Source organism: Rhizobium sp. CB3171 (assembly GCF_029714265.1).
Taxonomy (GTDB): Bacteria; Pseudomonadota; Alphaproteobacteria; order Rhizobiales; family Rhizobiaceae; genus Rhizobium.
The window spans coordinates 1,440,841-1,497,284 of sequence record NZ_CP121653.1 but is presented as its reverse complement, the minus strand read 5'-3'; the positions used below and the strand labels follow the sequence as shown (position 1 = coordinate 1,497,284).

The 56,444-nt window shown below is 60.0% G+C and carries 53 protein-coding genes (1 of these 53 running past the window's edge); 28 read left to right on the top strand and 25 right to left on the bottom strand.

Going from position 1 to position 56,444, the window contains the following annotated elements; genetic code table 11:
- Positions 1-269: 269 nt before the first annotated feature.
- Positions 270-755, top strand: coding sequence for a hypothetical protein (locus QA648_RS26270; RefSeq protein ID WP_283051591.1), 486 nt, complete (start codon positions 270-272; stop codon positions 753-755).
- Here QA648_RS26270 and QA648_RS26265 read toward each other — a convergent pair.
- Positions 752-1,399, bottom strand: coding sequence for a response regulator transcription factor (locus QA648_RS26265; protein ID WP_283051590.1), 648 nt, complete (start codon positions 1,397-1,399; stop codon positions 752-754). The genes QA648_RS26270 and QA648_RS26265 overlap by 4 nt on opposite strands.
- Positions 1,396-2,820 (bottom strand): sensor histidine kinase, encoded by a 1,425-nt coding sequence (locus QA648_RS26260; RefSeq protein WP_283051589.1) that lies wholly within the window; start codon positions 2,818-2,820, stop codon positions 1,396-1,398. The genes QA648_RS26265 and QA648_RS26260 overlap by 4 nt, the downstream gene beginning before the upstream one ends.
- A 362-nt stretch (positions 2,821-3,182) precedes the next feature.
- Between QA648_RS26260 and QA648_RS26255 the strand changes: the two genes are divergently transcribed.
- Entirely contained in the window at positions 3,183-3,872 is a 690-nt protein-coding gene (locus QA648_RS26255) for a hypothetical protein (RefSeq protein WP_283051587.1), read from the top strand.
- Between the two features lie 455 nt (positions 3,873-4,327).
- Positions 4,328-4,918 (top strand): sterol desaturase family protein, encoded by a 591-nt coding sequence (locus tag QA648_RS26250; RefSeq protein WP_283051585.1) that lies wholly within the window; start codon positions 4,328-4,330, stop codon positions 4,916-4,918.
- 65 nt (positions 4,919-4,983) lie between these two features.
- Here the strand turns inward: QA648_RS26250 and hutC are convergent, their stop codons facing one another.
- Positions 4,984-5,739 carry a histidine utilization repressor gene (gene hutC / locus QA648_RS26245; RefSeq protein WP_283051583.1) on the bottom strand — a complete coding sequence of 252 codons (756 nt, stop codon included), beginning with the start codon at positions 5,737-5,739 and terminating at the stop codon, positions 4,984-4,986.
- A 193-nt stretch (positions 5,740-5,932) separates the two neighbouring features.
- On the opposite strand from hutC, the gene QA648_RS26240 reads away from it, so the two are divergent.
- The 6 genes from QA648_RS26240 to solA all read left to right on the top strand — a co-directional run bounded on the left by QA648_RS26240 (position 5,933) and on the right by solA (position 11,819).
- Positions 5,933-6,778 carry a transporter substrate-binding domain-containing protein gene (locus QA648_RS26240; RefSeq protein ID WP_283051581.1) on the top strand — a complete coding sequence of 282 codons (846 nt, stop codon included), beginning with the start codon at positions 5,933-5,935 and terminating at the stop codon, positions 6,776-6,778.
- Between the two features lie 117 nt (positions 6,779-6,895).
- The gene (locus tag QA648_RS26235; protein WP_260304892.1) at positions 6,896-7,618 is read left to right on the top strand and encodes an ABC transporter permease subunit; all 723 of its coding nucleotides are present in this window, start codon (positions 6,896-6,898) and stop codon (positions 7,616-7,618) included.
- A 9-nt stretch (positions 7,619-7,627) separates the two neighbouring features.
- The gene (locus tag QA648_RS26230) at positions 7,628-8,332 is read left to right on the top strand and encodes an ABC transporter permease subunit (protein ID WP_104826453.1); all 705 of its coding nucleotides are present in this window, start codon (positions 7,628-7,630) and stop codon (positions 8,330-8,332) included.
- A gap of 32 nt (positions 8,333-8,364) precedes the next feature.
- The gene (locus QA648_RS26225) at positions 8,365-9,141 is read left to right on the top strand and encodes an ATP-binding cassette domain-containing protein (protein ID WP_120707645.1); all 777 of its coding nucleotides are present in this window, start codon (positions 8,365-8,367) and stop codon (positions 9,139-9,141) included.
- On the top strand, positions 9,138-10,634 hold the full coding sequence (hutH, locus tag QA648_RS26220) for a histidine ammonia-lyase (RefSeq protein WP_283051576.1): 1,497 nt from the start codon (positions 9,138-9,140) through the stop codon (positions 10,632-10,634). Before QA648_RS26225 ends, hutH begins: the two co-directional genes overlap by 4 nt.
- A gap of 9 nt (positions 10,635-10,643) precedes the next feature.
- Entirely contained in the window at positions 10,644-11,819 is a 1,176-nt protein-coding gene (solA, locus tag QA648_RS26215) for an N-methyl-L-tryptophan oxidase (RefSeq protein WP_283051574.1), read from the top strand.
- A gap of 21 nt (positions 11,820-11,840) precedes the next feature.
- On the opposite strand, the gene QA648_RS26210 is transcribed toward solA, so the two are convergent.
- Together QA648_RS26210 and QA648_RS26205 are read right to left on the bottom strand one after the other, a co-directional pair.
- Positions 11,841-12,614, bottom strand: coding sequence for a slipin family protein (locus tag QA648_RS26210; protein WP_283051572.1), 774 nt, complete (start codon positions 12,612-12,614; stop codon positions 11,841-11,843).
- Positions 12,615-12,649: 35 nt separating this feature from the next.
- Positions 12,650-14,002 carry a nodulation protein NfeD gene (locus QA648_RS26205; protein WP_283051570.1) on the bottom strand — a complete coding sequence of 451 codons (1,353 nt, stop codon included), beginning with the start codon at positions 14,000-14,002 and terminating at the stop codon, positions 12,650-12,652.
- A gap of 666 nt (positions 14,003-14,668) precedes the next feature.
- Here QA648_RS26205 and QA648_RS26200 point away from each other — a divergent pair.
- A complete protein-coding gene (locus QA648_RS26200; RefSeq protein WP_283051568.1) occupies positions 14,669-15,727 on the top strand; it encodes a maleylacetate reductase in 1,059 nt (352 codons plus the stop codon).
- Between the two features lie 74 nt (positions 15,728-15,801).
- Positions 15,802-16,695: an intradiol ring-cleavage dioxygenase gene (locus tag QA648_RS26195; RefSeq protein ID WP_283051567.1), complete on the top strand. Its 894-nt coding sequence runs from the start codon at positions 15,802-15,804 to the stop codon at positions 16,693-16,695.
- Here QA648_RS26195 and QA648_RS26190 read toward each other — a convergent pair whose 3' ends face one another.
- The gene (locus tag QA648_RS26190) at positions 16,696-18,012 is read right to left on the bottom strand and encodes an MFS transporter (RefSeq protein WP_283051564.1); all 1,317 of its coding nucleotides are present in this window, start codon (positions 18,010-18,012) and stop codon (positions 16,696-16,698) included.
- Between the two features lie 251 nt (positions 18,013-18,263).
- Between QA648_RS26190 and QA648_RS26185 the strand changes: the two genes are divergently transcribed.
- From QA648_RS26185 to QA648_RS26175, 3 genes are all read left to right on the top strand, one after another.
- Positions 18,264-18,569, top strand: a complete 306-nt coding sequence (locus tag QA648_RS26185) for an antibiotic biosynthesis monooxygenase family protein (RefSeq protein WP_283051562.1) — start codon at positions 18,264-18,266, stop codon at positions 18,567-18,569.
- Between the two features lie 52 nt (positions 18,570-18,621).
- Complete coding sequence (locus QA648_RS26180; RefSeq protein ID WP_104826465.1) at positions 18,622-18,936, top strand: EthD family reductase; 315 nt, start codon at positions 18,622-18,624, stop codon at positions 18,934-18,936.
- Positions 18,937-19,129: 193 nt separating this feature from the next.
- Positions 19,130-19,987: a sigma-70 family RNA polymerase sigma factor gene (locus QA648_RS26175; protein ID WP_260304919.1), complete on the top strand. Its 858-nt coding sequence runs from the start codon at positions 19,130-19,132 to the stop codon at positions 19,985-19,987.
- A 33-nt stretch (positions 19,988-20,020) separates the two neighbouring features.
- On the opposite strand, the gene QA648_RS26170 is transcribed toward QA648_RS26175, so the two are convergent.
- From QA648_RS26170 to QA648_RS26160, 3 genes are all read right to left on the bottom strand, one after another.
- Entirely contained in the window at positions 20,021-21,064 is a 1,044-nt protein-coding gene (locus QA648_RS26170) for a GH25 family lysozyme (RefSeq protein WP_104826467.1), read from the bottom strand.
- A gap of 156 nt (positions 21,065-21,220) precedes the next feature.
- Positions 21,221-21,544: a hypothetical protein gene (locus QA648_RS26165; RefSeq protein WP_283051559.1), complete on the bottom strand. Its 324-nt coding sequence runs from the start codon at positions 21,542-21,544 to the stop codon at positions 21,221-21,223.
- Positions 21,522-22,295: a thioredoxin family protein gene (locus QA648_RS26160; RefSeq protein WP_104826468.1), complete on the bottom strand. Its 774-nt coding sequence runs from the start codon at positions 22,293-22,295 to the stop codon at positions 21,522-21,524. The genes QA648_RS26165 and QA648_RS26160 overlap by 23 nt, the downstream gene beginning before the upstream one ends.
- A 122-nt stretch (positions 22,296-22,417) precedes the next feature.
- Between QA648_RS26160 and QA648_RS26155 the strand changes: the two genes are divergently transcribed.
- The 8 genes from QA648_RS26155 to QA648_RS26120 all read left to right on the top strand — a co-directional run bounded on the left by QA648_RS26155 (position 22,418) and on the right by QA648_RS26120 (position 30,505).
- The gene (locus QA648_RS26155; RefSeq protein ID WP_283051558.1) at positions 22,418-23,638 is read left to right on the top strand and encodes a helix-turn-helix domain-containing protein; all 1,221 of its coding nucleotides are present in this window, start codon (positions 22,418-22,420) and stop codon (positions 23,636-23,638) included.
- Positions 23,639-23,647: 9 nt separating this feature from the next.
- Positions 23,648-24,304 (top strand): PQQ-binding-like beta-propeller repeat protein, encoded by a 657-nt coding sequence (locus tag QA648_RS26150; protein WP_283051556.1) that lies wholly within the window; start codon positions 23,648-23,650, stop codon positions 24,302-24,304.
- A gap of 428 nt (positions 24,305-24,732) precedes the next feature.
- On the top strand, positions 24,733-24,978 hold the full coding sequence (locus QA648_RS26145; protein WP_104826471.1) for a helix-turn-helix transcriptional regulator: 246 nt from the start codon (positions 24,733-24,735) through the stop codon (positions 24,976-24,978).
- 385 nt (positions 24,979-25,363) lie between these two features.
- Positions 25,364-26,890, top strand: a complete 1,527-nt coding sequence (locus QA648_RS26140; protein WP_283051553.1) for an ABC transporter substrate-binding protein — start codon at positions 25,364-25,366, stop codon at positions 26,888-26,890.
- Between the two features lie 58 nt (positions 26,891-26,948).
- Positions 26,949-27,890 carry an ABC transporter permease gene (locus QA648_RS26135; protein WP_283051552.1) on the top strand — a complete coding sequence of 314 codons (942 nt, stop codon included), beginning with the start codon at positions 26,949-26,951 and terminating at the stop codon, positions 27,888-27,890.
- Positions 27,890-28,759 carry an ABC transporter permease gene (locus tag QA648_RS26130; RefSeq protein ID WP_260304926.1) on the top strand — a complete coding sequence of 290 codons (870 nt, stop codon included), beginning with the start codon at positions 27,890-27,892 and terminating at the stop codon, positions 28,757-28,759. The genes QA648_RS26135 and QA648_RS26130 overlap by 1 nt, the downstream gene beginning before the upstream one ends.
- Before the next feature lie 3 nt (positions 28,760-28,762).
- Positions 28,763-29,965 carry an amidohydrolase/deacetylase family metallohydrolase gene (locus QA648_RS26125; RefSeq protein ID WP_283051550.1) on the top strand — a complete coding sequence of 401 codons (1,203 nt, stop codon included), beginning with the start codon at positions 28,763-28,765 and terminating at the stop codon, positions 29,963-29,965.
- A 42-nt stretch (positions 29,966-30,007) separates the two neighbouring features.
- Entirely contained in the window at positions 30,008-30,505 is a 498-nt protein-coding gene (locus QA648_RS26120) for a RidA family protein (RefSeq protein ID WP_260304928.1), read from the top strand.
- A 15-nt stretch (positions 30,506-30,520) separates the two neighbouring features.
- Here the strand turns inward: QA648_RS26120 and QA648_RS26115 are convergent, their stop codons facing one another.
- Positions 30,521-31,360, bottom strand: coding sequence for an IclR family transcriptional regulator (locus tag QA648_RS26115; RefSeq protein WP_283051548.1), 840 nt, complete (start codon positions 31,358-31,360; stop codon positions 30,521-30,523).
- Between the two features lie 109 nt (positions 31,361-31,469).
- Here QA648_RS26115 and QA648_RS26110 point away from each other — a divergent pair, with 109 nt between their 5' ends.
- The 3 genes from QA648_RS26110 to QA648_RS26100 all read left to right on the top strand — a co-directional run bounded on the left by QA648_RS26110 (position 31,470) and on the right by QA648_RS26100 (position 35,565).
- The gene (locus QA648_RS26110; protein ID WP_283051546.1) at positions 31,470-32,669 is read left to right on the top strand and encodes an aminotransferase class V-fold PLP-dependent enzyme; all 1,200 of its coding nucleotides are present in this window, start codon (positions 31,470-31,472) and stop codon (positions 32,667-32,669) included.
- 22 nt (positions 32,670-32,691) lie between these two features.
- Positions 32,692-34,527, top strand: a complete 1,836-nt coding sequence (locus QA648_RS26105; protein ID WP_283054273.1) for an ABC transporter ATP-binding protein — start codon at positions 32,692-32,694, stop codon at positions 34,525-34,527.
- Positions 34,528-34,644: 117 nt separating this feature from the next.
- Positions 34,645-35,565: an alpha/beta hydrolase gene (locus QA648_RS26100; protein ID WP_283051544.1), complete on the top strand. Its 921-nt coding sequence runs from the start codon at positions 34,645-34,647 to the stop codon at positions 35,563-35,565.
- Here the strand turns inward: QA648_RS26100 and QA648_RS26095 are convergent, their stop codons facing one another.
- From QA648_RS26095 to QA648_RS26050, 10 genes are all read right to left on the bottom strand, one after another.
- Positions 35,566-37,569, bottom strand: a complete 2,004-nt coding sequence (locus QA648_RS26095) for a CocE/NonD family hydrolase (RefSeq protein WP_283051542.1) — start codon at positions 37,567-37,569, stop codon at positions 35,566-35,568.
- 65 nt (positions 37,570-37,634) lie between these two features.
- Positions 37,635-39,266 (bottom strand): ABC transporter ATP-binding protein, encoded by a 1,632-nt coding sequence (locus tag QA648_RS26090; RefSeq protein ID WP_283051540.1) that lies wholly within the window; start codon positions 39,264-39,266, stop codon positions 37,635-37,637.
- On the bottom strand, positions 39,259-40,086 hold the full coding sequence (locus tag QA648_RS26085) for an ABC transporter permease (protein WP_260304934.1): 828 nt from the start codon (positions 40,084-40,086) through the stop codon (positions 39,259-39,261). Before QA648_RS26085 ends, QA648_RS26090 begins: the two co-directional genes overlap by 8 nt.
- Positions 40,083-41,090: an ABC transporter permease gene (locus QA648_RS26080; RefSeq protein WP_283051538.1), complete on the bottom strand. Its 1,008-nt coding sequence runs from the start codon at positions 41,088-41,090 to the stop codon at positions 40,083-40,085. Before QA648_RS26080 ends, QA648_RS26085 begins: the two co-directional genes overlap by 4 nt.
- 97 nt (positions 41,091-41,187) lie before the next feature.
- Positions 41,188-42,777, bottom strand: a complete 1,590-nt coding sequence (locus QA648_RS26075; RefSeq protein ID WP_283051536.1) for an ABC transporter substrate-binding protein — start codon at positions 42,775-42,777, stop codon at positions 41,188-41,190.
- A gap of 127 nt (positions 42,778-42,904) precedes the next feature.
- Positions 42,905-43,687 (bottom strand): carnitinyl-CoA dehydratase, encoded by a 783-nt coding sequence (locus QA648_RS26070; RefSeq protein WP_260304937.1) that lies wholly within the window; start codon positions 43,685-43,687, stop codon positions 42,905-42,907.
- A gap of 6 nt (positions 43,688-43,693) precedes the next feature.
- Positions 43,694-45,751: an acetate--CoA ligase family protein gene (locus tag QA648_RS26065; protein WP_104826487.1), complete on the bottom strand. Its 2,058-nt coding sequence runs from the start codon at positions 45,749-45,751 to the stop codon at positions 43,694-43,696.
- Positions 45,752-45,755: 4 nt separating this feature from the next.
- Complete coding sequence (locus QA648_RS26060) at positions 45,756-46,916, bottom strand: acyl-CoA dehydrogenase family protein (RefSeq protein WP_283051533.1); 1,161 nt, start codon at positions 46,914-46,916, stop codon at positions 45,756-45,758.
- Between the two features lie 12 nt (positions 46,917-46,928).
- The gene (locus QA648_RS26055; protein WP_283051532.1) at positions 46,929-48,419 is read right to left on the bottom strand and encodes a carnitine 3-dehydrogenase; all 1,491 of its coding nucleotides are present in this window, start codon (positions 48,417-48,419) and stop codon (positions 46,929-46,931) included.
- 7 nt (positions 48,420-48,426) lie between these two features.
- Positions 48,427-49,329 (bottom strand): 3-keto-5-aminohexanoate cleavage protein, encoded by a 903-nt coding sequence (locus tag QA648_RS26050; RefSeq protein ID WP_283051530.1) that lies wholly within the window; start codon positions 49,327-49,329, stop codon positions 48,427-48,429.
- 98 nt (positions 49,330-49,427) lie between these two features.
- On the opposite strand from QA648_RS26050, the gene QA648_RS26045 reads away from it, so the two are divergent.
- Positions 49,428-50,426 (top strand): GlxA family transcriptional regulator, encoded by a 999-nt coding sequence (locus QA648_RS26045; RefSeq protein WP_260304939.1) that lies wholly within the window; start codon positions 49,428-49,430, stop codon positions 50,424-50,426.
- On the opposite strand, the gene QA648_RS26040 is transcribed toward QA648_RS26045, so the two are convergent.
- On the bottom strand, positions 50,401-51,276 hold the full coding sequence (locus QA648_RS26040; protein WP_104826492.1) for a LysR substrate-binding domain-containing protein: 876 nt from the start codon (positions 51,274-51,276) through the stop codon (positions 50,401-50,403). The genes QA648_RS26045 and QA648_RS26040 overlap by 26 nt on opposite strands.
- 116 nt (positions 51,277-51,392) lie before the next feature.
- Between QA648_RS26040 and QA648_RS26035 the strand changes: the two genes are divergently transcribed.
- Positions 51,393-52,313 (top strand): DMT family transporter, encoded by a 921-nt coding sequence (locus QA648_RS26035; RefSeq protein ID WP_283051526.1) that lies wholly within the window; start codon positions 51,393-51,395, stop codon positions 52,311-52,313.
- Between the two features lie 225 nt (positions 52,314-52,538).
- Positions 52,539-52,679 (top strand): hypothetical protein, encoded by a 141-nt coding sequence (locus QA648_RS26030; RefSeq protein ID WP_283051525.1) that lies wholly within the window; start codon positions 52,539-52,541, stop codon positions 52,677-52,679.
- A gap of 127 nt (positions 52,680-52,806) precedes the next feature.
- On the opposite strand, the gene QA648_RS26025 is transcribed toward QA648_RS26030, so the two are convergent.
- The 4 genes from QA648_RS26025 to thiD form a co-directional block, all read right to left on the bottom strand.
- The gene (locus tag QA648_RS26025) at positions 52,807-53,934 is read right to left on the bottom strand and encodes a transporter substrate-binding domain-containing protein (protein WP_283051523.1); all 1,128 of its coding nucleotides are present in this window, start codon (positions 53,932-53,934) and stop codon (positions 52,807-52,809) included.
- 23 nt (positions 53,935-53,957) lie between these two features.
- A complete protein-coding gene (locus QA648_RS26020; RefSeq protein WP_283051522.1) occupies positions 53,958-55,220 on the bottom strand; it encodes a hypothetical protein in 1,263 nt (420 codons plus the stop codon).
- Positions 55,213-55,902 carry a hypothetical protein gene (locus QA648_RS26015; RefSeq protein ID WP_283051520.1) on the bottom strand — a complete coding sequence of 230 codons (690 nt, stop codon included), beginning with the start codon at positions 55,900-55,902 and terminating at the stop codon, positions 55,213-55,215. Before QA648_RS26015 ends, QA648_RS26020 begins: the two co-directional genes overlap by 8 nt.
- A 262-nt stretch (positions 55,903-56,164) precedes the next feature.
- Positions 56,165-56,444, bottom strand: the final stretch of a protein-coding gene (gene thiD / locus QA648_RS26010) for a bifunctional hydroxymethylpyrimidine kinase/phosphomethylpyrimidine kinase (protein ID WP_104826496.1). The gene runs 521 nt beyond the window's last position; only the last 280 of its 801 coding nucleotides appear in the window; its start codon lies off the right edge, out of view; it ends in the stop codon at positions 56,165-56,167.

The window sequence follows — 56,444 nt, the reverse complement described above, 5'->3', positions numbered from 1 at the left end:
GTAAGCGCAGGGCGGGCACCCTTTCAATCGCGCTGTTCCCCATTCAGGCTTCAGTCCAGCCTCCCTTCCGACCTTTGTCCGATAGCAAGCTGGGACCAAGGTCTTAGTCGAAATTGCAGAAGTCCGAGATTGGCGTTTTTGCCGAGACAAAGGTTGACGGCTCCGTCCGCAAAAACGATGTGATGTCGTGGCGGAAGGCTGTTTTCAATTTGGTGACTGCACGATCTTTTTCGCGCAGTGTGCGTTCATGAACGTGTGGGAGGCCAGCTATGTCTTTACGCGGAAAGTCGATCGCCGTTTTTCTCGGTGTTTCCTTTACGCTTGTGCTTGTGGCAACGCCTTACACCGTCGAGATTCGTGGATCCTCCATCGGGCTTGTCGCGCAAACCGCGGATGCAAAAAGCGGAGGCAATGGTAACGGCGGCGGCAATGGTAATGGCGGCGGCAACGGCGGGGGTAACGGCAACGGCGGCGGCAATGGTAACGGCGGCGGTAATAGCGGCAACGGCGGCAGCAATGGAAATGCCGGTGGAAACGGCAATGGCAAAGCCAACGGAAAAAGCGCTACCTCGACCCAAACCGACGCGGACGACTCAACCGATGATGACGCATCGATGACGGTGCGCCACGACGACGGCATGAGCGAAGAAATAGAAAATGGACGCTATGTCATGAAGGATTCGAAGGGTCGCACCATCATCAATCGTAGCGCGACCGCAGCCGATCAGCGGAGACTGAAGTCCTTCCTTCACTAACCCCGGCTTTCAAGCGCATCGCGAAAGGCCATCGCAGCCTCCGTTCGGTTTGCAACACCCAATTTGGCGAAAATCTGGGTCATATGATGCTTCACCGTCTTTTCGTGGAGATCTAGCTTCAGCCCGATATGCTTATTGCTCAATCCTTCCGCAACGAGCTGAAGGACCTCGCTTTCCCGGCCTGTCAAGTCGCGCAGGAGATCCGCTTTTTTCGAGGAGGCGTTGCCGTCGCCGGAGATCAGGCGAGCGGAAAGAGTGGGGGCGACATAGCTTTCTCCCGAAGCCACGGTGCGGAGGATGTCAGCCAGCGCTCTCGATCCTACCCCCTTCAGCACATATCCCTTCGCCCCGCTCTTGAGAGCCGTCGTCACATCGTCGTTTGCTTCAGAAACCGTCAGCATCACGATCTTCTGACCCGGCACCCGCTCGAGGATCAGCGGAAGTGCGTTCAGGCCCCCGCCAGGCATGGAGATATCCAACAACAAAACGTCTGGACGTTCGTTCTCGGATATTCGGATCGCATCTTCCTTCGTGCTGCCTTCGCCAACGATCGCAAAGCCGTCGATCTCGCCAAGGCTGCGAATGACCCCTTCCCGGAACAGCGGATGATCATCGATCACCGCCAGACTGATTGCCGTCGTCATATCTGCTCCATTTCCATTGCGTTCAGCGACATTTGAACCACGGTGCCACTTTCGGAAGACTTTAATTCGAAAGTGCCTCCGAGGCTTTCTACCCGCTCTCTCAGGCCTGCCAAACCGATACTGCTTGGCGGTATATAGGCCGGATCGAAGCCGGGTCCCTCATCCGATACTGCTATTGTGATCTGCCCGCCGTCGATTGTTTGTTTTACTTGCTGTGCTGCGCCCTTACCATGGCGATAGCCATTATTCAGCGCTTCTTGAACGAAGCGGTATATACATATCTTGGTGGATGTCGAAAGCTCTTGCGTCGTGCCGGAAATGGATAAGCCGACCGCAATGCCGGTTCGTTGCTCATGGGAGCGCACGGCACGCTGCAATAGTTCGGGCAGGTTTGCCGATTCGATATGCGGCAGCACCAGCCCGCTGCAGATGCTTCTAATATCTGCCATCGCATCGTCCAGGCTCGACTTAATTGCGGCAAGCGATCGCTCTCGCTCACGTGCCGGAGTGCGTGGATTGATCAGGGCCTCGCTATCCAATCTCAGGGATGCATAGGCAACGAGTTGGGCAGGGCCATCATGCAAATCGGCACCGATGCGCCTGAGGTAGCTTTCATTGAGGGAAGCGGCGCGTTGTGAGGCTCTTTGAACCCGGGCGTGCAAAATCTCGTTCTGCTGTAGAAGCGTCGATAGCTCGCCGATGCGTGCTTTCAAGGCGCTGCGCTGGCTTTCGATCGTTCGGCTTCCGCGAAGGACGATAACGGAAAGAATGAGAAAGAACGTCAGCGTGAACAGGGCGACAGCCACCCAGCTTCTGAAACGCGCCTGGTTCAGGCTGCGCTCGAAATCGTACGCCACCTCATAAAATTCGGAAACGGCCACGACTTTGCCCGACCAGGGCTGGAGGACCGGATTGTAGATCTCCAGAAGCGGCTTGCCACTGTTGCGCTCGGCGACACTTTCGACGTCATCAAGCTGGTTGAACTGCGCCACCATCGTGCCGGCAAATGCCGTTTTCAGGTCATTGCTGAGCGGGAACTGTTTGCCCATGAGGTTTTTGTCGTTCGAATAAAGGATGGTGCCGTCGTTACGCCACAGGCGAAAGGACATGAGGCGACTGCCAAGCGCACCCTCGCCGAGTGTTTCGTCGAGAGCGTGAGTCACCGTATCGTCCAGAACCTCCGTCGTCTGCATATCGGGGAGCAAAGGCGCAATGACGCTGTCGACATAGAGAGCGGTGCTGGCGGCGGAGTTGCGCGTGACAGCCTCCTCGATAAGGTTGGTGACGAAAGCGCCGACGAGAAGCAGCGCGCAGGCGGAAACGAAACCGCCGATCAGCAGAAATTGTTTTGCCAGCGATTGAGAATTCCAGCTCGCGAGTAAACGAACCGGCGACAGCATTGATTTAAGGCTCGTCTGCATGTCTGGCTACTTTCAGCGATAACCACCCAATACGGCATACCTATCGTAGCCGGGCAGCGCGTCAAATGGCGAAAATTCATCTCACCGGCAAGTTTCGGAATTGACGTCCCCCGAGCCCCGTTGAATCGATGAGACTTTCGGCCATATCGGCGATCAGGCTAAGGTCCGATCACCGATGGCATTGGTCTGACCCATGTAGAAACTTTCTTTTCTAGCAATATTGTGGCGATCAACGCGGTTGCTCGTTGCTCGTCCCGCGTCGCGGTTGCGTGGGGCGAGCGGCGTGGTTGCTCGTCCCTCGTCCCTCATCACCGTTGCGTAGCACCGGAAGGGCGCACGTTTGGAATGAAAGGAAGAAGCATATGAAATTCGGATCAGTCTTCGGAACGACCATTGTCGCCGTGACGCTCGCCGTTGTTCCGGCCGGTGGCGCCGTTGTGGGTCTCACAAGCCTCGCGTATGCCAAGGGCGGAAACGGAAACGGCAACGGCGGCGGCCATGGAAACGGCGGCGGTAATGGCAATAGCGGGAGCCACGGCAGCGCCAATTCGAGTCATGCTAAGTCCGATGACGCGGATTCAAGCGACACGGATGGGGATGTGGATACCAATGTGGGCCACGTCAAGCATGCGCCTCACGTCTCGAAGTCGGCTGTTGCCAATCAGAAGCTTGAGAAACATAACGTGACCAAGGTCAAAACGCAGGCGGCGGAGCTTGGTAGCCTCAATTCCCTCAAGCGGAATTATCATGCCTACATGAATTCCAAGGATCCGAAATTCGCAGCAATCGCGGCCTATGTCAGGGACTATGCCGAATTCGAAATGCAGTACGGAACCAATGCTATACCGACAGACCCAGCCCTCAGTGACGACGCGCTTCGTTCGGCGCTTGCTCAGGCTTCGAAAAATGGCGTCGTGACAGATAGAACGCTGGCGGAGGCCAAGGATGTCCTGGGTGTCGGCCCCGCCGTCGGAAAGATAGATCAGGTTCGCGATGCGTTGGAAGCATCGACACCGGCGCCATCGGACGACGTAACAGATCCGGATGATTGAACAACCGCTGCGGCGGGTGCGAAAAGGCCCCCCAACCGGAAGCACCCGTCGCTACGCAGAGCGACCAACACGCCGCCCAATCGTGTTGGTCGCTCTTTCGTTATATGATGTCGCCTATATCGCCAGACCTCGGCGGTGCGTCACTTGCCTGTCATTTTTTTAAGACACATCTTGTTCGGCATGCTTCTATGCTGCTTCGCGGTAAGCGGGTTTCAGCGCCCGGCTTCTTGCGAGGAGTGGAATGCGGTTTAGCCATGGGCTGGCCGCTCTGTCTCGGCCTTGAAGCGGCCTGCACATGAGGGCGAATCCCGCTCATATGCAGATATTAAAGTGCTTTCGCTTCTTTGCGCGTTCTCAATCAAACGGCGACAGAGGCACGTGAATCGTTTCTGCCTGTAGAGAATGAAGAAGAATCTTATGACGAATCTTCGCAGTCAATGCAGCGAGCAAGCCACATGAGGCGCTCTCTCTCGCGAAAACCAAATGCGATCGCTTATTATACGGATTTTGTCGTCTACCCGATCATCACTGCCGGACTGATCGCTGCCTATTTTGCTTGGGGCTATGATGGCCGGCCTTTGATCTGGCTCGCCGCGATCGTGATCGGCTCAGCCGCATGGACGCTGGTCGAGTATCTTATCCACCGCTTCGTGCTGCATCACGTCGTTTATGTGCGCGATATGCACATCCAACATCACCACGCGCCGACCGAGCTGATCGACACGCCGATCTGGCTAAGCCTGTCTTTCATGGCCGCGGGCGTGTTGTTGCCATCGTGGTGGGCTTTCGGCTTCGGCGTGGCGTCAGGCTTCACCGTCGGCATGACGCTTGGCTATCTCACGTATGGCACGATGCATCACGCCATGCATCACTGGCGGATTCCGCACGGCACCTATCTCTACCGCGCCAAGCGCTGGCACGCGCAGCATCATGCCTCTACCGACGAGGGGAATTATGGTGTCTCGTCGCTTTTCTGGGATCACGTGTTCGGCACGGTGCTGCCGGATCCGGCCGTGAAGAGCAGGGAGAGGCGGGGCGGTGGCTGAGTGCGTTCTCGAACCCACTCATCGCATAAGCGCATGATCTTCCATATACAAGTTGATCGGCATTTTTATTCCTCGAACATCTTGCCGCTGCGTGCTTCGAGCCGGTACCGGTGTCCGGGATAGACGAGGCGGGCGATGGAGACCACTTGTCGCGCTGACCAAGTGCGCCGGCGGATCGCCAGGCACGGCTCGGTTTTCAGGACGGTCAGGAGCTTGCATTCCCAGGGTTGCGGCATCGCGGCCTCGACGATGTGTTCTGAACCGCTGAGCGGGGCGGCAGCCGTCAGATAGGCATTCGGCGTCAGCGTCGTGAAATCCTGATCGAGATATTCGGGCGCTGCTTCCGGGTGGACGAAACGGTCCTCAATCTGCACCGGAACGCCATTTTCGCTGTGGACGATCAGCGAGTGAAAAACCGCCGCCCCGATCTCCAGCTCCAGCGCGTCCGCAACCTCGGGAGAGGCGGTTTCCCGGGCCAAAACGACGACGGAGGCCTCGTGGACATGGCCGCGCTCGGCGATCTCATCGGCTATGTTGCGCACCTCGAATAATGCCGAATACCCTTTGCGCTCGGCGACGAAGGAGCCCACGCCCTGGATGCGAACGAGTTCGCCTTCATTGGCAAGCTCCCGCAGCGCCCGGTTGGCAGTCATCTTGCTGACGCCTAGTTCGACGACCAGCTCGTTTTCAGAGGGTACGCGATGCTTCGGCGGCCATTCGCCGCTGTGGATTCGATCCAGGATCATCTGCTTGACGCCGGCGTAAAGCGGACCGGAGTCGTTTTCGGCCAGCTCACGTTTCCGATCGGTAGCGCGTTTCATTGCCTAATCCTTGTGCAGTCGCGAAATTCGCATTGTAAATCGACTTGGCACTTGCATAACACAAAATATCACATATGGTACCCTATACAACCATCCGATCGATGTGACCAGCAAATGAGGTCCGCGACCGGCAAGCCGGCGAAGACTGGCGTAAAAAGAAATTGGCTATTTCGATCTCAAGAGGAGAACATCGATGAAGATTAGACATGCCCTTCTTTCCAGCGCTCTGGCGCTCACCGTTCTCTCCGGCCCTGCGGCCCAGGCAAAGGACTGGAAGACCGTTACCATCACGCTCGAAGGCGCTTATGCGCCGTGGAACCTGACCAACTCCGACGGCACGCTCGGCGGCTTCGAACCGGAGCTGGCCAAGGTGCTGTGCGAGCGGGCGAAGGTTGAATGCAAGCTCGTGGCCTCCGATTGGGACGGCATGATACCGGCTTTGAACGCCGGCAAGTTCGATGTGATCATGGATGCGCTATCGATCACCGACGAGCGCAAGCAGGTCATCGACTTCACCGTTCCCTATGCCGCGACACCGGCCGCTTTCGCGACCGCAAAGGACAGCCCGCTGGCCAATGCTGCCGGCACCGGCGCAACCGTCAAGATGACGCCCGGCCAGACCGGCGTTAAGGAGATCGACGCGCTGAAGGCGGCCTTTAAGGGCAAGACCATCGGCATTCAAGCCGCTACCGTTTACGCCAAGTTCATCTACGACAATTTCGGCGACGTCGCGACGATCCGCGAATACAAGACCGGCGCCGACCGTGACCTCGATCTGCAGAACGGCCGAATCGATCTCGGCTTCGACGATGCCGTCTATTTCCAGACCGCTTTCGATGCCGCCAACGGCGCACTCGCCTTCACCGGCCCGCAAGTCGCCGGCCCGATCTGGGGCGTCGGCGAAGGCCTCGGCGTCCGCAAGTCCGACACGGACCTGCGCGACATGTTCAGCGCGGCAATCAAGTCGGCACTTGCCGACGGCACTGTGAAGAACCTCTCCATGAAGTGGTTCAAGACGGACGTCTCTCCGCAGGAATGATCGTTCGCCGGCGCTTCCGGATGACGGAGGCGCCGGCTCTCGGCTTCAATGCCGCTTCCCGCATGTTATGTTTGGCTAATCAAGAAAACAGACCGCTCGGTACGGGGAACGAACGAGATGGCGATATTGCAATTGATCGGTTTCGGCTCGACCGGATGGGGCGCTCTGCTTCTGCTCGGGGCGCTGATGACGCTATGCGTTACCGCGGTCGCATTGGCGATCGGCGCTGTCTTCGGCGCCATCATCGCGGCGGCGAAGCTTTCCGGCAATCTCATCCTGAAGACGCTTGGAAACGTCTATACAACCGTTTTCCGCGGCGTGCCGGAACTGCTCATCATCTATCTTATCTATTTCGGCGGCTCGAGCGCCATAACCAGCATCGGCAAATCCCTCGGCTATGAAGGGTTTCTGGGGATGCCGTCCTTTGCTGCCGGTGCGCTCGCCGTCGGCATCATCTCCGGCGCCTATCAGGCGGAAGTGTTCCGCGGCGCCTATCTCGCTATTTCCAAGGGCGAGCTTGAAGCCGCCTCGGCGATCGGGATGCATAAAGGCTTGAGATTTCGGCGCATCATCATGCCGCAAGTGCTGCGCTACGCTATTCCCGGCATGGGCAATGTCTGGCAGTTGAGCCTCAAGGATTCGGCGCTGATTTCGGTCACCGGCCTTGCCGAGCTGATGCGCACCAGCCAGGTCGCCGCCGGTTCGACGCGGCAATATTTCCTGTTCTTCATCGTGGGCGGCGCGCTCTATCTCATTTTGACGAGCCTGTCGGATCGTATCTTCAACGGCGCCGAACGGCGCGCCAATCGCAGCATGCCCTCCGCAATGGGCCAGGCCTGAGGATCGATCATGGATTTCGCTTTTCTCGGACAGACCATGCTCACCCTGCTCGAAGCTCTGCCGACGACGCTGGCGCTGTTTTTCTTGTCGATCGCCATCGGCGGCGTCCTCGCTATCCTGATCGTCTGGATGCGGGTCGGCGGCAATCCGATCTTCACCGCCATCGCTAAGGGCTACATCTTCATCTTCCGCGGCTCGCCGCTGCTCATCCAGATGTTCCTCATCTTTTACGGGCTCGCCCAGTTCGGCTTCATCCGTTACGGGCCCCTCTGGCCGCTGCTGCGCGAGCCTTTCGTCTGTGCCGTGCTGTCGCTGGCGCTCTGCACCGCCGGTTATACGGCGGAGATCTTCCGGGGCGGCATTCGTGCAGTCTCGCCGCGTGAAATCGAGGCGGCGCGTTCGATCGGCATGTCCGGCTTCCTGCTGGTGCGGCGCGTCCTGGCGCCGATCGCCTTCCGCCACGCGTTGCCTGCCTATTCGACCGAAATCGTACTGATGATGAAGTCGACGGCGCTCGCAAGTCTCGTCACAGTCTGGGAAGTGACCGGCGTTGCCCAGCGACTGATCTCGCATACCTACCGCACGATGGAGGTCTTCCTCTGCGCGGCGGCTATCTACCTCATCTTGAATTTCATCATTCTGCAGGCGCTCGGCCTGCTGGAATATCGTCTGTCCCGCCATCGTCGCGCCGTTCCGGCGGCGCTGAAGGCGTGAGGCAACTGGCCTAGATCTGGATTGGAGAGATCATGCCCGGCGTCACCCGACTTTCGGTCCGTAATATCCGCAAGAGCTTCGGCACGCACGAGGTTCTGCGCGGCATTTCCCTCGATGCACAGGATGGCGACGTCATCTCGCTGCTTGGCGCCTCCGGCTCGGGCAAATCCACCTTCCTGCGCTGCATCAATCTTTTGGAGACCGCCACCGACGGCGAAATCTGGGTCGATGGCGAGCAGATCCGCATGGTGCACAAGGGCGGCAAAACCAAGCCGGCGAGCCAGAAACAAGTGGATCATATCCGCTCCGAGCTAGGCATGGTGTTCCAGTCCTTCAATCTCTGGTCCCACATGACGATCCTGCAGAACGTCATTGAGGGGCCGGTGCATGTGCTGAAGCGGCCGCGGGCCGAGTGCATCGCCGAAGCTGAAGCGTTGTTGGAAAAGGTCGGCATCGCCGACAAGCGTCATGCCTATCCGGCGCTCCTCTCCGGCGGCCAGCAGCAGCGCGCGGCGATCGCCCGCTCGCTCGCCATGAAGCCGAAGGTCATGCTGTTCGACGAGCCGACCTCGGCGCTCGATCCCGAGCTGGTTGGCGAAGTGCTGCGCGTCATGCGTTCCCTGGCGGAAGAGGGCATGACCATGCTCGTCGTCACGCACGAGATGAGCTTTGCCCGCAACGTCTCCAACCGCGTCGTCTTCATGCGCGAGGGCCTGATCGAAAGCAGCGGCCCGCCGCAGGAAATGTTCGGCAGCGGCGCCTCGCCGGCCTTCCGCCAGTTCATCGGACATTTCGGAACCCCGACATGACGATTACGCTTCGAACGGTGCTCGGCTGGCGGGATATCGCCAGCGTGGCGGAGGGCGCGCCTCTCTCGCTTGCGCCCGCCGTCCGGGAGCGCATCGTCTATGCGAGCCGGATTGTCGAACGCATCGTCGAGACCGGCGTGCGCGCCTATGGCGTCAATACCGGCGTCGGCGCGCTGTCGGATACGGTGGTCGACCGTGAATCGCAAAGCCGCCTGTCGCGCAATATCATCCTCAGCCACGCCTGCGGCGTCGGCGAGCTGTTGGCGCCGCGTGAGGTGCGCGCCATTATCGCCGCGCAGATTGCCAATTTCGCCCATGGCCATTCCGGCGTGCGGCTGGAGATCGTCAGTCATCTCGCGGCCTTTCTCGAAAAGGATTGCATTCCCGACGTGCCCTCGAAAGGTTCGGCCGGGTATCTGACGCACAATGCCCATACAGCGCTGGTGCTGATCGGGGAGGGCAGTGCCAAGGTCGCCGGTAAAGCCATGTCCGGTCGTGAGGCATTGGCGGCGATCGGTCTTGAACCGCTCGTGCTCGGCGCCAAGGAAGGACTGAGCCTCGTCAACGGCACGGCCTGCGCCACTGGCCTTTCCAGCGTGGCATTGGCGCGCGCCGAGCGCCTGCTCGCCTGGGCCGATGCCGTCGCGGCGCTGACGCTGGAGGCCGCAGGTTGTCAGGTGGCGGCATTCGACGAAGCCGTGTTGGCGTTGCGCCCCTCCAAGGGCATCGTCACGGTCGGCGCATCGCTGCGCGCCCGCTTGCAAGGTAGCGGCCTGATTGCAGCGGCTTTGGGCCGGCGTACGCAGGATGCTCTCAGCCTGCGCGCCATTCCGCATGCCCATGGCGCGGCACGCGACGTCTTCGACAATTCCGCAGATGTTGTCGACCAAGAGCTTGCTTCCGTCACCGATAATCCGGCGGTTTCCGGCACGCCGGAGAATCCGATAGTCTCGTCGGAGGCGCATGCGGTTGCTCCGGCACTCGGACAGGCCTCCGACAGCCTCGCGATCGCGCTTGCCCAGCTTGCGGCGATGAGCGAGCGGCGCACGGATCGGCTGGTCAATCCGCTCGTCAGCGGTCTGCCGCCCTTCCTCGCCAGCGACGCCGGCAGCAATTCCGGTTTCATGATCGCGCAATATACGGCTGCAGCGCTAGCCAATGAGAACCGCCGGCTGGCGGCACCCGCCAGCACCGACGGCGGCCTGACCTCCGGCCTGCAGGAGGATTTCCTGGCGCATCCGACAGCGGCGGCAAACAAGCTGCTCGCGGTGATCGACAATGCCGAATATATCCTGGCGATAGAATTGATGGCGGCGGCGCAGGCGCATGACTTCCTCAGTGCCGCGGGAGGCCGTGCCGCTGGCACGGACGTGATCTACCAGATGGTGCGCGACCGTATTCCGCATTATGGCGACGACCGGCCCTTGAGCGGCGATATGGAAGCCTTGCGAAACCTCGTTCGCGAGACGCTGCCGCCCGATTTTGCCAAATAGGATGGCTTTATGACCGCTCAGTTCGACGTCGCCGTCATCGGCCTCGGCGCCATGGGAAGCGCGGCAATTTCCTTTCTCTCGGCGCGTGGCGTCAAGGCGATCGGCATCGACGCTCACTTTCCCGCCCATGCCTTGGGTTCGTCGCATGGCGACAGCCGGCTGATCCGCCTCGGCTATTTCGAGGACCCGTCCTATGTGCCGTTGCTGCGGCGCGCCTATGAGAACTGGCGGGCGCTGGAAGCGCGGCTGCGCACCGACATCCTGACGATCACCGGTGTCCTGCAGATCGGCAAGCCGGATAGCAAGATCGTCAGCGGCACCCTGGCTTCCTGCGAGCTGCATCAGCTACCCCACGAGGAACTGGATCGGAAGGCGATGGCGACGCGTTTTCCGGCCTTTGCGTTGGACGAAGACGAAGTTGCGGTGCTCGATCCGCAAGGTGGCTATCTCCGTCCGGAAGCGGCTGTCATGGGCTATCTGAAGCTCGCGGCCGAGGATGGCGCGGTCCTGCATTTCGGCGAGAAGGTGACGGCAATCGAGCCCGATGATGCCGGCGTGACGATTTCATCTGATGTAGGCCGCTATCGCGCCAGACGGGTGATCGTCTCGACCGGTTCATGGATCGCCGAACTGGTGCCGCAGTTGAGGGAGTATGCCAATCCGATCCGCCAGGTCGTTGCCTGGTATCAACCGCGCGACGGCTTCGTGACGCAGCCGCATCGCATGCCCGCCTTCCTCCGCGACGAGGGGGAGGACGGTTCCTATTTCGGCTTCCCGGCAATCGGCGTCGACGGCGTCAAGATTGGCCGCCATGCGCATTTCATGGAGCCGATCGATCCGAACCAGCCGAACCCGCCCGTCAATGACAGGGACAAGGCGCTCCTGGATAACTTCATCGCAAAGCGCCTGCCAGCCGCCGCGGGCTTTCGCGTCAATGCCATCACCTGCCGCTACACGATGCTGCCGAGCGAGGATTTCCTGATCGATCTCATGCCCGGCGAGCCGAATGTCGTCGTCGCCTCACCCTGTTCCGGCCATGGCTTCAAATTCACCAGCGTCGTCGGAGAAATTCTTGCCGATCTCGCGATGGAGGGCGGCACGAGGCTGCCGATATCGGCCTTCTCCTTCGAGGCGATGGAGAATTTCCTTGCGCCGCGGAAGATGCAGGCTCGCGCCAAGCAATAGCGGGCGCCGGATTGGGCCGTGTTACTGCTGTGGGTTGTTCGTCTTGGGTGGCAGCAGATTGGCTAATTCCATCGGGAAGGGAAACAGGATCGTCGACGTCTTTTCGCCGGCGATGACATTCAGCGTGCTCAAGTAGCGAAGCTGCATGGCCTCCGGTTGCTTGGCCAAAACCTCGGCTGCTTCGAGCAGCTTCGCCGCCGCCTGCTGCTCGCCTTCGGCATTGATGATCTTGGCACGCCGCTCGCGTTCCGCCTCCGCCTGGCGGGCGATTGCGCGGATCATGGTTTCGTTGATATCGACATGTTTGATCTCGACATTGGCGACCTTGATGCCCCAGGCATCAGTCTGGGCATCGAGGATCTCCTGAATGTCGCTGTTGAGCTTGTCGCGCTCCGCCAGCATCTCATCGAGGTCGTGCTTGCCGAGCACCGAGCGTAGCGTCGTCTGGGCGAGCTGGCTTGTCGCCATCATGAAGTCCTCGACCTGGATCGTCGATCTCTCTGGATCGATGACCCGGAAATAGATCACGGCGCTGACGCGGACCGAGACGTTGTCATGCGAAATGACATCCTGGCCGGGCACGTCGAGCACCCTTGTGCGCAGGTCGACTCGCATCATCTGCTGGACATAGGGGACGAGCAGGAACAGGCCGGGTCCCTTGACGCCGGTGAAGCGGCCGAGCGTGAAAACCACCCCGCGCTCGTATTCCCGCAATATTTTGATCGCGGACGCAACGACGAGCAGCAAGATCAGGATGACCACAAGATAGAAGGCGAGATCTGCAAACATGCCCATGATTTTTCCTCCTGCTTTCCGGAGCTGCCGCTTTTCTAAGTGCTGCGGATCACCTCGAGCGTCAGGCCGTTGCGGCCGGTCACTGTAACGGCGTCACCGGTGGCAAGTGGCTCCGAGGACACTGCCTTCCAGCGCTCGCCATGGGCGATGACGTAGCCTGCGGTGCCCGTCCAACTGTCGACTTTGCCCGGGATGCCGATCATCTGTTCCGTGCCGGTGCCGACTTTGCGCCAGCGGGAGAGGATCGCGAGGCGGGCGACGACGAGGCTGAATGCAAAGGCTGCGACGGCGATACCGCCTAGTACGCCCCAGGACACTTCAAAGCCTGGAATATCCGTATCGAACAGAATGGCCGCCCCGAGCACGAGTGCAATTCCACCGCCCATGCCAAGGGCGCCAAAGGAGGGCGAATGCGCTTCGGCAACGGTGAGGCCCACGCCCATGATGATCAATCCGACGCCGGCATAGCTCACCGGCAACAATGCCAGGGCGTAGAGACCGAGCAGCAGGCATATGCCGCCGATCGTGCCGGGGACAAATGTTCCAGGGGTGAGAAATTCGAAGATGATGCCGTAGATGCCGACCATCATCAGGATGAGCGCGATGTTAGGATCGGTAATCACGGAAAGAAGGCGTGTGCGCCAGTCCGGTTCGAATTCGCGAAGGGTAAGGCCGGCGGTATCGAGACGGATATCCGTCTGGCCAACACGAACCGTGCGTCCCTGCGACTGAGTTAAAAGGTCTTCGATGGTGTTCGCCGTGAAATCGACGACATGCTCGTGAACGGCGGCGGTTGAAGAAAGGCTCGCGGCCTCTCGCACGGCCCGTTCCGCCCAATCGACGTTGCGATTGCGCAGTTCAGCCAGCCCGCGAATATAGGCGACGGCATCGTTGATCGCTTTCGCTTCGCTGGCGCTGCGGGGGACTTGTCCCTGTGTGCTATCCGGCTTTTTCGGAGTGTCCTTATCGGGCTCCGTACCGCCAAAAGGGCTGCCGCCGATGGCGATCGGAGTGGCCGCGCCGATATTGGTGCCCGGCGCCATCGCCGCGATATGGCTTGCATAGAGAATATAGGTACCGGCGCTGGCGGCCCGGGCGCCACTTGGCGCCACGAATCCCGCCACAGGCACAGGCGAGGCAAGGATCGCCCTGATAATGTCTCGCATCGATGTGTCGAGACCGCCGGGCGTATCGATCTGCAGGACGACCAGGTTCGCGCCATCGGCGCTTGCACGTTGAAGGCCGCGCCGTATATAGTCCGATGTCGCCGGGCCGATGGCGCCGTTCACCTTGAGGACAATAGCAATGCGCTCTGCTCCGAATGTCGGTGAGGCGGTTAGGCCGAACGCTGATGCCAGAGCCAGCATCAAGGCGAGGATTGGCGGCATTCGTCGCCAAAGCTTCAAACACTGCGCTATCGTTCGCCGAGCATTCATTTTCATAAATATATGGCAGCGTCGTCAAACGGTAAGTGGAAACCGTCCCTGTCGATTTCCATTATTTTTAAAGGAGCTAAGGAGCTCAACGGATCCAGATGTCTCAGGCCACGAAGCCCGAATCCTGGGGCGGAACCAGCGACTTCCATAGGCGGCGCTCCGATGTTTGCCGCATGCCAACGTCCCTACGGTGCAAATGAGGCAAGCGAATGCTGTGGTTTCTTCCCAGCTTTGGGATTGCTGGAGCTTCGGCCCGGCGCAGTGCGTGGAGCACATTAAGAGAGTGAAGGCCCTCGAGCATTTCACTTTCCTCGCCCAGTTGCAGCACATGTATCTTATGAAACCCGTTTCGGGCGGGCTGGAGGCGGTAAGGCCTATTGGCCAATTGACGATCGGAGCTCCAGAACGTTTAGACACTCCATGTCCGAGTCATGCGCCTAATACCTAGATAGCTATTGCGAACGTTGACGGCAGCGACCAACCTCTCGGCGAGGATGCCATTTTCGGCGTGAAGCCGGAGTTGATCCGTGAATTCGAGCGCGTGAGCATCGGTGGCGCACCATCCTGGCGGCTCGAATTCACATTTGTCATGGCGTGCGCAAAACAGGGAGCCGAAGCATGAGTCGCAATTTCGTCTATAGCGGCAGTCCCGCCCATATCGTCTTCGGCGAAGGCAAAAGCGCGCTTGCCGGAGAGTGGGTGGAGAAGCTCGGATGCAGGCTCGCGCTCGTCCTCTCCACGCCCCAGCGGAAGGCGGATGCCGAGGCTTTGGCGGCGCGTCTCGGGCCACTTGCGGCGGGCGTTTTTGCCGGCGCTGTCATGCATACGCCTGTCGATGTCACCGAAAAGGCGATGGAGGTCGTGCGGCAGACCGGTTGCGATTGCGTCGTTTCACTTGGCGGCGGCTCCACGACCGGCCTCGGCAAGGCGATCGCTTTTCGCACCGACCAGCCGCAGATCGTCATCCCGACCACCTATGCCGGCTCCGAAGTGACCCCGATCCTCGGCCAGACCGAGGATGGACGGAAGACGACTGTGCGCCATGCAAGCATCCTACCGGAAGTCGTGATCTACGATCCGGTGCTCACCACCGGTCTGCCCGTCGGCATGAGCGTCACCAGCGGGCTGAATGCCATGGCGCATGCCATCGAGGCCCTGTATGCGCAGGACCGAAACCCGATTTCGACGCTGATGGCCGTCGAGGGCCTCCGGGCCTTCAAGACCGGCCTGCCGGCGATCATCGCATCGCCCGGGGATGTCGATAGACGGGCGGATGCGCTCTACGGCGCCTGGCTCTGCGGCACCGTGCTCGGCACGGTCGGAATGGCGCTGCATCACAAGATCTGCCACACGCTCGGCGGTACGTTCGACACGCCGCATGCCGAAACGCATGCGATCATGCTGCCGCATACGGCGGCGTACAACGCGGCCGCGGTGCCGGAGCTGCTGGCATCGGCCGCGACGATTTTCGGCGACTCGGTCGGCGGCGGGCTTTGGGATTTCGCTAGGGCTGTGGGCGCCCCGATGGCGCTGAGGGATCTGGGGCTCAGCGAAGCGGATCTCGATCGCGCCGCTCAGATCGCGACCGAGAACCCCTATTGGAACCCGCGGCCGATCGACCGGCAATCCATTCGCTGCCTGTTGCAGGATGCCTGGGAGGGCAGGCGACCGCAGTAACATCATGCTGACGATCCGGTCGCCGAGCTGCGCCGCGTCTTCGCATCGATTTTGGACCAATGAGGATGATGGACATGGATGCGCATGAAAAGGGATTCTTCACCGAAGAGAGTTCGGTCGAGGTCGTCACCGGCCGCAACCGCAATGCCAAGGACGAACGGCTGAAACAGGTGATGGAAGTCATCACCCGCAAAGTGCACGAGGCGGTGAAGGAGATCGAGCCGACACAGGAAGAATGGCTGCAGGCCATTCTGTTCCTCACCCGCACCGGTCAGATCTGCAATGAGTGGCGGCAGGAATTCATCCTGCTCTCCGATGTGCTTGGCGTCTCGATGCTGGTCGACGCGATCAACAACCGCAAGCCATCGGGCGCTTCGGAAAGCACTGTGCTGGGGCCATTCCATATCGATGGCGCGCCAGAGCTGGAGATGGGCGCCAACATCTGCCTCGATCAGAAGGGCGAGGACATGTTCATTTCCGGCCGTATCCTCGACACGGACGGCCGGCCGATCGAAAGCGCTGTTATCGATGTCTGGCAGGCCAATGATGAAGGTTTCTACGATGTCCAGCAGCAGGGCGTACAACCGGATTTCAATCTGCGCGGCGTTTTTCGCACTGGTGCCGACGGCCGTTACTGGTTCCGGGCGGTGAAGCCGAAATATTATCCGATCCCCGACGACGGTCCGGTCGGCCAGCTTCTCGGCCAGCTCGGCCGCCATCCCTACCGTCCGGCGCATCTGCACTACATCATCAAGGCCAGGGGTTTCGAGCCCCTGGTGACACACATCTTCGATCCGGATGATCCTTACATCAATTCCGATGCGGTCTTCGGCGTGAAGGAGAGCCTGCTTGCCCGGTTCAAGCGGACAAATGATCCTTCACGCGCAAAAGAATACGGCTTCCAAGGAGCTTTCTGGGATGTCGAGCACGATTTCGTGCTTGCGGCCAAATCACAGATGATGGGTTGATCAGATCTTCGGGGATGTTGCGGCCCCGATCTCTCTTTCTCTGGCGACCCGCTCTTTTCGCGATATCTGCTGTTCCACGACGAAGACGAGCAGGCCACCGATGGCCAGGCATCCGGCCAGGAAGAACATCGGGGCAATCGTGCTTCCCGTTGCGTCTTTGATCCATGGCACGACGTTCTGGGCAATGAAGCCGCCGAGATTGCCAACGGAGTTGATGGCCGCAAGGCCCGCCGCGGCGCCGGCGCCCCTCAGGAACCGTGACGGCAGGCTCCAGAAGACCGGCTGACCGGAAAAGATACCGGCGGCAGCGATGCACAGAAACGCGAGCTGCAGCGTATGGTCCGGGATTAGTGCGGAAAGCAGGAGCGACAGCGCTCCGACGAAGGCCGGGATGACGATATAGGGCGTCTTCGATTTCGCCTTTGCCGCCATGGCGGGAACGACATAGAGGCTGATTGCGACTAGGATCCATGGAATGATGTTCAGGAAACCGTTCTCGGTGTTGCCGACGCCGAAGCTTTTCACGATCGTCGGCAGCCAGTAGCTGAGGCCATAGGCTGCAAGCGGAAAGGCGATATAGCAGAGCGCCATCAGCAGCACGCGCGGATCGACGAGGGCTTTGAAGCCGTTATCAGCGTTCTTGTCCATGCCGGCATTTTCCGAGGTAAGCTTATCCTGCAGCCAGCGCTTCTCCTGGTCGGTGAGAAAGTGCGCCTGCTCCGGCCGGTCCGCCAGATAGAATATCGTCACCACGCCCAAGATGATGGCCGGAATACCAGTCGCGATGAACACCCACTGCCAGCCAGCGATATCGTAGAGCCCGTCGAGATCGAGCAGCATACCGCCGAGCGGCGCGCCGACGGCGTTGGCGAATGCGCTGAAGATCATGAACAGCCCGACCATCGTGCCGCGATAGGCGGACGGAAACCAGAGCGTGAGAAGATAGAGAACGCCGGGGAAGAAGCCTGCCTCGCAAGCGCCGAGAAGGAAGCGCAGGATGTAGAACATCGTCGCATTCTGCGTATAGGCGAGCAGCGTCGTCACGATGCCCCAGGAGATCAGAATTCTGGCGAACCATCTGCTGGCGCCAAATCGTTCCAGCATCAGATTGCTCGGCACTTCGAAGATGAAGTAACCGATGAAAAACAGAGATGCGCCAAGGCCATAGGCATACTCGCTCATCCCAAGCGCATCGACCATCTGCAGCTTGGCGAAACTGACATTCTGCCGGTCGATATAGGCGACCAGATACAGGAGCCCCAAAAAGGGCATCAGACGCCAAGTGATTTTAGAGACGAGCTGTTTTTCGTCGACCATGGCTGTTTCTCCTAAAATTTCATGGGATTTCTTGAGCGCTCGAGGATGAGCGGACTGATTATTTCGCCTTTTAGATGTAGCGGCAGGAGGGTGTGGCAATACGCGGTCGACAAGTTCGTTGCGGATGGCAGCATCCGATTGTCGGTCGAACCACGTCTGCGGTGCTGATTTTCTTAAAAATCTTTTTCGCTGCGATCCGTTTCCATCCTCGGAGTCGTCTTTGCTGTGTCCGAAACAGAAGGAGACAGGGCATGTCCAACGAGTCCGTTACTTTGATCAATCTGCTGAAGGTCAAACCTGGGCAGCAGGAGGCGCTGATCGCGCTCTTGAAGCAGAACATCGACACAGTGATCCGCACGCTCCATGGCTGGAAGACGACCCGGCTGATCGCGGCAAAGGACGGCGCCAGTGTCGTCATCTATTCCGAGTGGGAGACCTCCGCCGCCGTCGAGGCGATGCGCAGCGATCCGCGCATGCAAGCCTATTTTCCAAAGATTGCTGAGTTGGCGAGCTTGGACTCCACGGTAGGCTCGGTGGTTTTGAGCGAAAGCCGATAAGGATGAGTGCACAAGTAAATTTGCGTTAAACAAATAACTAAGGAGAACTGCAATGGCTCGGATGGTCGTTATTTACCCGACACCGAAGAACATCGAGGAATTTGACCGGCATTACTTTGAAGTCCACGTGCCCCTCGCCAAGAAAATTCCGGGTCTCAGGAAATACGAGGTCAGCGACGGACCCATCGCAACGGTGGTTGGAGGCTCCACGATTCATCGGATCGGAACGCTGTATTTCGACGACCTCGCGGCGATCGAAAGGGCATTTGCCAGCCCGGAGGGACAGGCGACCAGGGCGGACCGCCAGCTTTTTGCGCCTGATGACTCGGGCGTTCAAATGTTCCTTTTCGACAACCGGGAAGTTTGAGCCCATCCCCCTCGTCCCGCGGGCGAGGGGAAACGATGGTGGCCGCTTATACAGGTCGTGAAGATCGCAAATCAGGCAAAAAGGACTGAGCGATGCCAGCAACCAAAGTAATTTTGGTCCTCATCCGCAATGGTTGGCACAACCGTTCGGCGTGGGATAGAGTTGCGCGCGGAAGCGCCGTAGGTTTCGACACATGAGCACCGACGAATTCGAAGATCGTTTGAGAGCGCTGCGGCCACGCCTTCATCGCTACTGCGCGCGCATGACAGGGTCGGCGGTCAACGGCGAGGATGTATTGCAGGATGCCCTCGTCAAGGCTCTTCACGCGCGGGCCCAGGGCGCCGAGGTGGATAATCTCGAGGGCTGGCTGTTTCGCATCGCCCACAATGCGAGCCTCGATTTCCTGCGCGACAGGTCCCGCAAGACGGTCGTTGCGCTCACCGAAGACATGGAAGCGGCGCCCATACCTGAGGCCGACATCGTAGCGATCAGCTTCCAGACGTTTCTACGGCTGCCTGAGCTTCAGCGCTGCGCGGTGATCCTCAAGGATGTCCTCGGTCATTCGGTCGAGGAGATAGCTGGCATTGCCGAGTGTTCTCCGGCCGCCGCCAAATCGGCGCTCCAACGCGGGCGAGCGGCGTTACGGCAACTCGCACAAGAGCCCGAAGACCTCCGATTGCCGCTGATATCCGACCCGGATCGGCGGAAGATCACCGCTTACGTCGATCTGTTTCGCAGTGGCGATTTCGACGCGATCCGCGCCATGCTCGCCGACGACGTGAAGCTGGATCTGGTGAACCGGCTCCGGCTGGAAGGCCGCGACAAGATTGGCATCTATTTCACGCGCTATGCGGAAGAGACGAGATGGCGCTTCGCCCTCGGCGCCATTGAAGGACAGCCGGCCATGCTGGTCTTTGACAGCACTGGCCCGATGGACAGACCCGCGCATTTTGTCCTGGTCGGCTGGTCGGAAAACCGGATCATCGAGATCCGCGATTTCTTGTTCGCGCCCTATGTGCTCGAGGCCGTAGATTGGGTGCGACTAGGCTGAAAGCTTATGGTCGAGTCCTGATCCGCCCTCGGCTCAATTCGACCGCGATGCCAACCAGCTATGCCATTCTTCCTCGCTGCCGTGGAAAGCATTGAGGTCAATCCGCCCTTCGACCCCATGCGTCAGGCCGGAACCGGAATATTGCCAGAAGAGCCATTTGCGTCCCGGATAGACCTGGGAGGGATGTGCGGCCACCGAGCGCAGCCAGAAGGGATAGTCGGTGAATTCGCCCCTCAAGTTGTCGCGGTAGAAATCCGGCGCGGTATAGATGATCGGGCGTTGGCCGTAATACCGCTCCAGCTTATCCATAAAAACCTGCATTTTTTCCAGAACGTGCTCGCGTGAGGGTTTTCTCCTGCAGCTCGACTCGCCATTCCACTCGACGTCTATGACCGGCGGCAGAGCGCCGGCCTCCCTCGGTACGTTGCGGATGAACCAATCGGCTTGCTCGCCGGCAGTCCGGCACCAGTAGAAGAAGTGATAGGCACCCCGTTTCAGCCCTGCTTCCTTGGCTCTGCGCCAGTTCTTCTTGAACATGGGATCGAGATGATCGCCGCCGTCGGTCGCCTTCAAATAGACGAAGTTCGCACCCTGCGCCTGCAACTTCTCCCAATCGATATCACCCTGCCAGCGTGAAACGTCGACGCCGTGCACGGCGAGTTTTCTGGGTGAGGAACTGCCGAAGTTGATGGGCTTGGCGTCCCGGAAGCGACGGCTGTAGATTTGCATTCGCGTTTGCGGCGCGGCGCTGATCGCTGGGTTCACCGGCATGAGCAGAGCGACCGGTTTTTCCGCGGGAACGGGCACGCCGTCGGTCTTGGCTGTTGGCACGAACGCCTGCGGCTCCGGAGGTGTTTCCGTCCATGTCAGCGCTTGCCGTTGCTGCTGCTGTTTGACCACTTGCGGAGCGGTGCTGCCGACCTCAGCGGTCGGCACAGGTCCGCTCGAGCGGGTGATGGAATTGGTCGTCTCCTGCGACGGTGGCGCGACCGGGATGTCTTCCGGACCGGAGCTGGCGGCGCATGCCGACAAGATCAAGGAGGTGAGAAAGATTGCTGACACAGCCGCTAGACGCATATGAACCCGCACGCAAAACAACAGTCGACGGCAGAATCCATGTAGTCGGACACCCGCCGACATGAATTGCTAATGGAGAATTACCAAAAAAGATTGAATCCAATCTTTACGGGTCAATAATCGGGTTTCGTGGTGTTTGGTCTGGTGCACGCCGGATCAGGGCCGGCGTGCACCGTTTTGTTGGCGGGACAGAAGCCTCAGCCAAGGCGTCAAATGGAAGACGCTCATGAGCAAATACATCGAGACCATTCCGCCAAGTGGTAAAGCCCCCGACATGGCCGAGCAGATCATATCCTGATCGCCGACAGCGGCGGTCAGCAGCGCCATGATCGCGAATGTCGGCGCCGCGGCGAGGGACAGCCAGTGAGAGATGCCAACGGCGACAGCCTCACCGGCAGACCCGCCGGCGGCGAGAAAGCCGTCTTTCGAAGGGGTGGGTTCACTAAACATCGACACGTCAGCTCCGGCCGTACTGGTCATGATGGCGCCACCAGATCCCATTCTCGTTGCGTCCCTTGGGGGCACGATCGAGCCACTGGTACATGCCCCAGAGGCCATCCAGCCCGCGCGCATAGCTGGAATAGGTGTGGTAGACGACGCCGTCATCGAGCGCGAAGGCGCTGAGGCCCGGCCTTTCGCGCGTAAATGTGGCAGCGTCGGTTCCGGTCATGGCCGCCATTTGCGAGACCGGTTTCTCGCTGCCGCGCTCCTGCCGAGGTTGAGGTGAAGGCGCCTCGCGTCTGAAATTATATTCAATGCCGCCCTCGCGCTGCTGGTCCTCGGTGAAGCAGACGCTGAAATCGCCATTGAAATCGCTGCCGAACGAGGACGCCCAGGGGAAGGTCCACCCCATTCGCTGCTTGAATGCCTGCAGCTTTGCAAGTGGTGCGCGCGATATCGCCGAGAAGGCGACATCGTGGTTTTCGAGATGGACGACGAAGCCGTTGAATCCATCCGCGATCGAAGAGCAGGATGGGCAGCCGGCCGTATAGTCGGGACCGAACATGAAGTGGTAGACGAGGAGCTGCGAGCGTCCCTTAAAGAGATCGGCGAGCGAGGCTCTGCCATTCTCCGTCTCGAAACGATAGTCCTTTTCGATCCGTACCCAGGGGAGGGCTTGCCGACGCAGCGCCAATTCGTCGCTTCGCCGCGTCAGCTCCTTCTCCTCCGCGAGCAGGTCCAACCGTGCAGCCAGCCATTCTTTGCGTGTCGCTGTCATATGTGCGGTCATCATTTTTCTCCCTTGGCTATCTGCCGCCGTATCATTCAAGATGCGACGTGCTGTTTGGTGGTCGTCCGTAAACTACGCCCGGCTATCGAGAGGATGGGAGTTACAAGTTTGACGGGATTTCGATGGACTCGATGATCACCGCTGCGGCCTATGCGCTTGCGGCGGGCGATCCTCTCGGCGCGTTGAAGCGGGTTGCCCTGCGCGATGATGCGCCGGCGCTAGCGCTGAGGGGCATCGCGATGGCGCAACTCGGTGATCTCGGCCGTGCAAAGGTGCTCCTCAAGAGTGCTACGCGCGCCTTCGGGCCAAAGGAGGGGATGGCCCGCGCCCGGTGTGTCGTCGCCGAAGCGGAGATCGCGCTCGTCTCGCGCGACCTTACTTGGCCCGCCAGGGCGCTTGCCGCGGCGCGGGCGACCCTCGAGGCACATGGCGACCGCGTGAATGCCGCCCATGCCCGCAATCTCGAAGTCCGGCGCCTGCTGTTGATCGGCCATCTCGATGAGGCCGAGCGCGTGCTCGCCGAACTTGACCCGACACCGCTTCCTCCCGCCTCGAGGGCGGCTTACGAGCTGGTCGTTGCCGGCATCGCCATTCGCCGCCTGCAGACGAAGGCAGCGCGTGCAGCACTTACGCGGGCAGGGCAGGCCGCAAGTGCAGCGGATATTCCTGCGCTGACGGCGGAGGTCGAAAGCGCCTCCCTCGTCCTGCACACTGCCGCGGCGCGCCTGATGCTGCGTGGCGAGGAGCGCCCGCTCCTGCTTGAAGAGGTGGAAACGCTTCTGGAGTCGGGGACGCTGGTGGTGGACGCATGTCGTAACGTCGTCCGGAATGCAGGGGCGGTGGTTTCGCTTGCGACGCGCCCGGTCTTGTTCGCGCTTGCACGCGCGTTGGGCGAAGCCTGGCCCGCAGATGTGCCGAGGAGCACACTTCTCACCCGCGCCTTTCGGGCCAAACATGCCGATGAATCGCATCGCGCTCGGCTGCGTGTCGAAATAGGGCGGCTTCGCGCCGAGCTTCGGACGCTGGCGGATGTTCGGGCTACGAAACGTGGCTTTACATTGGCGCCGCGCCGCGCCAGCGAAGTCGCCGTGCTGGCGCCGCCCGTCGAAGAGCAGCATGCGGCGCTGCTCGCCTTTCTTGCCGACGGCGAGTCCTGGTCGAGCTCCGCGCTGGCGATTGCGCTTGGAGCGAGCCCGCGCACGGTGCAGCGGGCGCTCGAACAGCTTGCGGAAGCAGGTAAGGTACAGTCGCTAGGTCTTGGGAGGGCACGCCGCTGGATGACCCCGCCCGTGCTCGGATTCCCGACAATCTTGTTATTCCCCGGTCCTCTGCCGAACGAATAGGATGACAGCATGAAACGATCTCAAGCCGAAATTCTTCGTGAATATGGACCTTTTCCCGGTGCCGACCGCGTGAACGGCGTTACCTTCGACGGCCAGCACGTCTGGTTTGCCTCCGGAGACCGGTTGAACGCCTTCGATCCGGCAAAGGGGGAGGAGGTGCTGCATTCGATCGAAGTCGCCTCTCATGCGGGAACGGCCTTCGACGGTCAGCATCTGTTTCAGATCGCCGAGAATATCATCCAGAAAATCGATCCGAAGACCGGTCGCGTGCTCGCCACGATCCCGGCGCCTGGCCATGGCGGCGACTCCGGGCTCGCATGGGCCGAGGGGACGCTCTGGGTTGGGCAGCATCGCGGCCGGAAGATCCATCAAATCGATCCGCAAACGGGGGCGATCCTCCGCACCATCGAGTCCAACCGCGTCGTAACCGGGGTCACCTGGGTCGACGGCGAACTCTGGCACGGCACCTGGGAAGGTGACGAGAGTGATGTGAGGCGGATCGATCCCGAAACGGGAAAGGTCCTGGAAAGGCTCGACATGCCGGCTGGAGTGGGTGTGTCGGGACTGGAGTCCGATGGCGGAGATCAGTTCTTCTGCGGCGGAGGCGGCAGCGGTAAGGTGAGAGCTGTCCGCCGGCCAAGCCGCGCGCCCAAGGCCAAAGGCTAGCGGCCCTCAAAACTGTTTAGCGAATGCCGAGCGGATGTTTCGCGTCAGGCGAATCGAAGGTGGATGTCGTTCGAAAAGGCAAGCCATCCGGGCGGCTTTGCGCATCAATTGGTTTTCCCGTCCCTCCATATTCACAGATTTTCCGGGAACGAGAAGCCGGCGCCGACTTCTCCATTGCCGTTACTGCGCGCTCTATGAGCGGTGAAAAATCCGTTAACTATCCGTTGCTTGGTCATCGTTCGTCAGATGTCGTCCATGGACGCATGACCAGCGTCTGCGCGTGGCCATAGGCTCGACCGGCGCTGCGCGACGATTTTTGCTTGTTCATATTACATTGCTGAAATAAAAGGTTATCGGCGCGTTAACAGGCGCCTGTCCCAAGACTCAAAAAAGACTTCGCAAGAATCTATGTAGAGAAGGAGACGATAATGTCCATTTCACTCAATAATTTCAATGAGGTTCCACCGCAAGCCGTGCATGCGGACGATGTCGCGGCGCGTGTGAAGGCAGCCCGTGAAACCGTGGGCTACAGCATTGAAGATCTGGCGGTGACCTGTGGTCTCGCCAATGAGGAAATCATAGGCATCGAAGATGGCGCAGATATTGATCCGGCTAAACTGAAGCGGATCGCCAATGCACTTCAGCTTCCGCCGTCAGCGTTCCTGGCGGTTTAATTTTGAAAGAATCTGGTCGGCCTTGCCCCCCAGCAAGAGCCGACCAGCGGGGGCACTAATATTCCCATTGGCGAGCACTCCGGTGGTGACGTGTTCCCCCATAGCATATTGCTCTTCTTTATCTCTTACGTTTGATGGCTTTCGCCTCCGCCGCATGGCCGAGGTTCGTAGCGTCTCCGCGCCTTGGGTTTTCCAACATAGATGATGCTGTCGAGATCGCGGTGATGACGAGCACCGATCGATGTCGGCGTCACTCGCTCCCGGCCACGGCTCCAATCACGCATTCCAATGTTCCGGGCTATATTGACATCACCTGTCTCACCGCTATCATTCCATTATAAAATTTAATGTTCCGTAATAACGGAATAAACAAGGGGATGATATCGTGCGAAGCAAATTTGCCTTTCTGCTGGGAGCAGCTCTTCTCATCATGCCATCGGCGCTTCTGGCGCAAGAAAAGGGCGGCGTGATCAATGTCGCGACAATTGGTGAGCCGCCGACATTGGATCCGATGGTTTCGACGGCCGATCTGGTCGGCATCGTTTCGCAGCATATTTTCGAAACGCTTTTTACCTTCGACAAGAATTGGAAGGTAACGCCGCTTCTGGCCGAGAGCATGCCCGACATCAGCGCTGACGGCAAAACCTATACGATCAAGCTTCGCACCGGCATCAAGTTCCACGACAATAGCGAGATGACATCGGAAGATGTCGTTGCCTCGCTCAATCGCTGGACCAAGATCGCCTCACGCGGCAAGCAGACTGCGGCTATGATCGACAGCATCTCGGCGGTCGATCCCTCGACGGTCAAGATCGTGTTGAAGCAACCCTATGCGCCGCTTCTCTCCCTGCTCGCCTTCAACAATTCGGCCGCGATCATCATTCCGGCCAAGCATCAAGAAGACCCGATGACCACCTTCATCGGCACCGGTCCCTATATGCTGAAAGAGCGCAAGGCTGACCAATATATTCAGTTGGTGCGCTTCGATGGTTATAAGTCCCGCAGCGGCGAGGCCGATGGTTATGGCGGCGCCCGGCATCAATATCTTGATGAAATCCGTTTCGTCCCCGTTCCCGACGCCAATACCCGCGTCGAGGCGGCAGTTGCCGGCCAATATGATTATGTCGATTCACTGCCGGTCGAATCTTTCGACCGCGTGAAGGGCTCGGCGGCGTCCCAGCCGGTCATGCTGAAACCCTTCGGCTATCCGGTCTTCGTCTTCAACACAGCGAACGGCATCACCAAGAATATAGAGATCCGTAAAGCGGTACGCACAGCGCTCAGCATGGAGGACATGCTGGCCGCTGCCTTCGGCAGCACTGATTTCTATGCGCTCGATGCCGCATTTTATCCAAAGTCCTACGCCTGGAACACGGATGCCGGCACAAGCGGCGCCTATAACGTCGCCGATCCCGAGGCCGCCGGCGCTCTGCTGAAGAAGGCGGGCTATAATGGCGAGCCGCTGCGTATCCTCACCAGCCGTCAATACGAATTCCATTACAAGATGGCGCAGGTTGCCGCCGAATATCTGAAGCAGGCCGGCTTCAAGGTCGATTTGCAGGTTGTCGATTGGGCGACGCTAACGCAGCGCCGTGCCGATCCAAAACTGTGGGACATCTATATCTCCCACAGCCCCTTCCTGCCCGAGCCGGCTTTGATGGGGCAGATGTCGACGAGCGCGCCCGGCTGGTGGGACACCCCGGCCCGAAAGGTCGCGGTCGATGCTTTCAATTCCGCCGTTGATCCCGACAAGCGCGTAGCGCTGTGGGCTGATGTCCAAAAGGTGATGTACGACGAAGTACCGCTGATCAAGATCGGCGACTTCAATGCCCTGGCCGCCAAATCGCAGAAGCTCGAAGGGGTCGAGGCGGCGCCCTGGCCGTATTTCTGGAACGCGTCGGTCAAGAAGTAGCAGCCCATAGGCTCGTCATTCCGGCCGCGATGGAAGCGGCCGGAGGATCGGACAAGACATGATACGCTATATCCTCCAGCGCCTTTTCGGCATGATCGTCGTGATGTTCCTCGTGGTCACGATCGTCTTCGTGATCGTGCGCGTCACTCCTGGCGATCCGGCTGCCGTCATGCTCGGTCCGGATGCGACGGCGCAGGACATTGCGAGCCTCAGAACGAGGCTCGGCCTCGATCAGCCGCTAGCCCTGCAATACCTCTATTACTTCGGTCAGCTTCTGCGGGGCGATCTCGGTCAGTCGATCTTTCTGAACGAGCCGGTGACCTCGGCGCTGGTCGAGCGCGCCGAGCCCACCTTCTTTCTGACGGTGTTCTCGCTGGTCATCGCCAGCATCATCGCCCTGCCGATTGGCATCTATTCCGCCTATCGCCGCGGCTCGCTGTTTGATCAGGCTGCGACGGCGCTTGCCATGCTGGCGGCCAGTATTCCGAGTTTCTGGCTCGGCCTGATCCTCATTCAGTCCTTCGCCGTTCGCCACGGTATCTTTCCCGTCTCCGGATATGGCGGACCGGGTTCGTCATTCGTGGACCGGATGTATCACCTGGCACTGCCCTCGATCGTGCTCGGCGTCGTCTCCTCGGCGCTGATCCTGCGCTTCACCCGCGCCTCGATGCTGGATGTGCTCGGTGACGACTATATCCGCACCGCCCGCGCCAAGGGGCTTATCGAGCGCAAGGTCATCCTGAAGCATGCGCTGAAAAACGCGCTGATCCCGATCCTCACCGTCATCGGGTTGACCGCGGCGGTGCTCATTTCCGGCGCGGTGGTGACCGAGACCATCTTCAGCCTGCCGGGCATTGGTAATCTCGTGGTGTCGGCCGTGCTCCGACGCGACTACCCGGTGATCCAGGGCGCACTGCTCGTCATTGCCGGGCTTTACGTCCTGATCAATTTTGCGATCGACATGCTCTATCTGCTGGTTGATCCGAGGGTGCGCTATTGATGGCCGCGATTTCAGACACAAGCGCCGGCGCCGAGCGCCGCAAATTCGCCAGACGTCTCTTCAAGCGCAAAACCGTCGTCTTCGGTGTCGCCGTGCTGACGATATTCGTGCTGCTCGCCGTCTTCGCGCCGTTGATTGCGCCCTATGCGCCAGGCAAGCTGTCTATCGTAAACCGGCTGAAGCCGCCAAGCTTCATCCACCTCTTCGGAACCGATGAGTTCGGCCGCGATGTCTTCACCCGCACCATCTATGCCGGCCGTCTGTCATTGCTGGTCGGTGGCGCGGTCGTCGCGCTGGCAGCTGTCATCGGCGTTACGCTCGGCCTCCTCGCCGGCTTTTTCAAGCAATTGGATACGCCGATCGCCCGGCTGGTCGATGCGATGATGGCATTTCCCGATATCCTGCTGGCGATCGCGCTGGTCGCTGCCCTGGGGCCGTCGCTGACGACGGTCATCATCGCGCTCAGCATCGTCTATGCGCCGCGGCTGGCGCGTATCGTCCGCGCCTCGACGCTGGTCATCCGCGAACTGCCCTATGTGGAGGCGGCGCGCGCGCTCGGCGTCTCGACCCTGCATATCATGACGCGACATGTGCTCAGAAACCTGCTGTCGCCGATCCTGGTGCAGGGCACCTTCCTGTTTGCCAACGCCATGCTCGCCGAAGCCGGCCTTTCCTTCCTCGGCCTTGGCGTGAGCCCGGATATTCCGACCTGGGGAACGATGATCGCCGCCGGCCGGCAATATCTCGATCAGGCCGATTGGATGACGCTCTTCCCGGGTTTTGCCATCATTCTCTCCGTTCTGTCGTTGCAGATGGTCGGCGACGGATTGCGCGACATTCTCGATCCCAGACTTCGAAAGGACTTGTAGCCCATGTCTTCCGGATATGAACCGAAGCGGCCATTGCTGATCGCCAACGTCAAGCCGATGGCTTTCGGGCAGGCGACGTCAGGCGGCGTCACTGACGTGCTGGTCGGCGCGGATGGGCGTATCGCCGAGGTTGGACCATCGCTTGCCGTCTCGGCCGATGTCGAAAGGATCGATGGCAAGGGTGCCTGGATGTCGCCGGGCTGGATCGACCTGCACGTCCATATATGGCATGGCGGGACCGACATTTCCCTCCGCCCATCGGAATGCGGCGTCGAACGCGGCGTGACGACCTTGGTTGACGCCGGCTCGGCGGGTGAAGCGAATTTCCATGGCTTCCGTGAATATATCATCGAGCCGGCGCGCGAACGCATCAAGGCGTTTCTCAATCTCGGTTCGATCGGTCTCGTCGCCTGCAATCGCGTCAGCGAATTGATAGACATCCGCTCGATCGATTTCGACCGCATGCTGCAGGTCTATGCCGACAACAGCGAGCATATTGTCGGCATCAAGGTGCGCGCGAGCCATGTGATTACTGGCTCCTGGGGCATCACGCCCGTCAAGCTCGGTAAGAAGATCGCCAAGATACTGAAGATCCCGATGATGGTGCATGTCGGCGAGCCGCCGGCGCTCTATGACGAGGTGCTGGAGATCCTCGGACCCGGCGATATCATTACGCATTGCTTCAACGGCAAGGCCGGCAGCAGCCTCATAGAGGACGAGGATCTCTTCAATCTCGCCGAGCGTTGCGCTGGTGAGGGCATCCGCCTCGATATCGGCCATGGCGGCGCGTCTTTCTCCTTCCGCGTCGCCGAGGCCGCCATCCAGCGCGGGCTTCTGCCGTTCTCGATCTCCACCGATCTGCATAACCGGTCGTTGAATTCCCCGGTCTGGGATCTCGCGACGACGATGTCGAAGCTGCTGTCGGTCGGCATGCCCTTTGAGAAGGTGATCGAAGCGGTCACGCATGCACCGGCCTCGGCCATCAAGCTGCCGCTTATCGATCGGCTCGCGGTCGGGGAGCGGGCCGAATTCACGATCTTCGACCTTGTGGAGTCCGATATCGAGGCGGTGGATTCGATGGGGGATGCCGCCGTGCTGAAACAGCTTTTCGAACCGCGATACGCAGTCATCGGCGCTGACGCCTTTGCCGCGAGCCGTTACATCCCGCGGGCGCGAAAAATGACGCCCCATGGCCACAGCCATTGATAGCTGAGTTCCGAATTTAATGATTGTACGACAGGAGTTTGCGTGAACCAGTCTTCCGCCACCGCCGAGAGCGCACAGGGTTCGCCCTATGAACGCCTCTCCACCCTCGGCATCGTGCTGCCGCCACCGCCGCCGCCGATAGCCAACTTCGTGACGCATGTTTGCGAAGGCAACATGCTCTATCTATCCGGCCAGGGTCCGCGCGAGGCCGACGGCACCCTGCATTTCGGCAAGGTCGGCGCCGAGGTCGGCATCGAGCAGGCCTACGCCGATGCGCGGCTGACCGGCATCAATCTTCTGGCCGTCATGCAGGATGCGCTCGGCGATCTCAAGCGCGTCAAGCGTGTGGTGAAGCTTTTGGGCATGGTCAACGCCACGCCCGATTTCGCCGATCATCCGAGCGTCATCAACGGCTGCTCCGACCTGTTCATCGAGGTTTTCGGAGCGGCCGGCCAACATGCCCGCTCCGCTGTCGGCTTCGGCTCATTGCCGGGCAATATCACCGTGGAGATCGAAGCGATCGTGGCTTTGCACGGCTGAGGAAGGGACAGGACGTCAATGGCCACGCCAACCCATCAATCTCTCGATCTTTTCCGCCGAGCTTCGAACCTGTGCGACGTAGTGACCTTCGTCGGAAAAGGCTTTCTGTTCCGGCAGAACGATGGAGATGGTGGCGACGCAGTGGCCATCGCGGTCGCATACGGGCGAAGCAATGCAGGCCACGGCATAGTCGGATTCTCCGGCCTGGATCGACAGACGGGCTTCCAGCGCTTTCGCCGCAGCCGTCGACAGCGTCACCGGGTCGACATCGGCGCGGCCGGTCGGAGAGGTGCGTGCACAGTGCCGGAAAAGCGCGATGCGCTCTTCCTCCGGCAGATGACCGACGAGCAGGCGGCCGGACGCCGTCCAGTTGAGCGGTACCCGCGTGCCGACGCGCGAGGCGACTTGGAAGTGGCTTGGACCATCGGCCATGGCGAGAACGAGCATATGGTCGCCGTCGCGGCCGCAGACCTGAACGGTTTCGCCGGCCTGCCGGCAGAGATCGTGCATTTCATGGGTGGCAACGCTCATGAAATCGAGCGATCGGGCATAGGCGAGGCCGTAGTGGTAAAGACGGGAGCCGAGCCAGATCGTGCCATCGGCATTGCGGCTAAGCAGGTTCTTCTCAACGAGGTCGTCGACGATAACGTAGACGGTCGAGAGCGGTGCGCCGATCGCCTTAGCGACCGCGTAGACACCGCAAGACGTGCCGGTTTCGTAGAGGTGATCGATGACCTGCAGCGCCCGGTCGATGCCGCTGACGCGCGAGCGCCGCGCTCCCTTGACGGCGGCAGCGTCGTTTTCATTGGCCGTCTCGCTCTCGGAGTAGCCGATGGGTGATGTCTTTGCGTCCAAAAACCGAACTCCCGTTCAAATCGGTGGTTTGTTACATAATTATGGCATAGCTGTCGATGGTCCGGTACTGCAAGCGCCGCCCCGCCAGCAAAAAAATCTGGAGGTTCCCATGCCGAATGAAGACATTCGTCCGTCCGTCGGACTTCGCCCCGTCATCAATGTCTCGGGCACGATGACGAGCCTCGGGGCATCGATCGTTGTTCCCCAAGCGATTGCGGCAATGGGCTCCATTCTGCCGCAGTTCGTGGAGATCAACGACCTGCAGCGCAAGGCGAGTGCGGTCATCGCGCGGCTGACCGGGGGCGAAGCGGGGTTCGTTACGGCCTCCTGCTCGGCAGGCATCAGCCTGGCGGTCGCCGCCGCCATCACCGGCAACGACCTCGCCGCGATCGAGCGTCTTCCCGACGTTCGCGGCGATAAGAACGAAGTCATCGTTCAGATGGGACATGTGGTGAGCTATGGCGCCCCGGTCGATCAGGCGGTGCGGCTTTCGGGTGGCAAGGTCGTGCTGATCGGCCAGGCGACCTCGACCTACCGGCATCATCTGGAAGGTGCGATCACGGAGAAGACGGCGGCCGCCCTTTATGTCGTTTCGCATCATGTCGTTGACTACGGGATGTTGAGCCTCAAGGAATTCTGCGAGATCGCCCATGCCAAGGGCGTGCCTGTCATCGTCGATGCGGCTTCCGAATATGATCTGCGCGTCTTCCTGGAGCAGGGCGCGGATCTTGTTCTTTATTCCGGCCACAAATTCCTGGGCGGCCCGACCTCGGGCATCGTCGCGGGACGCAAGGACATGGTGCGCAACACCTTCCTGCAGAACCTCGGCATTGGCCGTGGCATGAAGGTTGGCAAGGAAAGCATCTTCGGCGCCATGGCGGCGCTCGAAGCCTGGGAGACGCGCGACCATGCCGGCATACGCGAGCGCGAGACCGGCTATCTCCATCTCTGGCACGACCGCTTCGACGGCCGCCCCGGTGTCAAAGCCGTGATCGAATCCGACCCGACCAACAATCCGCTCGACCGCCTGCGTCTCACCATCGATCCGCGCGAGGCTCACATCACCGCCTGGGACCTGGCCGACGCCTTGGCCCGGGGAACCCCGCCGATTATCGTTCGCGACCACGAAGTCGAGCACAATTATTTCTACCTCGATCCCTGCAATCTGCATCCCGGCGAGGAGACAATCGTGGCCACTCGCATCGGCGAAGAACTCGACAAGGCGCAAGCCTCAAACGAGATCATCGCAACCTCACTCGAAGATCGCAGCCGCCGCCGTTTCGACGGCCTGTTGCGTTGGCCGGATTGAGACGGTGAGTAAGGGGACGATGATGGCCGGCAGCGACGCCCAGACTTCACAGCTCACCGAGCCAGTGCTCTCGGTGGAGGGAATGACGACCTCCTTCCTGGCAGAGGGGGCTTGGAAGCCGGTGGTGCGTGACGTGTCTTTCACCGTGGCGCCAGGTGAAACCGTGGCGATCGTCGGGGAATCCGGCTCCGGCAAAAGCGTCACGTCGCTGTCGATCATGCGGCTGCTGCAGCAGGACATGAGCCGGATCACCGGCCGCATCACGCTCGGCGGCAGGGATATTCTGGCGCTTTCGGAAGCGGAGATGCGCAAAGTCCGTGGCAAGGATGTCGCGATGATCTTCCAGGAGCCGATGACTAGCCTCAATCCGCTCTTCACCATCGGCGACCAGATTTCCGAGGCGCTGCTCTGCCACGGCGAGATGTCCAGTGCTGAAGCGAAGGCCGAGACGATCCGCCTTCTGGAGCGCGTGCGCATTCCATCGGCCGCCTCGCGCTTCGACGAATATCCGCACCGCTTCTCCGGCGGCATGCGCCAGCGCGTGATGATCGCCATGGCGCTCGCCTCGCGCCCGAGGCTGCTGATTGCCGACGAGCCGACCACGGCGCTCGACGTCACCATTCAGGGCCAGATCCTCGATCTCATCAAGATGCTGCAGGAAGAGCAGGGAACATCTGTTCTGTTCATCACCCACGACATGGGCGTGGTCGCTGAGATCGCCGACCGCACTATCGTCATGTATCGCGGCGAGCAGGTCGAGACGGGCGCGACCAGCGAGGTCTTCTTCCACGCCAAGCATCCCTACACGCGGGCGCTGCTTTCGGCTGTCCCCGTGCTCGGATCCATGAAGGGGCGCGAGCGACCTCTGCGGTTTCCGGTACTCAACAGCGAGACCGGTCAGGCTGAGCCATTGACGGAGGTGGCCGATACCGTCTCGGCGGCGCAGCGGCCGGTGCTGGAGGTGAAAAACCTCTGCAAACGGTTCGACATTCATTCCGGTCTTTTCGGGCGGCTACAGGGCAGGGTGCATGCCGTCGAAAACGTCTCCTTCGATCTGCAAGCCGGCGAGACGCTGTCGCTGGTCGGTGAATCCGGTTGCGGCAAGTCGACAACGGGCCGCGCCATCATGCGCTTGATCGAGCCGCAGAGCGGCTCGGTGCTTGTCGACGGCGAGGAGATGCTGGCTCTTGATCGCAAGGGTCTGCGCGATATGCGCCGCAAGGTGCAGATGATCTTCCAGGACCCCTTTGCCAGCCTCAATCCGCGCATGACGATCGGCGCCGCCGTCGCCGAACCCTATCTCGAACACAAGATGGGAACGGCGAAAGAGGCACGCGACAAGGTCGCCGACCTTCTGGTGAAGGTCGGGCTCTCGCCGGACATGGCGACGCGCTATCCGCATGAGTTTTCCGGCGGGCAGCGTCAGCGCATCTGCATCGCCCGCGCGCTCACCCTCGATCCCAAAGTGATCATCGCGGACGAGAGCGTTTCCGCCCTCGACGTTTCGATCAAGGCACAGGTCATCAACCTGCTGCTCGACCTGCAGCAAAGCCTGAACCTCGCCTTCCTGTTTATTTCGCATGACATGGCCGTTGTGGAGCGCGTCAGCCACCGCGTCGCGGTAATGTATCTCGGCGAAATCGTCGAGATCGGGCCGCGCCAGGCGGTGTTCGAGAACCCGCAGCACCCCTATACAAAGAAGCTGATGTCGGCGGTGCCCGTTCCCGATCCGGCTCGGCGGAGACTGAAGCATGGCATTGCCGCCGACGAGTTGAAAAGCCCGATCCGGCCTCCGGACCACAAGATGCAGCCGCTAAGATATGTGGAAATCTCGCCCGGCCATCAGGTTGCCCTCTGACGGCCGGAGCTTTTGTGCCCGTGTCGCCGTCGCAGCGTTGCAGGCCGTGCCTGGACATACTGTTTAGCCGCCGGTGATGTTATCGTTGCACGACGAGCCTTATCTTGAGGATATTCCATGGATTCTTCCCTGCAACCCCGACCGACAGAGGCGGGCATTCTGCAATTCATGGAGATCTGCGATTCCTTCTATCCGCCTGATGCGGTGACGGCGTCCATCGAGCAGCAGCGGCAGTGGTATGACGCACTTTGCAGCCGCTTCGATCGCCCGCTGCCTGACGGCATGCGCACGCAGGATGAGGCAGTGATGGGGAGAATCCCGGTCAGGCGTTATCAGCCGCAGACGATCCGAACCCCGGCATGCCTGCTCTACCTTCATGGCGGCGGCTTCGTGGTCGGTTCCCTGCAAAGCCACCATGCGATTTGCGCTGAGATCGCCGACCATGTCGGGGCCGAGCTGGTGTCGGTCGATTATCGCCTTGCGCCCGAGCATCGCTGGCCGGCGCAGACGGATGATTGTTTTCTTGTTCTCAAGCAGTTGCTTGCCGAAGGAAAGACCGTCCTGCTGATCGGCGATAGCGCCGGCGGTAATCTGGCGGCGGGGCTCGCCGTTCGAGCTAAGGGTGAGCGGCTCTCCGGCATTGTCGGGCAGATATTGATCTATCCGGCGCTCGGCGGGGATCTTGTTTCCGGTTCCTATGAGGAGATGGCGAATGCGCCGGGGCTGACGACCGCCGATGTCGGCTATTATCGCAGCGTGTTGCAGGCACCCGCCGGCGATCCGGTCGCCGAGCCTCTTGCCTCATCGTCATTCGCCGGCCTTCCACCAGCCTTCATAACGGTCGCGTATTTCGATCCGTTGCGGGACGATGGCCGCAATTATGCGGCAAGGCTTGCCGCGGCGGGTGTCGAGGTCTGGTTTCGCGAGGAGCCGCAGATGGTGCATGCCTGGCTGCGTGCCCGGCATATGAGCGATGGCGCGAGCGCCGGTTTTCGCGCCATATGCGAGGCAGTGAGCCGTTTTGCGGGATCGAACTGATCACATCAGATCGCGCGGAATTCGCTTTTCCTCGAAAATTTTTTCGAAAATTTGCGTATTGCCTTCAAAGGCGATGACGGACGCACGGATGATCCATTCGGCTGCCGTGCAAGAAATCGTCGCCGTCGCCACCGTGCGGACATACCATCCCGGCCGCCGCATGTCGCATGTCCAGATCGAGGTTCCACTCATCGACAGCGGATCGTCCGGCGCGATAGACCAGACCTCTTCGCGGAGCTGGCGCGTCGAAAGACCTGTGCCCGGATGTTCGAAGAGGCCGGTATCCTCCCGGATTTCATAGAGGGTCTTGTTGGCGGAGAGATCGCGCACGACCTGACGCTTCGTCGAGGCCGGGGCATGTTCGATATATTTCGGCAGCGGATCGGGATTGTCCGGCTGCTTGATGTCGATGGCTTCATGTTCGCCGAGCTTTGGCAGGCCGAAACCAATGGAGGCGATGTCGATCGTCAGACCCGGATTTTCCGGCGGCGGCAGGATCATTGGCCAGTATGCGGTGGAGAGCGAAAGAGCGATGCGGTGGCCTTTGCGGAAGCGATAACCGCAGGCATCCAGCGTTAGCCTGATGGTGGTGCGTTCGCCCTTCTTCAGGGGCTGGGGTTCGGCATTGCCCTCTCGATGAGCAAGATTGAGCACGCCGAAAGAGACGCGTGTCGCTGTGCCGTCCGGGTGGAGATCGATGAGCCTGGCGCAAAGATTGGCCGTTTCGGCATCGCAGCGTAGCGACAGAGTGACGACCGGACGGCCGAGATAGTCATGATCGACGGCCAGCGGCGTGGTCTGGAAGGTCAGCGAACCGGCGTCATCGAGGCGCTGGTCGATCGCCATTTCGGCATCCGGTTTCAGCGTGAAATATTCGCCCGAAGTCGTCCCCGTATCGAGGGGCGAGCGCAAATAGACGGCATGTTCCGGCGCATGCGGGATCGGCATGCCTTCCATCAGCGTGCCGAACTGTTCGACATAGAAGCATTGCATCTCCGGCTTTTGCCAATCCTGCTTGGCGATCCAGAAGCCGGGATCGAAATCGCGGCGCGGCGCAGGCTTCACTGCGTCGAGAATATAGGCGCGCACCTGCGGCACGCCCTCTACACCATTTTTGTCGCCGCGCAGCCAGCGGTTCCACCAGGCGATCGCCTCGCCGTGGAAATCGGCGCGGGGTTTCGGCCAGGCAAAATGCGGATATTTATGAACCCACGGACCGATCAGCGCTTTCGCCCTATCGCCGAGACCTTCGACGGCCATCAGCGGCGTGTTGCGATAGCCATCCGCCCAACCGGCAATGACAAGGGCGGGGATTTCGACATCGGCGAAATTCTCGCAGATCGAGCCGTGCCGCCAGAAATCGTCGCGGCGCTGATGCTGGAGCCATTCCTCCATGAAAAAGGGCTCATTCTCCAGGCGTTGCAGCCACATATCCCGCCAGCGATCGCCGACGATCTCCGGGTCGGGAGAGCGGGACTGATAACCGAGCATGGTCGCAGCCCAGGAGAGCTGCGCCGAGAGATGGCAGCCATTCTTGTAGTGGATATCGTCATTATAGCGGTCGACCGTGGAGGCGATCGATATCACTGCCTTGAGCGCGGGCGGGCGCAGCGCCGCGACCTGCAAGCTGTTAAACCCGCCCCAGGAAATGCCCATCATGCCGACGGAGCCGTTCGACCAGGGTTGTGCTGCGATCCAGGCGATCAGTTCGCAGGCATTGGCGAGTTCGAGCTCCGTATATTCGCCGTCGATAACGCCATCGGATTCGCCGGAGCCGCGAATATCGACGCGAACACCGGCGATGCCGGCTGCGGCAAACACCGGGTAAGTCGATTCATCGCGGGGGCTCGTTCCATCGCGTTTGCGGTAAGGCAGGAATTCGAACACGGCCGGCACCGGATCGCTTTCCGCACCGTCCGGCATCCAGATGCGCGCCGCAAGACGCGTGCCGTCCTTCAGCGTGATCCAATGGTTTTCGATCGTGGTAAAGCTGCGGTCGGTCATGGCAGGCTCATTCCGATATTGCTGGAGCGATGATTTTAAAGCCGCGGGGAGCGAACGTCATGCTATCAATTTCCCGCGCTTTCCATCTTTCTCGTCGTCAGGACACGCTCCAGCCAACCGATCTCCATTTCGGGCACCGATTTCAACAGCAGATCCGTATAGTCGTCGAAAGGCGGCGAAAGCACCTTCGATTTCGGCCCGAAGCGCACGAGCTTGCCGCGATGCATGACCGCGACACTATCGGCGATGGCACGCACGATGGCGATATCGTGGGTGATGAAGATGTAGGAAAGCTGGGATTCCTCTTGCAGCCGTATCAGCAGTTTCAGGATGCCTTCAGCAACGAGCGGATCAAGCGCCGAGGTGGGCTCGTCGCAGAGGATGAGTTCCGGCTTGGCCGCCAGGGCACGCGCAATCGCGACACGCTGTTTCTGGCCTCCGGAAAGCTCGGCCGGATAACGGTCGATGAAACCATTGCCCATCTCGATCTCTTCGAGCAGCTCTTTCACCCGCGCCGTCTTTGCCGCGCCCCGCAGGCCATAATAGAAGGTGAGGGGACGACCGATGATATCGCGCACCGTCTGGCGGGGATTCATGGCCGTATCGGCCATCTGGTAGATCAGTTGAATGCGCCGCAGCTCGTTGCGTGAGCGGTTTCTGAGGGCTGGAGTCAGCGGTTTCTTATCGAAAGAAATCCCGCCGTCGCTTGGCGGCAGCAGTCCGGTGATGACACGGGCAAGCGTCGATTTACCAGAGCCGGATTCACCGACAATGGCAAGCGTCTGACCTTTTGGTACATGTAGAGAAACATCGTGCAGCACCTTGAAACCGTTCGAATATTGCGCGCTGACGTGTTCGACTTTCAAAAGCGTGTCGGATTGATCGACCGCCTCCTCGCGTGCGGTCTGGCGAACGTTGACGAGCGCGCGGGTATAGTCTTCCCGCGGCGCCTCGATGATCTGCTGCACGGGCCCGTATTCCACCTTTTTGCCGTGCCGCAATACCATGATGTCGTCGGAGATCTGCGCGACGACGGCAAGGTCATGGGTGATGTAAAGGGCTGCCGTATGGGTCTCCTCGATGGCGTGCTTGATCGCCGCCAGAACGTCGATCTGCGTCGTCACGTCGAGTGCGGTCGTCGGCTCGTCGAAGACGATCAGCTCGGGGTTGGAGCAGAGCGCCATCGCGGTCATTGCGCGTTGAAGCTGGCCGCCGGAGACCTGGTGTGGAAAGCGGTCGCCGAAGGTCTCGGGATTGGGCAGGCCAAGGACCCGGAAGAGGTAAAGCGCGCGCTTCCTCGCTTCGTCCTTCGTCATCAAGCCGTGCTTGACGGAGGCTTCTATCACCTGTTCGCCCAGCCTGTGGGCCGGATTGAAGGCCGCCGCAGCCGATTGCGCGACATAGCAGACGCGTGCCCCGCGAATCCTGCGGATGCCTGATTTTCCGATCGGGAGGATATCGACGCCGTTGAGCAACACTGTGCCGCCGATGATTTCGGCGCCGCCGCGGCCATAGGCAAGCGCCGAAAGTCCGATAGTGGATTTGCCGGCGCCGGACTCGCCGATCAGGCCGAGCACCTTGCCCTTCTGTAGATCGAAGGAGACGCCGTTGACGATCGTGACCCGCTTCGGCGGCTCGCCGGGCGGATAGCTGGTCGCTTCGATCTTGAGATCGCGAACGGAAAGAAGCTCAGGCATCGCCACGTCCTCCCTTGAGGCTGGAGGTGCGCTTCAAGAGCCAGTCGACCACCAGATTGACACAGACCGCGAGCGCCGCAATCGCGGAGCCCGGCACGAGAGCGGCGGAAATGCCGAAGATGATGCCGTCCTTATTGTCCTTGACCATGCCGCCCCAATCGGCCGACGGCGGCTGTATGCCGAGCCCGAGGAATGACAGCGTCGACAGGAACAGGATCGAAAAGGCAAAACGCAGGCCGAACTCCGCCAGCAATGGCGAGAGCGTGTTCGGCAGGATTTCACGGAAGATGATCCAGACCTTGCCTTCGCCGCGCAGTTTGGCGGCTTCCACGAACTCCATGACCGCGACGTCCAGCGCGACGGCGCGGCCGAGGCGATAGACGCGCGTGGAATCGAGGATCGCCATGACGAGGATGAGCACGGCGAGATTCTGCGGTAGCACGGCGAGCACCACCAGCGCGAAGATCAAGGTCGGGATGGACATCATCAGATCGTTGAAACGCGAGAAGACCGTGTCGATCAATCCGCGCGAGACAGCGGCGGTGAAGCTGAGGATGATGCCGAGCGAAAACGAAATGATCGTCGCGGCCAGCGCCACGAACAGCGTGGTGCGGGCGCCGTAGATAAGCCGCGAAAGGATATCGCGGCCGAGATTGTCAAGGCCGAAGAAATACTGCGCGTCGGCTGGCTGCCAGACGTTGCCGACGACTTCGGTTTCGCCATAGGGCGCGATCAGGGGGGCAAAGATCGCGCAGATGAAAGCCAGCAGAATGCCGATGATGCCGACCCAGGCAGTGATGGGGATGTCTCTCAATCTCATCGTGGATGCCTCAGGCGCGGGTTGGCGACGATCGCCAGGATATCGGCAACCATGTTGAGCAGGATGTAGACGGCGGCGAAGATCAGGCCGCAGGCCTGGACCACCGGCATGTCGCGCACGGTGACGGCATCGACCATGTACTGGCCCATGCCGGGATAGACGAAGACGACTTCCACCACCACGACACCGACGATGAGATAGGCAAGGTTCAGCGCCACGACGTTGATGATCGGCGCCAGCGCATTGGGGGCGGCATGTTTGACGATCGCGCGGAAGGCGCTGAGACCCTTCAATTCCGCGGTTTCCATGTAGGCGGACGACATCACCGAGAGGATCGCGGCCCGTGTCATGCGCATCATGTGGGCGAGGACGACGAGCACCAGCGTTGCCGTCGGCAGCGCGATGGCCTTCAATCGGTCGACAAAGCCCATACCGTCATAGACGGTCGCCGGAAAGGTCGCGACCCCGAATTTCACGGCGAAAAACAGAATGAGCAGATAACCGATGAAAAATTCCGGCAATGAAATCGCCGCCAGTGAGATCACGTTGATGATCTTGTCGGGCAAACGGTTTCGGAAATGCACGGCCAGCATGCCGAGTCCGACGGCAAGCGGCACGGAGATCACTGCGGCAAAGGCGGCAAGGAAAAGCGAATTGCCGAGACGTTTGCCGATTTGTTCGCTGACGGAGTTCTTGCTGGCCCAGGATGTGCCGAAATCCCCCTGCACGGCGTTGCCGAGCCATTCGACATAGCGAGTGGTCACAGGCCGATTGAGGCCGAGCTCGGCGCGGATATTGGCGACGGCCTGCGGTGTCGCCGACTGGCCGAGATAGGTGGTCGCGAAATCGCCCGGCAAGGCTTCGAGGCCGCCGAAGATCAGGATCGAGACCGCGAAAAGCAGCACGAGGCTGAGCAGGAGACGCTCGACGATGAGCGACAACAGCGGAAAGCGCTGCTTGAACCGCAATCCGGGCAGCACTGTGCTGGGTTGTAGATTGGACATGACTGATGCCTCGCGCTGAAACGTCTGGAGGACCGCGAAGGTTTTCCGCGATCCCGGTTCCGTTAGAGATAAGGGCGTTTCTGCCCTGCTTTGGGCATCAGGTCTCCAACCAGACGCGGGTCGCGACGTAGCCGTTCGACATATCGTTGCCGATGTCGTGGACATAGCCCTTCACCTGCTTGGTGGAGGCGTTCACGAAGTCGTTGAACATCGGCAGAATGACACCGCCCTCGTCGCGGACCATCATCGCCATGCTGCGATAAAGCTCCTTGCGCTTGGCCTCGTCGAGTTCGGAGCGGGCTTCCAGGAGAAGCTTGTCGAAGTCCGGACGCTTGAAGCGGGTGTCGTTCCAATCCGCCGTCGAGAGATAGGCGGTGGAATACATCTGATCCTGCGTCGGGCGGCCGCCCCAATAAGAGGTTGAGAAGGGCTGGACATTCCAGACGTTGGTCCAGTAGCCGTCGCCCGGCTCGCGCTTGACCTCGATGTTGATGCCGGCCTTCTTGCAGCTTTCCTGATAGAGGACCGCGGCGTCGACAGCGCCCGGGAAGGCGACTTCCGAGGTGCGCAGCAGCACGGAGCCGCTGTGGCCGGACTTCTTGTAGTGGAAGGCTGCCTTATCGGGATCGTAGGTACGCTGCTCGATGCCTTCGGGGAAGAGGGCGTAGGTGCTATTGATCGGAAAGTCGTTGCCGACCTTGCCGTAACCGCCGAGGATCTTCTTCACCATGGTTTCGCGGTCCATGGCATATTTCAGCGCCAGGCGAAGGTCGTTATTGTCGAAGGGCGCTGTGGTGCAATGCATGATAAACACGTAATGCCCGCGGCCGGCGGTCGACAGGATTTCGACATTGGGCGCGCGCTTCAACAGGTCCACGGTCTTTGGATCGACGCGATTGATGTAGTGCACCTGACCGGACGACAGCGCGGCGATACGTGCCGTCGCATCGTTCATGCCGATGATTTCGATCGAGTCGACATAACCGCGATCAGTACGCCAATCGTCCTTGTTCTTCTCGAACGTCGCGCGCACGCCGGGCTCGAAACTGACGAGCTTGTAAGGACCGGTGCCGATCGAGGCGAGGGGATCGTCATTACCGCCATTCGGCTGGATGACGAGATGGTAGTCGGAGAGGAGCAACGGCATGTCGGCGTTGCCTTCGGTCAGCGTCAGGACGAGATTGTCGCCGTCGGCCTTGATCTCCTTGATCGATTTCATGACGCCGAGCGCGCCTGATTCCGACTTGCTGTCGGTGTGGCGCTTGAGCGTGGCGACGACGTCGTCGATGGTTAGCTCCTTGCCATTGTGGAACTTGACGCCCTTGCGGATCTTGAAGGTCCAGGTGGCCGCGTCCTTCGACGGCTCCCAGGATTCGGCAAGTGCCGGCACGGCGGCACCGGTCAGGGGATGAGATTCCACCAGCATGTCGCCCCAGCAACGGCCGACGCAGAACATGAACTGTGACAGGAATTTTGCCGGGTCCTTGGAATCGGTTGCGGCACCGCCTTCGAGGCCGAGTTTCAGATGGCCACCGCGCTTCGGTTCGGCTGCCATCGCGCTTTCGGTGAAAAGCTGATCGGCAAGTGCCAATGTCATGCCGGCCGCCATGGCGCGCCCTATGAATTCGCGACGGCTGAGACCGCCGGAGGTCACACGGCTTGCCAAGTGTTTCGTGTAATCTTTCATTCCCCTGTTCCTTCTTCTTGATGCGTTGATAGAACTTTCGGGCAAAGCTTCGGATGCGGTTTCCTCTCCGCCGGAAGCTCGATTGCCCGCGATCATGCGGGAAAATAATGCGGTTGTCGCCGCCTTCTCACTTTCCTTTCCAGATTGGGCTTCGCTTCTCCGCGAATGCCCTTGCGCCTTCCAACTGATCCTCGCTCGAATAGAGGGCATCGACGGTCGCAAACTGCCGTTTGGTGATCTTGTTCATGGCAGTCTGAAACGTCGTTCCCTCCGCTTCGCGGACAATTTCCTTGATGGCTGCGTAGACGAGCGGCGGGCCGCTTTCGAGAAGCCGGGCAAGTTCCCAGGCTCGGCTCATCAATTGATCCGCAGCGACGATCTCATTGACGAAGCCCCAACGATGAGCCTCGGCAACGTCAAGCCAGCGGCCGGTCAGGAGCATGTCCATGGCGATATGATAGGGAATGCGCTTCGGTAATTTGATCGATGCAGCATCTGCGACGGTCCCCGAGCGGATTTCCGGAAGGGCGAAGGTCGCGTGTTCGGCGGCGATGATCAGATCGGTGGAAAGGGCAATCTCCAGGCCGCCGCCGCAACAGATGCCATTGACGGCGCAAATCACCGGCTTGTTGAGATCGCGAAGCTCCTGCAGGCCCCCGAAACCGCCGACGCCATAGTCGCCGTCGACCGCATCGCCGGCGGCAGCCGCCTTCAAATCCCAGCCGGCCGAAAAGAACTTCTCGCCGGCACCGGAAATGATCGCCACGCGCAGATCGGGGTCGTCACGGAAATCGCGGAAGATCAGCCCCATCTCGCGGCTTGTCCCAAGGTCGATGGCGTTCGCCTTCGGTCGGTCGATGATGACCTCCAAGATACCGTTGTCGCGCCTTGTGCCAATGGGGCTGTGCAACTTCCGCTACCTCCTTCGCCGGATGAGGGCATCCGCGGCAATGACGCCACGATTTTCAGGCAGAACCATCAATGGATTAATGTCCAGTTCTTCCAGTCGTGCGGCGTTTTTTACGACATATTCTGCCGCTGATAAGACGGCGTCGGCAACTGCATCGAGACTGCTCTTCGCCCCGCCACGATAGCCTTCGATCAACTTCCTGACCTTCAGCCGCGATATGGCGTCCAACACGTCTGTCTTCGTCACGGGAAGGGCTAAAATAACGGAGTCTTCAAGCAATTCCACTAGGATTCCACCCGCGCCGATCGTCAATGCCAATCCGACGACGGGATCGCGTACGGCGCCGACGATCAACTCGGCGACGGGGCGCTCGACCATCCGTTCGACGAGGTATCCGGAGGCGATCGGAACCATCCGCTGCGCCGCTCTTTGCACCGCCTCCACATCCCAGAGGTTGAGTGCGACGGCTCCGACCTCGGACTTGTGTTCGACGCCCAACGCCTTCAGGGCAACAGGAAAGCCGATACGGCGCGCCTGTTCTGCGGCCTCGCTCGGATTGGATGCCGTTTCGCCTAAGGGAATGGCGAGACCGGCGGCGGACAACTCCGCTTTGGCCGCCGCCTCGCTCAAGGTTTCGATCTCGCCTGCGATCACGGGAATATCGAGCAGCGGTAGCGGGGATTGAGCACGCCAGGCCATTCCGATCCGGCTTGCCACTTCCGCCGCCGTGATGGCTTCGCTAATGCCGCAGAGAGGCACTATGCCATCCCGCATTAGCTGCAAGGCAATCGTTTCCGGCATGTTTTCCGGCAGCGTCGCCAGGATGCCAGCGCGGGCGCCAGTGCGTTTTGCCGCAGCAGCAACGGCGGCAACCGTCGTCATCCAGTCCGCTGCATCGCAACGATCGTCGCGCGGAAAATCGAGGACGATCAGATTGAGCGCGTAGTCGCCTTCGAACATGGCGGTGAAGGCCTCCGATTGGCGTGAAAGATCGCCCCAAACGAAGGTGTGGTAGTCGAGAGGATTGGAGAGCGTCACCATCTCGCCGAGGCTGTGCCGCAAGGCCGGCAATTGCTCCGGTTTCAGAGCGCGAAAATCCACCGCCCGGCCGGTCGCAGCATCGGCCATTAGCGAGGCCTCCCCGCCGGAACAGCTCATCGAAGAGATCGCATTGCTTTGCAGTGGGCCAGTCACGTGCAGCAGTTTCAGCGTTTCGACGAGTTCCGGCAGGGTCGCGACCCGGCCGATGCCGAGGCGAGCGAGAACCGCATCGGCAACGGCATCGCTGCCGGCCAGGGATGCCGTATGCGAAACGGCGGCGCGCTGCGCCTGTTCGGATTTGCCGACCTTCAGAGCGATGACGGGTTTGCGCAATTCCCTCGCACGCACGGCAAGTTTTTGAAGGGTCTGGACGTTGCCGAACCCCTCGATATGCAGGCCGATCGCCGTAACGCGAGGATCTTCCAGGACGGCGAGGGCGAGATCGCACAATCCGATCTGCGCCTGGTTGCCTGCCGTCATCAGATAGCTGATGGGGAGGCCACGCCTTTGCATGGAGAGATTGATGGCGATGTTCGAGGATTGGGTGAGAATGGCAACACCGCGTTCGACACGCACCATTCCGTGCTGATCGGGCCAGAGCAGGGCGCCATCGAGACCGTTGATCACGCCATAACAATTCGGCCCGACGATCGGCATGTCGCCGGCCGCATCGACCAAGGCCTCCTGCAAAGTGGCACCATCGGCCAGTTCGGCGACGGCTTCGCTGAAGCCGGAGGCGTAGCAGACGGCGCCGCCGGCGCCTCTGGCTGAAAGCGCGCGCACGATATCGATAGTCAGCATCCGGTTAACACCGACGAAGGCGGCATCCGGTGCGGCGGGCAGGTCTTCCACCGATCGATAACAGCGGCGCCCAAGTACGTTATCGAGCGTCGGATGCACCGGCCAGATGTCCCCGGCAAAACCCATGCGATCGCATTGTTCGATGACCCGGCGCGCCTCACGGCCGCCGAAGACGGCGATCGTTTGCGGTCTGATCAGGCGATCGAGCGGGCGTTGCGTCATCCGATCACGCTCCGAATGGCCGCAGCAGATCGCGGCTGATGATGTGACGCTGAATTTCCGAGGTTCCGTCCCAGATGCGTTCGACGCGCGCATCGCGCCAGAAACGGGCAAGCGGCAGGTCGTCCATCAAGCCCATGCCGCCGAAAATCTGGATCGCCTCGTCGGTGACGCGGGCAAGCATTTCGGAGGCGTAGAGCTTGGCGGACGCAATCTCGCGATTGGCCGGGATGCCGGCATCCAGTTTCCACGCGGCGGATAGTGTCAGCAGGTCGGCGGCGTCGATCTCCGTGATCATGTCGGCAAGCTTGAACGACACGCCCTGATTGGCGCCTATCGGTTTGCCGAATTGTTTCCGCTCCGCCGCATAGGGCAGCGCCAGATCGAAGACACGGCGAGCGCGCCCGACACAGCTCGCGGCGACCGTCAGACGCGTCCCGTAAAGCCACTCATTGGCAATATCGAAGCCGCGATGCACCCCACCCAGCACTTGGGATTTAGGCAGACGGCAATCCGTGAAGCTCAGTATGACGTTGTGATAGCCGCGATGGGAAACTGAATCGTAGCCCTTGAGGATCTCGAACCCCGGCGTGCCGCGATCGACCAGGAAAGCGGTGATCTTCTTCTTCACGCCCCTCGGCGTTTCCTCTTCGCCGGTTGCGGCAAAGACGATGACGAAATCGGCGATGTCTGCGTGCGAGATGAAATGTTTGGTGCCGTTCAGAACGAAATCGTCGCCATCCTGCCGGGCTGCGCATTTCATGCCGCGCATGTCGGAGCCGGCGTCGGGTTCGGTGATGGCGAGCGCGTCAATCTTCTCGCCACGCACGGCCGGCAGAAGATAGCGTTCGCGCTGCTCGCCCTCGCAGGCCATCAGAATTCCGGAAGGGCGGCCGAAGAAGACGGTGAGCCCCATCGAGCCCCGACCCAGCTCGCGCTCGACAAGGGTGAAGGTGACGTGATCAAGCCCGGCGCCACCGATTTCCTCGGGGAAATTGCAGGCATAGAAGCCGAGCTCGATGCATTTGCGCCGGATCTCGTCGCCAAGCTCAGGCGGCACGAGGCCGGTGCGCTCGACCTCGTTCTCATGCGGATAAATCTCCGTCTCCACGAAGTCGCGGACCGTCTGGACGATCATCTCCTGCTCTTCGTTGAGCCCGAAATTCATGATCGCTTCCTCCTAGCGCTTTTGTCCGACATGACGCCCGACGCCTTCGGGCACAGGCAGTCTTGCATGGGCCTCGGCAATCGGCCTTATTTTGCTCAGCACCTCCTCCGGTGCGGGAGCGGCTTTTCCGGCTTTGGCATCGACATGCAGCAACATCTGTTCGGCGGTGGCGATGGCTTCGCCGTTTGCCGTGTCGTAGATCGTATGGAACACATGCAGTCGCTTCTCGTCGGCTGACAGAAGCTGGCAGGTCGAATGGATGGCTTGTCCGAGCTTGGCTTCGCCGAGATGGCGGATATGCGTCTCCACGGTATAGTAGCTGTAACCGCGCTCCACATAGGCGAGGTCGACGCCGATCAGACGCAGCAACGCGTCAGACGTGTCGCCGAAGACCTGCAGATAGCGATGCTCGGTCATGTGACCGTTGTAGTCCACCCATGCAGGGCTGACTTTGGTTTCGATCAGACGCAGAGGCTGCGCGACATCCGACAGCATTTTGCCGCCGCCGGCGGAGGCCCAGAGGCCGTGCTCGAATTCCTTAAGCAGCTTGCCGGCGCCCCAGCCCTTGCCGCCATGGCCGCCCTTCAGCGTCTGCAGGATGCCGACGAGATTTTCGTCGCGAATGCGCTCCAGCTCGCGGATCGACAGGCCTGCCGCCTGTTCGTCCGACTGCTGGCCGATCTTTTCGACAAGGGCGTCGTCGAGATCGACGACATCCATAAGCTTCGTCCAGTTCCATTGCAGGGCCGGGCCGAACTGCGCCAGGAAGTGCCGCATACCCGCTTCGCCGCCGGCAATGCGGTAGGTCTGGAACAGACCCATCTGCGCCCAGCGCAGGCCGAAGGAATAGCGGATGACGTCATCCAGCGTCTCTACCGTGCAGATATCGTCCTTGATCAGCCAAAGCGCCTCGCGCCACAGGGCTTCCAGCAGACGGTCGCCGACGAAAGCTTCGATCTCCTTGGCAATGTGCACGCCCTTCATGCCGATTGGCGGCAGTCGCTCCATCGCTGCCCTGATCGTCGCAGCACTGGTCTTTTCGCCACCGACGATCTCGACGAGCGGCAGCAGATAGACAGGGTTATAGGGGTGGGCGACGAAGAGGCGCTCGGGGTGGCGCATGTCGCGCTGCAGGTCCGTCGGCAGCAGCCCGGAAGTCGATGAGCCGATGAGAGCATCGGGCTTTGCGGCCGCATCGATTTGCGTCAGCACGCTGCGCTTGAGGTCCAGCCGCTCGGGCACGCTTTCCTGGATCCAGTCGGCATCGCCGACGGCCGCTTCCAGCGTATCCTTGAAGATGAGCTTGCCACGCGGCGGAAGCGGCGCACCGGTCAGCATCGCATAGGCTTTTTCCGCGTTCGCCAGAACTTCGCCGACGATGCGGGTCGCTTCCGGATGCGGGTCGAAGACATCGACATCGATACCCGCCAGCAGAAAGCGGGCAATCCATCCGCCGCCGATGACGCCGCCGCCGATGCAGGCTGCCTTGTTGATCCTGGTCATGGTGGCCTCAGCGCTTCGTCAGTTTTAGCTTCTTGCGGACATCCTCGGGGCCGATGATGCGCGCGCCCATGCCTTCGACCACCTGCACCGCCTTTTCGACGAGCTGCGCATTGGTCGCGAGCATGCCCTTTCCGGCATAGAGATTGTCCTCGAGCCCAACGCGAACGTTGCCGCCGGCAAGGATCGCCGCCGCCGGATAGGCCATGGCGTTACGGCCGATCGAAAAGGCCGAGAAGGTCCAGCTTTCGGGAACGTTATTGACCATCGCCATAAAGGTGTTGAGGTCATCGGGCGCCCCCCAGGGGATGCCCATGCAAAGCTGGATGAGGACCGGGTCCTCAATAAGACCCTCCTCGGCAAGCTGCTTGGCAAACCAGAGATGACCGGTATCGAAAGCTTCGATCTCGGGACGCACGCCGAGATCCGTCATCTTCTTTGCCATCGCCCGCAGCATGGTGGGCGTGTTGGTCATGACATAGTCGCCGAGACTGAAGTTCATCGTGCCGCAATCGAGCGTGCAGATTTCCGGCAGGCATTCGGCGACGTGGCTGACGCGCTCGGAGGCGCCTGCCATGTCAGTACCGCGGGCGTTAAGGGGCAGGGGGCTTTCAACATCGCCGAAGATCAGGTCGCCGCCCATGCCGGCGGTCAGGTTGAGCACCACATCGACATCCGCAGAGCGGATGCGATCCGTCACTTCCCTGTAGAGATCGTTGCGGCGGCTCGCGGCGCCGGTCTCGGGGTCGCGGACATGGCAGTGGACGACGGCGGCACCAGCCTTGGCGGCATCGATCGCGGATTCCGCGATCTGCTTGGGAGTGATCGGAACATGGCTGGATTTGGAAACCGTGTCGCCGGCGCCGGTGACGGCGCAGGTGATGAAGACATCGCGGTTCATCGCAAGAGGCATTTTTGTTCTCCCTCGTATTGAGCCCATTACGAGGCATGCGACGTTCCCATGCTTTGCATTTTCGGAAGAAAACGATACATTACCGGAAATATCAGGGAATGCCCGTGCTGACTTCGTCCAACACACCACTCGACATCGATCTGCTGGTGCTTCCGGAAACGAACCTGATCCTGATTGCTTCGGTGATCGAACCGTTGCGTGGGGCCAATCGTATCTCCGGAGCCGAGATCTATCGCTGGCGCTTGTTTACACTTGATGGCGCGCCCGTCGAAACGACGAGCCATATCCCGGTTCCTGCGTCGGGCGGCTTCCGCCCCACAAGCGACACCACTCCGCTCTTCGTGCTGGCGAGCTACAATTGGCGGCGCAGCGCGACGCAGGCGCTGAAGATGCAATTGTCGCAGACGGCGCGCTACCGTTCGATGATGGCGGGCATCGAATCCGGTAGTTGGCTGCTCGCCGAGGCAAGCCTTCTCGACGATGTTTCGGCGGCTGTTCATTGGGAGGATTTCGACGATTTCGCGCTAGCCTATCCGCAGGTCCGTGCCGTCAAGGATCGTTTCGTGATCGACGGCAAGCGCATCACCACCGCCGGCTCGCTGCCGACCGTCGACCTGATGCTGGAGATCATCCGGCGGCGGCAGGGCTATTCACTTGCGCTCGAAGTCAGCAGGCTTTTTATCTACGAGCCGGCCAATACGCGGAGCGCGGCTGAGCTTTCGCCCTCGACCGCCGGCTTGCGGATGCGCGACCCGCGCGTTGCACAGGCCATTCGTCTGATGGAGGAAAACATCGAGCAACCGCTGGTCCTGACGCGCCTGGCGCGGCGCATCGGCCTCAGCGCTCGCCATCTCCAGGCGCTCTTTCAGGAAAGCATCGGCGCGCCTCCACATGTGCATTATCTCGCCCTTCGGCTCAACGCCGCGCGCCGCAAGGTGATCGAGACCAAGGATTCTTTCGCTGAGATTGCCGCGGCAACCGGCTTCAACTCGGCTTCGGCATTTTCCCGAAGCTATCGCGCCAGTTTTTCGGAAAGTCCCTCCGGCACGCGGCGGCGCCTGCGCGGGCGCTCTACGGCTGCAGCAGAGCCGACATAGGCTGGAAGGCTTCCCGCACCATTTCCGCGAGCTCCTGGATCGCCTCGCTGGAATGATAGGGATTGCGGCGAAGCACGACGCGCGAGGAATCGACCGGCGGAAAGCCGTCGTCGCTCGTCAGCTCCCGGCAGCCATGCGGAATGTTGCTGCGGGATAGTGTCGTAACGGCAAGGCCGGCGGAGACGGCGTTTTTCAGGCCGGAACTGGTATCGGCAACGAAGGCGATGCGATAGGGCCGCGCCTGCTGCTCCAGGGAACGCAGGGCAAAGTCGCGCGCCCAGGTCGAGTTCCGGTATGTTGCAACAGGCAGCGGCGTTGCGTCATGCAAGCGGTGCACCAATGATGTCACCCAGACTGTCGGATCGATGCAGAGCACCTCGCCAGTGGTCTGATTGCTCCAGTCGAAGACCACAGCGATATCGAGTTCGTCCTTCTCCAGCGCGCTGAGATTTCGAGCGGTGTAGTCGCAGGAAACGGTCACTTCGACGGCCGGGTGCCGGACAGCGAAGGCGGCAAGCGCCGCGGGCAGGACAGTCTGGCTGTATTCTTCTGGAATTCCGATCCGCACAGGTCCATTCAACGGCTTGGTGCGGATCGTCGCAGCGGCCTCGTTCAAGAGGTCGACGATCCGTCGGGCGTAGGGCAGCAACTGATTTCCCGGCCGGGTCAGCACGACCCCACGTGCGCTTCTTTCGAATAGCGCCTCGCCGACAATTTCTTCGAGACGCTTGATTTGGGCGCTGACGGCCGATTGCGTGCGGCCAATGCGCTGTGCGGCAACGGAAAAATTCGACGTCTCGGTGATGATGAGAAACGTCCGGAGCAAATCGCTTTCGATGGGTTCGCGCATGGGCAAGCCACAAAAATTTCCGATGGCATATATCTCTACTATTCGTTTGTCTGATGTCAAATATCGGCGCACACAGGGGCGATCCGTTCAGGTGCTTCGCTTCCGAGATACCGCACATGACCATTCAGGCCCCCGCCAGATCATTCTCTGCCAATGAGTACGAAAAGGGCGTCGCCCTCGTCGTTGCGGCAACGCTCGCTTGGAGCGCCAGCGGCGTCTATGCGCGGCTGCTGACGACGGATATCTGGACGGCGATCGCCTGGCGGTCCCTGTTCGGCGGATTGTTCCTGCTGATCCCGAGCTTCTTTCTTGAAGGCGGATTCTCGCGTCGCCAATGGAGCTCGGTCTTTCACCCGTCGGGGCTTGCGATGATCGCCTGCCAAACCTTCAGCCAGGCCTGCTTCATCGGCGCGCTTTATATGACCACAGTCGCGAATGTGACCATGATCTATGCCACGGCGCCCTTCATCGCCGCCTTCCTCGGCTGGGCGATCTTGAAGGAGCGGGTGCCGCGGAGAACGCTGATTGCAGGCGGCGTCTGCCTGCTCGGCGTGGCGATCATCGTTGCCTCCTCGATCGGCGGCGGCACCGGTCTCGGCGATCTCCTAGCGCTCGGGATGACGGCCTCATTCGCCCTGGTCATCATCATTCCGCGCATCGACCGCAGTGTACCGAGCCTGCCGCCGACTATCATCGGTGCCTTCCTGACACTCGTCATCTTTGCGCCGTTCAGCTCGGTCGGTTCGCTCGATCTGCACAACTGGCTGGTGCTTGCCGCCTTTGGAGCAACCAATTTCTCCTTTGCGCTCGTCCTGTTTCTCGCCGGCGCGAAGCGCATGCCGCCCGCGGACGCCGCTCTTATCGGGACGATGGAGATTGTGCTCACGCCATTCTGGGTCTGGCTGTTTTTTTCCGAAAAACCGCCGCTTGCCACCTTCGTCGGCGGCGCCATCATTCTTGCCACCGTCCTCTGGCACACGTTCATCGATCTCAAGAAGAGCCGGCGCAGCCCAGAGCCTAGAACAAGATGCCCGTAAGACCAGACCTGGAAGGACCGAGAGGAGCAATATGACCTCAGCGATCTCCATGACGAATATAAATATTCTCTTATAAGCTGTATATTTGTTCAGCTAACATTCATTTAGCGGAAGGCAAATAAACAATCGCCGCAACGCCTTGCGGTTGATTGAGGCTCGGCTGCTGACAGCTCACGAGGCAGGCGGCCGGGCCTCTCAAGTCCCTGAACGGCACGGATAACTCGCATGCGGCTGCTTCTCGCTTTGATTGACTGGCTCTCGGAGCGACGCCGGAAGCGGGCGGAGCAGGAGACCGTTCACTATTCCGCCGATGATCCATGGGTGCTCCGGCAGATCGAAGCGTTCGAGCGAGAATTGAAGCAATAAAGCGCACCAGTGAAATGCGGACGTAGAGCCGGACGTTTTCCTCCGGATCGACCGATATTGATAATGACTTGGACCTCACACGAGTCATCCCACTGGCGATAGGGATCTTGTCGTGGTGACGAGCGTCTTATTCGCGCTCCCCGCGGACACTCCAGTAAAATACGTCGAGCTTGTGGCTGGGAGTTGCGCCTTGGAACGTATCACCGAAAGCCTTGTCGAGGATGGAGGGGTTGAAGACGACCTTTTGTGAAAGAAACTCAAAAAAACTGGCGACCAGCAACTGACGCGCGGTACCGCTGTCGTCATTCTCGGGCCGAGCCTTCCCGAAGACTGCGTAGCGATCGTTAGTATAAGTCCTCGTGCCGTTGTCATATGCGCATCCCGGGATCATCTTGACGTTTTCGGTAATGATTTCGAGATCACCCACGAAATAATGAAAATCGTCATGGCAGAATGCGTTTGCCGCGGCCGTATAGCCGCTGTAGGACTTGACCCTATTTTCAGTACCTTCCCCGCACAAAGGCTTTGAATCCGGATTCAGCGGATCGCCGCGCAAGTAATCGATTAGCGCGTCTTCGAATTTGGGAAGCTCATGCGCAATCAGAAGCGCGTTGATTCCCTCATTCTGGGCTGTCGTCCCACCTACAAGACCGATTAATGGCTTTTTGGGGTAGGAACAGATTTTATCCGGCGGATCCTCCCCCTTGCGTGTAATGTAGCTTATCCCGGTCAAAAAGAGCGGCGCAGAAACCATGAAGCCGTTGCGCCGTTCATTGGTGATCGTTGCCGGATCGCAGAGTATGTCAAACTTCACGCCAAGGTCGAGGAAACGCGAATCGTTTATCGGGGAAATAGTGTTGTTCGTGGTGGCGTCTTTGCCTGCAACGGTGGCCGCACCTGCTGAAGCTTCTTTTTCACGCGCCTCGTCAATGTCGTAGATGCCGATGTCATTGAAGGTCAATTCGCCTGGCTTTGCGTCCAGTATCATCTCGGCGAGGGCGGCATCACATATTCGCACCATGTAGCCCGTATAACCGGCTCGCTCCAACGGACCGCGTGCCGCATCGGATGCCTTCTCGCCGGGCAGGCTCGACCTATAAGAAAATGGCCGGGCATCGCTTCGGACCCCGATGCAAAGCTGCGTCTTCTCGTTGCATGTCGTGACTGGCGGTTGCTGGGGAGGCTCGGCTTCCGCGACCCCTCCCGCAATAAAGGCAAAACACGCAAAAAGCGAACTGAGCAGTGCAGTATTCATTGATCGCCCCCTTAGTTCAGTTTCTATTTCGCGTCGTCGTCTCCAGCCTCCGTAATCTCAAGCATAACGGCAAATGTCAGAAGAAATAGAAATGGAACGAAGCAAAAAATAAACGTGTCTCTCGTTTGTTGAGAGAACAAAGCGGCTTTTGGTGCTGAGGGAAGTGCAGATCCATAGGTCAGGAAAATCGCAAGCCACATATATCCCGCATATACTGCAGAGAAAATAATACTGATTAATACTGTCCAAAAAACACTGAGATGTCTGTGCTTATCCATAATAACGAGGGCCGCGAATGAGAGGATCAACCCGGCCCCAAAATGAAGGGCAAAAAATTCTCCCGATTGTTCGAATAAAAAGATGATTTGCGTTTGTGTCAGATGAAAATTTACGGCCCATGCCAACTTAGCAAAGTTGACCGCAGCCGACGCAAAAACTGCGATAAGCCCCGACAGCAAGGACATGCCAAGCAGCGTTAGGAACGGAAATTGATAGAATTTCCAGTCCGTTCGCCATGATTGTTGCTCGATGCGCACCTCGCGCGCGACGAGCACAAAGAAAACGCTCAAGAGAACCAGAAGTCCCGAATGAAGAGTATCCCAGGCTGTCGTTTCGATGAAAATGGGCCGTTGCGTAAGATTATATCGGCGAATGGCTTCCTTCGTCTTGCAATCGGCGTCAGTTGGGGAACAAACAGGTTGGGCGATGGTATCCTTAGTATTTAATTTATCATTGTTCGCGCCTGCATTGTTGTTTGCTCTCACTTGATTAGCAATTTCGTTCTCTAAGACGCGTGTTTGTTCGCTATACACGCCCGAATCACTTTGCACTTTCCAGTCACGCCACTGGTTGTAAATGAGAAAAGTCGCGATCGCGCCAAGGACCAAGCCAACCATCATGCTGATCGCGAACGAGTTTTGTTCGGCGTTATATTTTTCCTGGATTCGCTTTATGGTTTTTTCCATCGGGCTCAGAGGTCTTGTTTCTTCTTTCCTTTGAGACTTCTGACCGAGTTTCGGAGGGCGCCTGCGGAGCAAGCCGCTTTGGCTGAAGACAGACCGGTTATTGCGCACAAATAAGACGGCGAACACTGCCATCGTATTCGATCGCGCGATCGCCGCTTCGCGCTGGAGATTCGAAAGCGCGTCCCATATTTCATGTATATCGGGCTTTGCGGCTCCGTCTTCGCCGCCGGATTGAAGCTTCTTTTGTAAAGCAGCTATGAGGTCATGCAAGGCGGTGAGCTGCCCATCGAGTTTGTTCGACAGTGCTTCCAGCTCAGACATTTGATATAAGCGGGAAGTACAGCATTCGATTATTCGCGTTTGTAGCGACCGAGAGATAGTCAATCGTGGCCAACGATGACTCAATCTCCGCTATTTTCCTGCTTAAACCGATACTACTCTTGATTGATTCAGTCGCGTCGCGAAAACTTGTGACCAACAATCCCGGTTGATCTCTTAGGAACTCCTCATAGTCCACGCTGCGTAGACTCTCTATGACCCTGTAGACGCCCCGGGGGATGCCGGCCATCCGATGAGCAAGACTTCTCATCGTCGCTTCGATGGGTTTGACAGCGCCAATCGACAGGAATGAAATTAAGAGGGCAGAAACGAAGATGGGTTTGCCGTAGCTCGTCGCAGACAGTACCGACGGGTCACTTGCGGGCAACAGGACGTTGTCGGTTGCACCGATTTCGCTTCTGGCCTTGCTCGCGCTCAATAACAGGTCATACACCTCTGCCGACCCCAAGACCACGGCGTAGACGATAAGGTATAAGGCAGCATAGAAGGTGAAACCGGCGATAATCTCGCCGGTCGTGCAGAGGTTCCTGACCTCGACTTCTTTGAGAATCGGGTGCAGCGAGAATGGATGGTCGCCGGTTTGCGAGTTGAAATTCCGAAATGCCTCGATCAGCAGCGTCACCGCTCCGGCTGCAATGGCGCCCGCGTAGATCAAATCGTTCATCGCCAGGCGTCCGAGGTCTATCTCTCAGGGGCAGTTTTGAGCTGATGAATTGCAGGGACCAGCGGCCATTGCTCGGTTCTCGTCAACGACGACAAAACCAGCAATTCCAAAAGCGAGGACACTCATCATCAATAAGAACTTGATCATGTGTTCACTCTTTTAATGGTGGTGATTTTTAATTATATCGCACTTAAAACTTGCGTCAACTGCGTGGCAAAGGACGTATGTTCGCCTGTTAGTCGACATATGTCGCCGTTCAGCTTTATGGCCAAAGCTCGTAGAAGTGCTGGACCGGCCCATGACCGGTGCCGACGGTGAGCGTTTGGGCCGCCGCAACCGCGCCCGCAAGATAATGCTTGGCGGTGGCAACAGCTTCCGTCAGTGTCGAACCCTTTGCAATCTCCGCCGCCAAGGCGCTGGACAGCGTGCAGCCGGTTCCATGCGTATTCTTGGTTGGCATGCGACCGGCTTCGAACCAGGTCAGCCCCTCCGGGCTTGCGAGAACATCAGGGCTTTCATTGCCGGCAAGATGCCCGCCCTTG

What these genes read in the sequence shown, in the direction of transcription:
- QA648_RS26050 (WP_283051530.1), bottom strand. Translation starts at nt 49,329, where the DNA reads ATGCCTCTTGCGATGAACCGCGATGTCTTCATCACCTGCGCCGTCACC.
- QA648_RS26035 (WP_283051526.1), top strand. Translation starts at nt 51,393, where the DNA reads ATGACCATTCAGGCCCCCGCCAGATCATTCTCTGCCAATGAGTACGAA.
- QA648_RS26225 (WP_120707645.1), top strand. Translation starts at nt 8,365, where the DNA reads ATGCCCGGCGTCACCCGACTTTCGGTCCGTAATATCCGCAAGAGCTTC.
- QA648_RS26175 (WP_260304919.1), top strand. Translation starts at nt 19,130, where the DNA reads ATGAGCACCGACGAATTCGAAGATCGTTTGAGAGCGCTGCGGCCACGC.
- QA648_RS26185 (WP_283051562.1), top strand. Translation starts at nt 18,264, where the DNA reads ATGTCCAACGAGTCCGTTACTTTGATCAATCTGCTGAAGGTCAAACCT.
- QA648_RS26145 (WP_104826471.1), top strand. Translation starts at nt 24,733, where the DNA reads ATGTCCATTTCACTCAATAATTTCAATGAGGTTCCACCGCAAGCCGTG.
- QA648_RS26090 (WP_283051540.1), bottom strand. Translation starts at nt 39,266, where the DNA reads ATGCCTGAGCTTCTTTCCGTTCGCGATCTCAAGATCGAAGCGACCAGC.
- QA648_RS26195 (WP_283051567.1), top strand. Translation starts at nt 15,802, where the DNA reads ATGGATGCGCATGAAAAGGGATTCTTCACCGAAGAGAGTTCGGTCGAG.
- QA648_RS26155 (WP_283051558.1), top strand. Translation starts at nt 22,418, where the DNA reads ATGGACTCGATGATCACCGCTGCGGCCTATGCGCTTGCGGCGGGCGAT.
- QA648_RS26085 (WP_260304934.1), bottom strand. Translation starts at nt 40,086, where the DNA reads ATGAGATTGAGAGACATCCCCATCACTGCCTGGGTCGGCATCATCGGC.
- QA648_RS26075 (WP_283051536.1), bottom strand. Translation starts at nt 42,777, where the DNA reads ATGAAAGATTACACGAAACACTTGGCAAGCCGTGTGACCTCCGGCGGT.
- QA648_RS26250 (WP_283051585.1), top strand. Translation starts at nt 4,328, where the DNA reads ATGAGGCGCTCTCTCTCGCGAAAACCAAATGCGATCGCTTATTATACG.
- QA648_RS26165 (WP_283051559.1), bottom strand. Translation starts at nt 21,544, where the DNA reads ATGACCAGTACGGCCGGAGCTGACGTGTCGATGTTTAGTGAACCCACC.
- QA648_RS26180 (WP_104826465.1), top strand. Translation starts at nt 18,622, where the DNA reads ATGGCTCGGATGGTCGTTATTTACCCGACACCGAAGAACATCGAGGAA.
- hutH (WP_283051576.1), top strand. Translation starts at nt 9,138, where the DNA reads ATGACGATTACGCTTCGAACGGTGCTCGGCTGGCGGGATATCGCCAGC.
- QA648_RS26020 (WP_283051522.1), bottom strand. Translation starts at nt 55,220, where the DNA reads ATGTCTGAGCTGGAAGCACTGTCGAACAAACTCGATGGGCAGCTCACC.
- QA648_RS26265 (WP_283051590.1), bottom strand. Translation starts at nt 1,399, where the DNA reads ATGACGACGGCAATCAGTCTGGCGGTGATCGATGATCATCCGCTGTTC.
- QA648_RS26190 (WP_283051564.1), bottom strand. Translation starts at nt 18,012, where the DNA reads ATGGTCGACGAAAAACAGCTCGTCTCTAAAATCACTTGGCGTCTGATG.
- QA648_RS26060 (WP_283051533.1), bottom strand. Translation starts at nt 46,916, where the DNA reads ATGAATTTCGGGCTCAACGAAGAGCAGGAGATGATCGTCCAGACGGTC.
- QA648_RS26055 (WP_283051532.1), bottom strand. Translation starts at nt 48,419, where the DNA reads ATGACCAGGATCAACAAGGCAGCCTGCATCGGCGGCGGCGTCATCGGC.
- QA648_RS26130 (WP_260304926.1), top strand. Translation starts at nt 27,890, where the DNA reads ATGGCCGCGATTTCAGACACAAGCGCCGGCGCCGAGCGCCGCAAATTC.
- QA648_RS26230 (WP_104826453.1), top strand. Translation starts at nt 7,628, where the DNA reads ATGGATTTCGCTTTTCTCGGACAGACCATGCTCACCCTGCTCGAAGCT.
- QA648_RS26135 (WP_283051552.1), top strand. Translation starts at nt 26,949, where the DNA reads ATGATACGCTATATCCTCCAGCGCCTTTTCGGCATGATCGTCGTGATG.
- QA648_RS26015 (WP_283051520.1), bottom strand. Translation starts at nt 55,902, where the DNA reads ATGAACGATTTGATCTACGCGGGCGCCATTGCAGCCGGAGCGGTGACG.
- QA648_RS26260 (WP_283051589.1), bottom strand. Translation starts at nt 2,820, where the DNA reads ATGCAGACGAGCCTTAAATCAATGCTGTCGCCGGTTCGTTTACTCGCG.
- QA648_RS26125 (WP_283051550.1), top strand. Translation starts at nt 28,763, where the DNA reads ATGTCTTCCGGATATGAACCGAAGCGGCCATTGCTGATCGCCAACGTC.
- QA648_RS26040 (WP_104826492.1), bottom strand. Translation starts at nt 51,276, where the DNA reads ATGCGCGAACCCATCGAAAGCGATTTGCTCCGGACGTTTCTCATCATC.
- QA648_RS26080 (WP_283051538.1), bottom strand. Translation starts at nt 41,090, where the DNA reads ATGTCCAATCTACAACCCAGCACAGTGCTGCCCGGATTGCGGTTCAAG.
- QA648_RS26105 (WP_283054273.1), top strand. Translation starts at nt 32,692, where the DNA reads ATGGCCGGCAGCGACGCCCAGACTTCACAGCTCACCGAGCCAGTGCTC.
- QA648_RS26200 (WP_283051568.1), top strand. Translation starts at nt 14,669, where the DNA reads ATGAGTCGCAATTTCGTCTATAGCGGCAGTCCCGCCCATATCGTCTTC.
- hutC (WP_283051583.1), bottom strand. Translation starts at nt 5,739, where the DNA reads ATGAAACGCGCTACCGATCGGAAACGTGAGCTGGCCGAAAACGACTCC.
- solA (WP_283051574.1), top strand. Translation starts at nt 10,644, where the DNA reads ATGACCGCTCAGTTCGACGTCGCCGTCATCGGCCTCGGCGCCATGGGA.
- QA648_RS26110 (WP_283051546.1), top strand. Translation starts at nt 31,470, where the DNA reads ATGCCGAATGAAGACATTCGTCCGTCCGTCGGACTTCGCCCCGTCATC.
- QA648_RS26095 (WP_283051542.1), bottom strand. Translation starts at nt 37,569, where the DNA reads ATGACCGACCGCAGCTTTACCACGATCGAAAACCATTGGATCACGCTG.
- QA648_RS26270 (WP_283051591.1), top strand. Translation starts at nt 270, where the DNA reads ATGTCTTTACGCGGAAAGTCGATCGCCGTTTTTCTCGGTGTTTCCTTT.
- QA648_RS26065 (WP_104826487.1), bottom strand. Translation starts at nt 45,751, where the DNA reads ATGACGCAACGCCCGCTCGATCGCCTGATCAGACCGCAAACGATCGCC.
- QA648_RS26205 (WP_283051570.1), bottom strand. Translation starts at nt 14,002, where the DNA reads ATGCCGCCAATCCTCGCCTTGATGCTGGCTCTGGCATCAGCGTTCGGC.
- QA648_RS26025 (WP_283051523.1), bottom strand. Translation starts at nt 53,934, where the DNA reads ATGAATACTGCACTGCTCAGTTCGCTTTTTGCGTGTTTTGCCTTTATT.
- QA648_RS26170 (WP_104826467.1), bottom strand. Translation starts at nt 21,064, where the DNA reads ATGCGTCTAGCGGCTGTGTCAGCAATCTTTCTCACCTCCTTGATCTTG.
- QA648_RS26030 (WP_283051525.1), top strand. Translation starts at nt 52,539, where the DNA reads ATGCGGCTGCTTCTCGCTTTGATTGACTGGCTCTCGGAGCGACGCCGG.
- QA648_RS26150 (WP_283051556.1), top strand. Translation starts at nt 23,648, where the DNA reads ATGAAACGATCTCAAGCCGAAATTCTTCGTGAATATGGACCTTTTCCC.
- QA648_RS26045 (WP_260304939.1), top strand. Translation starts at nt 49,428, where the DNA reads ATGCCCGTGCTGACTTCGTCCAACACACCACTCGACATCGATCTGCTG.
- QA648_RS26235 (WP_260304892.1), top strand. Translation starts at nt 6,896, where the DNA reads ATGGCGATATTGCAATTGATCGGTTTCGGCTCGACCGGATGGGGCGCT.
- QA648_RS26100 (WP_283051544.1), top strand. Translation starts at nt 34,645, where the DNA reads ATGGATTCTTCCCTGCAACCCCGACCGACAGAGGCGGGCATTCTGCAA.
- QA648_RS26160 (WP_104826468.1), bottom strand. Translation starts at nt 22,295, where the DNA reads ATGACCGCACATATGACAGCGACACGCAAAGAATGGCTGGCTGCACGG.
- QA648_RS26255 (WP_283051587.1), top strand. Translation starts at nt 3,183, where the DNA reads ATGAAATTCGGATCAGTCTTCGGAACGACCATTGTCGCCGTGACGCTC.
- QA648_RS26240 (WP_283051581.1), top strand. Translation starts at nt 5,933, where the DNA reads ATGAAGATTAGACATGCCCTTCTTTCCAGCGCTCTGGCGCTCACCGTT.
- QA648_RS26210 (WP_283051572.1), bottom strand. Translation starts at nt 12,614, where the DNA reads ATGGGCATGTTTGCAGATCTCGCCTTCTATCTTGTGGTCATCCTGATC.